Genomic DNA, 49,289 nt, shown 5'->3' with positions numbered 1-49,289 from the left:
CTTCCGTTTTGCCATTCCAGCCTGCTGGCGAAGTAGAAAAGCAGGAAGGACAGTACTAACAGGAAAGGGAAGCCGGCCCGGAGGCCGGTGGATCTAAGCTGCCTATTCGGCAGTGAAGTTTCTAGGCCAAGGCCAATAGCTCATATTTCTAAGCTGCCTTTGCGGCAGAAGACTGCACCTACTGTTCTCACAGCTAGTAGCTAGAGAAGGGTAAGTGATCCCCCAAGGAATTTGCCAGTTGCACCGTATCGATTCTCTGAGCTAGTCTAATCGAAAGACACAAAAACATTAGACGAAGACTAATAGTTCATAGGTTCAAAAAATTCAGTAACCAGATCTCACCCTGGTTACTGATGAAGCAACGCTTGGTTGCGAGCCGAGCATCCATCTGCAGGAACGATGCAAAAAGGAGGGTACGAAGGTGATGGGCTGCCACTCTGTTAGGAGGGATAGCTGAGGGCACGAATGCCCATTTACACCCGAGGTAGCGATGCTTCGGGGTGCATCTTACCTCTAGCTGCTTCTCTCAGCACAAGGATTTGTTGCTATGAATGCCCCCTCCTCCAGCCGACAGCAGGCCATCCGCAGCCTGATCGAGCGCTTTATCGCCGAGCGTCTGGCCACCAAGCTCGAAAGCCTGAGCGCAGACGACCCCAAGCGCGCCACCCTGCTTGCCCAATACGCCCCGGACGTATGGCTGGAAGATGCCGCTCGCCGCGCCGGGCAGATCCAGGCGGTGACGCATACGCTCAAAGCCATTCACCCGGACGCCAAGGGCACCAACCTATATTGTTTGCCGAACAGCTTGCCGCAACATGCGCTGGTCGGCAGCCATTGCCTGGGCGACGACTTTGCCGGCGATGTGGTGGGCAATGCCGCCGCGCTGGATGTCTACAAGCTGCTCAAGCTGGAGCACGACGGCCAGACACTGCTCGACCTGCTGCTGGCCGCAGATGCCGATGCCATTGCCGCGCTGCATACAGATGACGAGCAGGCCCGGAGTCTGGCCGCAGCCTTTACCGGCATCACCCGCGCGCGCGACGGCCTGGCCTCCCACACCTACGGCAAGCAGCTGTACTGGCTGGTCGGCGATGATCCGCGCAACGATGAGCACTACCATCTGCTCGCCCCGCTGTATGCCAGCTCGCTGGCGCATCGGGTGTATCAGGAGATCCAGGCCGACCGCTTCGGCGAGCCGGCCAAGGAAGCGCGCCAGGCACGACGCGACAAGCAGTTTCACCCTGGCGTGATCCACGAATACCCCGACCTGGCCGTGCAGAAGCTCGGCGGCACCAAACCGCAGAACATCTCCCAGCTCAACAGCGAACGGCGTGGCGACAACTACCTGCTCGCCTCCCTGCCGCCAAGCTGGCAGCCGCGCGATGTGCGCCTGCCGATCCGTACCCGTGACGGTTCGATTTTCCCCGCTTTCGGCCAGCGCCCGGCAGTGGCCGAACTGGTGCGCACCCTGCGCGACTTTCTGCTCAGCGGCCCACCAGCGAACGTGCACACCCGCAACAGCCGCGATGAACTGCTCACCGAGCTGATCGACGAATTGCTGTTGTACGCCGTCGAGCTTTGGGCCTTCGAGCCCGGCTGGTCGGCCAAGCCCGAGTGCAACCTCAACCGCGCCGAGCAGCTGTGGCTGGATTTCCGCCGCGCCGAGCACGACGCCATCTTCGCCAGCGAATGGCGACGCATGGAGTGGCTCACGGAAATTCGCGAGCGCTTCGCCAACTGGCTCAATGCGCGGCTGGTCAGCAAGCTTTCGGTCGGTGATGTGGAAAACAGCTACTGGGCCAAACAGGCCGGCAGCAATGCCCTGTGGCTCGACCTCGACTGGCTGAACCGGGCCTGGGTCGAACAATTCGAGCGCGAGCAACGCGACCTGGAGGCCGAACATGAGTGAGCTGCCCACCTCCAACGGCCTGCTGATCGTCCCCCACCTGCGGGTGCAGAACGCCAACGCCATTTCCAGCCCGCTGACCTGGGGCTTCCCCGCCATCAGCGCCTTTATCGGCCTGATGCAGGCCGTCGAACGCAAGCTCGAGGGTCGCTTCGCTCTGATGTTCGACAGCGTCGGGGTGGTCTGCCATAGCCATGACACCCAGGTCACCGGGGGCTATCAACGCGCCTTCCGCCTGACCCGCAACCCGGTCAACGAGCGCGGTGAAACCGCCGCCATCGTCGAAGAGGGGCGCATCCACCTGGATATCACGCTGATCATCGGCGTCAGCGGCTATAGCGAAGACGGCCAGCCAGACCCGGTGCAGGGCGACTGGCAAAAGCGCCGCACGATCGCCGCTGAAATCGCAAATCTGCTGGGCAGCATGCGTATCGCCGGCGGTAGCGTGTTCCTCGATCCGCAGCACCAGCCGGTACTGGAGCCATTGGCACAAGGCGAGGAGCGCAGCAAGCAGTTCCGCCGCCTGCGTCGCCGCTGGCTGCCGGGCTTCGCCCTGGTCAGTCGCGACGACCTGCTGCAAAACCACCTGCAGCAACTGCGTGGCGAGAACGCCAGCGCCGATCTGCTCGATGGCTGGCTCGACCTTTCACGCCTGAACCTGCGCGCCCAGGAAGCCCGCCCGGCCAGCGAAAGCCAGCCTGCCAAAGTCGAGTGGCGCGCCCAGCGCGTAATGCCCAACGGCTGGCTGGTGCCGATCCCGGTCGGCTATGGCGCCCTCGGCCCAATGCAAGCCGCCGGCAGCGTGGCCAACGCGCGGGACGGACAAACCCCGCTGCGTTTCGTTGAAAGCCTCTACTCCATCGGCCAATGGCTCAGCCCGCACCGGCTGCGCGATGTCGATGACCTGCTCTGGTACGCCAGCGCCGATCCCCAGGCCGGCCTGTACCGCTGCCACAACCTCTACAGCCAAACCCTCTGCACTGATGACATGGAGTGACCATCATGACCACCACCCCTCTGAAAACTGCTTCCGTCCTGGCCTTCGAGCGCAAGCTCGACCCTTCCGATGCGCTGTTTCATGCCGGTGACTGGCAGACGCGCGACACCTGGCAACCGCTCGCCGTGCGGGAAAAATCCGTGCGCGGCACCATCTCCAATCGCCTCAAGGCCAAAGACCAAGACCCAGCCAAGCTCGACGCCGCCATCGAGAACCCCAACCTGCAGACCGCCGACGTCGCGGCCCTGCCGCATGACGCCGATACGCTGCGCGTCAGCTTCACCCTGCGCGTACTCGGTGGTGCCGGCACGCCCTCAGCCTGCAACGATGCCGCCTACCGACAGAAGCTGCTGGATACCGTGCAGAGCTACGTCGCCAGCCACGGCTTCGCTGAACTGGCACGCCGCTACGCACACAACCTGGCCAATGGTCGCTTCTTGTGGCGCAACCGTATCGGTGCTGAACAGGTAGAGGTACAGATTGCCCACCTGGTCGATGGCAAAGCGGCCAAGCAGTGGAGCTTCGATGCGCTGAGCCTTTCCCTGCGCAACTTCGACGCCAGCGGCCCGGCGGCCACAGCGCTGGACGAACTGGCCAAGCTGATCGCTGCCGGCCTGAGCGGCGAGCGTCACCTGCTGCTGGGCATCACGGCTCATGTACGCATGGGTGCTGGCCAGGAGGTATTCCCCTCCCAGGAGCTGATCCTCGACCGGGGCAAGGGCGACAAGAGCAAGACCCTGTACAGCGTCGACGGCGTCGCCGGGATGCACTCGCAGAAACTCGGCAATGCCCTGCGCACCATCGACACCTGGTATCCGGACGCTGGCGAACTCGGCCCCATCGCCGTCGAACCCTACGGCTCGGTCACCACCGAAGGCCGCGCCTATCGCCAACCCAAGGCCAAGGCGGACTTCTACAACCTGCTGGACAACTGGCTGCTCAAGGACAAAGTGCCCAACATCGGTGACCAGCATTTCGTCATGGCCACCCTGATTCGCGGTGGCGTGTTTGGCGAGGCGGGCTAGCCATGAACCATTACCTCGACCTGAAACTGCTGCCCGACCCAGAATTTCCGGCCACGCAGTTGATGAGCGCCCTGCTCGCCAAGTTGCACCGAGGCCTGCATGACCTGCGTCGTAGCGATGTGGGCATCAGCTTCCCGGATGTGGAAACGGCGGGCCACGGCCTCGGCACCCGCCTGCGCCTGCATGGCAGTGCCGAAGCGCTGGATCGGCTGATGGCGCTGAACTGGCTCAGCGGCATGCGCGACCACTTGAACCTGGGTGAACTGGCGCCCATCCCGGCGAAGGTGCGCTGGCGCTGCGTCAGCCGCGTACAGGTGGACAGCAACCCGGAGCGCGCCCGCCGCCGCCTGATCAAGCGCCACGGCATCAGCGAAGCAGAGGCGCGCCAGCGCATCCCCGACAGCGCCGGCAAACGCTGCGACCTGCCTTATGCCACCTTGCGCAGCAACGGCAGCGGTCACAGCTTCCGCCTGTTTATCCGCCACGGCCCACTGCTCGACAAACCCACCCCCGGCACCTTCGGCGCCTACGGCCTTAGCGCCCAGGCCAGCGTGCCCTGGTTCTGACCCTTTTTCCCAGCCCAAAACGGAGCCCTTGCAAAATCAAGCACTTGCAAGCGGCTCCGAAAAAAGGGGTAGCACCGGAAAAATCGGGCAGGTTCTTTAACAATCAAGCCGTTAGGGTTATTAGGCTCTAGTTCACTGCCGTGTAGGCAGCTCAGAAAGCTGGGATACAGGATTTGGTCGGCAACGTCTGGTTCACTGCCGTGTAGGCAGCTCAGAAAACGCCGACTGGGCGCTCAGCGAAATCGAGCGCGTTCACTGCCGTGTAGGCAGCTCAGAAACGCTACTACCAGGGCGGGCCGCAGCAGGAGTGGTTCACTGCCGTGTAGGCAGCTCAGAAAACGGAGCGGCAGGCGCTCAGCCGTCAGATCGGGTTCACTGCCGTGTAGGCAGCTCAGAAAAGCATCCGTTTCGGAGGAACCCATGATCGAGCGTTCACTGCCGTGTAGGCAGCTCAGAAATGCCGCGCCTGGGTGACGCTGACGGCGCCTGGGTTCACTGCCGTGTAGGCAGCTCAGAAAACCCCCGAATACCAGCGCCGGCAGCAGCAGCGGTTCACTGCCGTGTAGGCAGCTCAGAAATTGGAGAAGTGCTTGCAGTCCGGGCTAAACCAGTTCACTGCCGTGTAGGCAGCTCAGAAATGCCCCGCAGCGCGGCGGCTGGCCTCGCTGGTGTTCACTGCCGTGTAGGCAGCTCAGAAAGTTTCGCACGCCAGGGCAGCGCCGCGCGCGGGGTTCACTGCCGTGTAGGCAGCTCAGAAATGGCGCACCAGGCGGGCATCACGCTGCCGATGGTTCACTGCCGTGTAGGCAGCTCAGAAACTGCGCCGCCATATTGCGGATTGTCTCGGTCTGTTCACTGCCGTGTAGGCAGCTCAGAAAAGACTCGCCGGCACGCATTGAGTGCTCGGTAAGTTCACTGCCGTGTAGGCAGCTCAGAAAAGTAGATGCACGTCCGTGTGCGCGGGTGGTCAGTTCACTGCCGTGTAGGCAGCTCAGAAATGGATATCGCCCGCATGTATCAGCGCGGCTGCGTTCACTGCCGTGTAGGCAGCTCAGAAATATGCGAATCGGCGCGGTCTCTACCGGCCCATGTTCACTGCCGTGTAGGCAGCTCAGAAAACTGGAGGCAATCATGAGCAAGAACGATCTTTTGTTCACTGCCGTGTAGGCAGCTCAGAAATCGACTGCTGGCCAATTTGCTGGCCGCCCCAAGTTCACTGCCGTGTAGGCAGCTCAGAAATTGACCATCGGGACGGCGCGCTTGCCGCCCACGTTCACTGCCGTGTAGGCAGCTCAGAAACTCTCGGTTATCAGGGTTGACTGTTGGTGAAAAGTTCACTGCCGTGTAGGCAGCTCAGAAATGAAAACATACAGTGGCGCCTTGCTTGTTGGTGTTCACTGCCGTGTAGGCAGCTCAGAAAATCAGCGCCAATACTGCCGAAACAACCCAGCCGTTCACTGCCGTGTAGGCAGCTCAGAAAATCTGAAAAGCCATGTTGATCAAGACGCCCTTGTTCACTGCCGTGTAGGCAGCTCAGAAAGCGGGTGCCAGGCCACGGTAGCGGCCTCTATGGTTCACTGCCGTGTAGGCAGCTCAGAAAAGCAGGGCGCAGATAGTCGATAGCGCGGCGAAGTTCACTGCCGTGTAGGCAGCTCAGAAAACAGTGGAGTAAGGCAGGAGCGAGGATGTGTAGTTCACTGCCGTGTAGGCAGCTCAGAAATGGGCGCTGGCATCTATGACCGCCTGGTGGAAGTTCACTGCCGTGTAGGCAGCTCAGAAACGGCCATGAAAGAGCTCGCCGCCGCGGCGGGCGTTCACTGCCGTGTAGGCAGCTCAGAAAACGATATGAGCGCTGAGCTGATCGCGCCTCGACGTTCACTGCCGTGTAGGCAGCTCAGAAAAGGCTGAACGAAGGGGCGTTGATGGTAAGGTCGTTCACTGCCGTGTAGGCAGCTCAGAAAAGGTGCTAGCGTGCATCGAGCGGCAGGCGGTGGTTCACTGCCGTGTAGGCAGCTCAGAAAAAGCCACACGCGGCCGGGCTGCCAGTTCCAGCGTTCACTGCCGTGTAGGCAGCTCAGAAAATGGCTGTGGTCGGCATCATCGTGCGCATGCTGTTCACTGCCGTGTAGGCAGCTCAGAAAAGCGTGTGCTGATAACCGTAGTCGATCCCGTAGTTCACTGCCGTGTAGGCAGCTCAGAAAACTTGGCAGGACGAACAATGCCCGAACATCCCGTTCACTGCCGTGTAGGCAGCTCAGAAAAGATCGGGATACAACTACCGCGACTATACATGGTTCACTGCCGTGTAGGCAGCTCAGAAAAGTTCGAGTGGGTCTTGCAGGTTGAGCAGCAGGTTCACTGCCGTGTAGGCAGCTCAGAAAGGGGCTATTATTGAGCGCGGCAGTAATGCTAAGTTCACTGCCGTGTAGGCAGCTCAGAAAAAGCGCCTCACTGGCCACGGCCTGGGTGGTGTGTTCACTGCCGTGTAGGCAGCTCAGAAAAGCGCCCGAGGCGCGCGAGCTGATTTCTCGCCGTTCACTGCCGTGTAGGCAGCTCAGAAATACTGCGTTGACGCCGGGCAGGTTGATATTGGCGTTCACTGCCGTGTAGGCAGCTCAGAAATCGCCAGTGCGCTCGTCGCGGTAGATCTCGGGGTTCACTGCCGTGTAGGCAGCTCAGAAAAGCTCCGGCAGCGGGTTCGGGTCAGTCCAGAAGTTCACTGCCGTGTAGGCAGCTCAGAAATGCCACACGCGGCCGCAGGCGTAGAGCGTGGTGTTCACTGCCGTGTAGGCAGCTCAGAAAACGCCCTGCGCGTAGTTGCAGTACCTGCCTCGGTTCACTGCCGTGTAGGCAGCTCAGAAAATAAGGCGGCGACTAGGGATTCCAGTCGCGTCGTTCACTGCCGTGTAGGCAGCTCAGAAATCCAGCTCCGCCAACTGATCGTCTGTAATACTGTTCACTGCCGTGTAGGCAGCTCAGAAAGTCTAAGGCGAAGTCTGGCTCGGGCAGCTCAGGTTCACTGCCGTGTAGGCAGCTCAGAAATGGGCGATGGTGGCGAGGATGGCGCCGATGGTGTTCACTGCCGTGTAGGCAGCTCAGAAATTGGCGATCTGGGCGTTGCAGGTTTTGCAGTTGTTCACTGCCGTGTAGGCAGCTCAGAAAAGCAGCAGCCAGTGCGCGGCAATCCGTCGGCAGTTCACTGCCGTGTAGGCAGCTCAGAAAAGGCGATGCCGAGCAGTGGATAGCCTCGGATGGTTCACTGCCGTGTAGGCAGCTCAGAAACCGTCCAGAACGCGAACTGCAGCAGGTTTCGGGTTCACTGCCGTGTAGGCAGCTCAGAAAATGCTAACCACAACGGCGAGGCGAAACGAGGAGTTCACTGCCGTGTAGGCAGCTCAGAAAATGGGTTGGTCGGCGGCGGTGCTGGTGGCAGCGTTCACTGCCGTGTAGGCAGCTCAGAAATGGTCGATGAAGACCAGGACTTTGTCCGGGTTGTTCACTGCCGTGTAGGCAGCTCAGAAATAGCACCGGCGAAGTTTGCCCCCCTGGCGATGGTTCACTGCCGTGTAGGCAGCTCAGAAATCGTAATGATTTGGCGCAAACTTCCCCCACTTGTTCACTGCCGTGTAGGCAGCTCAGAAATTGAAGGCTTCGCCATTGGTGGCGCCGCACTGGTTCACTGCCGTGTAGGCAGCTCAGAAAACGAACTGCTGTGCGGCTCCGGCCATAGCCTCGTTCACTGCCGTGTAGGCAGCTCAGAAACGCAGATGATGGCGAAGCCGCCGCCGGTGTAGGTTCACTGCCGTGTAGGCAGCTCAGAAATGCTGCAGAACGCGTTGCATCCGCTTGCGCTCGTTCACTGCCGTGTAGGCAGCAATTTGCGCGCACTTCGCTTCGCTCCTGAGCCCGCCCTACGCAAAAATCCGTGTCCGGAACCAAGCCGCCGGTCTAAGCGGAATCGCAGATACGACTCGCTGCCGCACGGACTTTCAGGTGCCCAAACTACGAAACATCACATGGCAATCCACCAGGCCATACCGGGCGTGGCGGTAGGCCTTGGGCAAGGTGCCGACTATCGCGAAGCCGTGTTTCTGCCACAGCGCGACCGCGACCTCGTTGGTGGCCACCACGCTGTTGAACTGCATGGCGCTGAAGCCCAATTCACGCGCCACCTGCAGCGAATGGGCGCAGAGCCGGCTGGCGATGCCGCGGCCACGGGCGGCCGGGGCGGTCATATAGCCGCAGTTGCACACGTGGTCACCCGGCCCAGCGGCATTGGCCTTGATGTAGTAGGTGCCGAGAATCTGCCCGTCCTGCTCGGCAACGAAGGTGGCGCGCGGCAGTTCGACCCAGGTTTTCCAGGCCGTCTCACGATCCATGTTCGGGTCGAAGGCGTAGGTTTCCTGCGCCTGCACCACGTCACGGATGATCGGCCAGACCTGGTCGAAATCGGCTGCCTCGATGGGCCGGATGATCAGTTCATCGCTCACTGGTCGTAGCCTTCGGCCAGGTGCAGATCCTTGAGTTTCACGTAGTTGCCGGCCGTGTAGCTGAAGAAGTTGCGTTCCTTGTCGGTCAGCGGGCGCGCCTGTTTCACTGGGCTGCCGACGTAGAGATAGCCACTTTCCAGGCGTTTGCCCGGCGGCACCAGCGAGCCTGCGCCGATGATCACCTCGTCCTCGACCACCGCGCCGTCCATGACGATGCTGCCCATGCCGACCAGAATCCGGTTGCCCAGGGTGCAGCCGTGTAAGGTGACCTTGTGCCCGACGGTCACTTCGTCACCGATGATCAGCGGGTAACCATCGGGGTTGAACGGCCCGGCGTGGGTGATGTGCAGCACGCTGCCGTCCTGCACGCTGGTACGCGCGCCAATGCGGATGCGGTGCATGTCGCCGCGAATCACGGTCAGCGGCCATACCGAGCTGTCCTCACCCAGCACCACGTCGCCGATGACCACGGCGGAGGCGTCGACGAAGACGCGCGCGCCCAGTTGTGGGAGGTGCTGCTGGTATTTGCGAATCGCCACGATAGAGGCTCCTGGGCTGCGGGAAAGCTTGATTGTAATTAAGATGGCCCCCATATCGACTGAAATCGCCCCGGTATTTGCCGGCTGTTGCCCTTCTTCCTTCGCCACAGGTGCCTCGTCGTGACCGCGAACAACCCCCTGCTGCAAGACTTCGACCTGCCGCCCTACTCGCAGATCAAACCGGAGCACGTCGAGCCCGCCGTTGACCAGATCCTGGCCGACAGCCGCGCCGCCATCGCCAAGCTGCTCGAGGCGCAGCAGGCCAATCCGAGCTGGGACGGCCTGGTGCTGGCGCTGGACGAACTCGGCGCGCGCCTGGGCCGTGCCTGGAGCCCGGTGAGCCACCTCAACGCGGTGTGCAACAGCACCGAACTGCGCGCGGCCTATGAGGCCTGCCTGCCCAAGCTGTCGGAATACTGGACGGAAATGGGCCAGAAAAAGCCGCTGTTCGAGGCCTATGACGCGCTGGCCAAGAGTCCGGCTGCAGCCAATTTCGACGTGGCGCAGAAGACCATTCTCGAACACGCGCTGCGTGACTTCCGCCTCAGCGGCATCGATCTGCCGGTCGAGCAGCAGAAGCGCTATGGCGAAATCCAGATGCGCCTGTCCGAGCTGACCAGCAAATTCTCCAACCAGTTGCTCGACGCCACCCAGGCCTGGACCAAGCACATCACCGACGAAGCACGCCTGAACGGCCTGACCGACTCGGCCAAGGCGCAGATGAAGCAGGCCGCCGAAGCCAAGGGGCTGGACGGCTGGCTGATCACCCTGGAATTCCCCAGCTACTACGCGGTGATGACCTACGCCGACGACCGCGCCCTGCGTGAAGAGGTCTACGCCGCCTATTGCACCCGAGCCTCCGACCAAGGGCCGAACGCCGGGCAGAACGACAACGGCCCGCTGATGGCCGAAATCCTCGACCTGCGCCAGGAACTGGCGCGCTTGCTCGGCTTCGCCAACTACAGCGAGCTGAGCCTGGCCAGCAAGATGGCCGAATCCACCGACCAGGTGCTGAGCTTCCTACGCGACCTGGCCGTACGCAGCAAACCTTTCGCCGAGCAGGATCTCGCCGAGCTCAAGGCTTTCGCCGCCGAGCAAGGTCTGGATGATCTGCAAAGCTGGGACGTCGGCTACTACAGCGAGAAACTGCGCCAGCAGCGCTACAGCATCTCCCAGGAAGAAGTACGCGCCTGGTTCCCCATCGACAAGGTGCTGACCGGCCTGTTCGCCATCGTGCAGAAGCTCTACGGCATCGAGATTCGCGAGCTGCAAGACTTCGACACCTGGCACCCGGACGTACGCCTGTTCGAGATTCAGGAGAACGGCCAGCACGTCGGGCGCTTCTTCTTCGATCTCTACGCCCGCGCCAACAAGCGCGGCGGTGCCTGGATGGACGGCGCCCGCGACAAGCGCCGCGACGCCCAGGGCAAGCTGATCGCCCCGGTGGCCAACCTGGTGTGCAACTTCACCCCGCCAGTCGGCGGCAAGCCGGCGCTGCTGTCCCACGATGAGGTCACCACCCTGTTCCACGAATTCGGCCATGGCCTGCATCACCTGCTGACCCGCGTCGAGCACGCCGGCGCCTCGGGCATCAACGGCGTGGCCTGGGACGCGGTCGAGCTGCCCAGCCAGTTCATGGAGAACTGGTGCTGGGAGCCGGACGGCCTGGCGCTGATCTCCGGCCACTATGAAACCGGCGAGGCGCTGCCACAGGCCATGCTGGACAAGATGCTGGCGGCGAAGAACTTCCAGTCCGGGCTGATGATGGTGCGCCAGCTGGAGTTCTCGCTGTTCGACTTCGAACTGCACGCCACCCACGGCGACGGCCGCAGCGTGCTCGACGTGCTCGAAGGCGTGCGCGCCGAGGTCTCGGTGCTGCGCCCGCCAGCCTACAACCGTTTCGCCAACGGCTTCGCGCATATCTTCGCCGGTGGCTATGCGGCCGGTTACTACAGCTACAAGTGGGCCGAAGTGCTCAGCGCCGATGCCTTCTCGAAGTTCGAGGAAGAAGGCGTGTTCAACGCCGATACCGGCCGCGCCTTCCGCGAAACGATCCTCGCCCGTGGCGGCTCGCAGGAACCGATGGTGCTGTTCGTCGAATTCCGCGGCCGTGAGCCGAGCATCGACGCCCTGCTGCGCCACCTCGGCCTGAGCCAGGAGGCCGCATGAGCGATGCTCCTGTGAACAGCACGCCCAAGCGCTTTATCGCCGGCGCCGTGTGCCCGGCGTGCAGCGAGACCGACAGCATCAAGATGTGGAACGTCGACGGCGTGCCGAACCGAGAATGCGTCAAGTGCGGCTATGCCGACACCCTCGACGCACGCGGTAATTCGGTGCCCAAGGAGATCCCCACGCGGGTCAACGTCAGCGGCCTGAAGCCCAAGGCGGCCGCCCCCAACGTGCAGGCGGTGCAGTTCTTTCCCAACCCGAAGCTGAAGAAACCGAGCGAGCCCACCTAGCCCGGGCATTCTCGGGTGGGTTAGCGGTGCCGAGCGCCGATGCTGCAGGCGAGTTGCACCCACCTGACTTTAACCGCGGAAAAACTCCCCGGGCGTTGCGCCGAACTGGCGGCGAAAGGCAGCGATAAACGCCGATAACGAGTCATAGCCGCAGGCCAGCGCCACATCGGTTACACGCTCACCCTGCTCCAGTAGGGTGAGCGCATCGAGCAGACGCTGGCGCTGGCGCCACACGCGAAAGCTCAGGCCCGTTTCACGCAGGAACAACCGGCTCAGGGTCTTTTCCGACACCCCCAGGCGCTCGCCCCATTCGCCCAGGCCGAGCTGGCGCAGCGTCGCATCCTCCAACCCCTGACACACCTCGCGCAGCCGCGCGTCTTGCGGCAGCGGCAGCATCAACGCCACCTCTGGCGCAGCGCGCAGTTCGTCCAGCAACACTGCCGCCAATCTACCAGGCGCGCCCTGCTCGTCGTATTCGGCCGGCAACGCACTGAAACCGCGAATCAGCTCGCGCAGCAGCGGGCTGACCGCCAGCACCCGGCACTCGGCCGGCCCCCAGGGCACCGCGCTGCCGTCGATGTACAGGCTGCGCATCTCGGTGCGTGGCGAGCTGAAGACCTGATGCTCGACACCTGCCGGCACCCACACCGCACGCTGTGGCGGAGCGACGAAGCGCGCGCCAAGAGTCTGCACCTCGAGCACCCCGGCGATGGCGTAGGACAGCTGCACCCAGGGGTGCGTATGACGAAAGGTCAGGGCGCGGTTGGTCAGCGATTCGGTGCGGCCATACAGCGGCCGAGGCAGGCTGCGCAGCTCGGGCAGGCTGCGATGCAGGGTGGCGCGATGTCTGTTTGGCGACACTTGCTGGCTCTTTAGCGTTAGCCGGAAATTTTCGACGACGATAGTCTGGCGCCCTCCTGTATCGCAAGTCCGAGATTCGCCATGTTCCTGCGCCGCCTGCTGCCCGACAATTTCACCCTGACTCTGCTCGCCGTTGTGCTCGCCGCCACACTGCTACCCGCCAGCGGCCAGGTCGCGACGATCTTCGAATGGATCACCAACCTGGCCATCGCCCTGCTGTTCTTCATGCACGGCGCCAAACTGTCGCGTCAGGCGATTCTTGCCGGTGCCGGGCACTGGCGTCTGCACCTGCTGGTGTTCGCCTGCACCTTCATCCTCTTCCCGCTGCTCGGCCTGGCACTCAAGCCGGCTCTGGAGCCGCTGCTGGGCAAAGAGCTGTATCTGGGCATGCTCTACCTGTGCGCCCTGCCGGCCACCGTGCAATCGGCCATCGCCTTCACCTCGCTGGCGCGCGGCAACATCCCGGCGGCGATCTGCAGCGCAGCAGCCTCCAGCCTGCTGGGTATCTTCCTCACTCCGCTGCTGGTGGCCTTCCTGATGGGCGTGCACGGCGACAACGGCTCGACCCTCGATGCCATCGGCAAGATCAGCCTGCAGTTGCTGCTGCCGTTCGTTCTCGGCCAGATCGCTCAACGCTGGATCGGCGGCTGGGTCAACCAGAACAAGAGCTGGCTGAAATACGTCGACCAGAGCTCGATCCTGCTGGTGGTCTACACCGCCTTCAGCGCCGCGGTGATCGGCGGCCTGTGGCAGCAGGTACCGCTGGCCACTCTGCTGCTGGTGATTGCCGCCTGCTGCGTGTTGTTGGCGCTGGCCCTGATGTTGACCCACCTGCTGGGCAAATGGCTGGGCTTCAGCCTGGAAGACCGCATCACCATCCTCTTCTGTGGCTCGAAAAAGAGCCTGGCCACCGGCGTGCCGATGGCCCAGGTGCTGTTCGCCGGCAGCGCCATCGGCGTGCTGATCCTGCCGCTGATGCTGTTCCACCAGATCCAGTTGATGGTCTGCGCGGTGCTGGCACAACGTTACGCCAAACGTGAGGAGGCACCGCAGACCGCGGCCGTCTGATCGACGCCGCGATAGAAGGACTTGCTCGGGCGCTAAATAACTGTATTTTTATACAGTATATTTTGGAGTCCGAGCATGTCCGTCAGCCTGCCGCCACGTGGCCGTGGCACCGCCAGCAACCCGCACAACCGCTATGCGCCAACCCGCTCGCAGCAGGAAGACGACGGCTGGTATCAGGACGAAACACCGCCAAGCCGCGCCACCGAAGTGCGCAAGGAGCAGGCGAAGACGGCGATCACCCGCAACAACTCACCGGACGTCGGCTTCGACCGCTCGGTGAACCCCTACCGTGGCTGCGAGCACGGCTGCATCTACTGCTTCGCCAGGCCAACTCACGCTTACTGGGACATGTCGCCGGGCATCGACTTCGAAACCCGCCTGATCGCCAAGACCAACCTGGCCGAGCGCCTCGAAGAGCAACTGCAAAACCCTGGCTACGTGCCGCAGCCCATCGCCCTGGGCATCAACACCGACGCCTACCAGCCCATTGAGCGCGAACAGCGCCTGACCCGCCGGACCCTGGAAATCCTGCTGCGCTACAAGCACCCGCTGCACATCATCACCAAGGGTTCGCTGATCCTGCGTGACCTGGATCTGCTCAGCGAGCTGGCCAGCCACAACCTGGTCAGCGTGGCCTTCAGCCTGACCACCCTGGATGACGAACTCAAACGCATCATGGAGCCGCGCACTGCCGCCCCAGCAGCGCGCCTGCGTGCCATGCGCACGCTGCACGAAGCGGGTGTCCCGGTCAGCGCCATCTGCGCGCCGATGATTCCGCAGATCAACGACATGGAGCTGGAGGCACTCCTGGAAGCCGCCCGGGATGCCGGTGCTCGCTCGGCCGGTTACGTGCTGCTGCGCCTGCCGCTGGAGATCGCCGGGTTGTTCGAGGAATGGCTACAGGTGCACTTTCCGGATCGCGCCGCCCACGTCATGAGCCTGATTCGCCAGAGCCGTGGCGGCAAGAATTACGACAGCCGCTTCGGTAGCCGCATGCGTGGCGAGGGCCTGTTCGCTGACCTGCTGGAGCAGCGTTTTCGCCTGGCGCGGCGCAGGCTCGGCCTGGATCAGCGAGGCAGCGTGGTGCTGGACTGTTCGCAGTTCTGCCCACCGGGTGCGCAATTGAGCCTGCTCTGACTTGGCGGCGCGCACCGGCCACCCTGGCGATGGTCGGCATGGACGCTGCCGCAGCTGGCGCAGCGCGAACACCCGCCCTCGATCCCAACGTACGCCTTGGCCCGACGCCGTATATCGCCCACTGGCGCGAGCGCGTCGGGACCTTCGCTGGCTGCGCGCATCTGATCAAGGCCAGCGAAAAGGATCTGCAACTGCTGTACCCCGAGCGCGACCTGCGGCAGGTCGCGGCAACAGGCGCCTGGGCGAATTACCCGAAACCGCCGGTTGTCGCTCAGCTCGCTGGAGGTGACACTTGGCGTGTGACTCGCACAGCGCAGCGACAGTCGTTCTAGCAGCGTATTTTCAGACAACCCAGAGGTTCAGGGCATGCCTTACAAACATCAGGTGATTCCGCTTCAGGCCCACGAGGGCAACGAAACCGCCGAGCAGGCGCTGCACAGCATCGTCGATGGCTTCAAGCGCTTTCGCAACGAGGTCTTCCCGCAGCAGGAAGAGCTGTTCAAGAAGCTCGCCACCGCCCAGAACCCACGCGCCATGTTCATCACCTGCGCCGACTCGCGCGTGGTGCCGGAGCTGATCACCCAGAGCTCGCCCGGCGACCTGTTCGTCAACCGCAACGTCGGTAACGTGGTGCCGGCCTACGGGCAGATGATGGGCGGCGTCTCCACCGCCATCGAATACGCGGTGATGGCCCTGGGCGTGCAACACATCGTCATTTGCGGCCACTCCGACTGCGGCGCGATGAAAGCGGTGCTCAACCCGGCCTCGCTGGAAACCATGCCCACGGTGAAAGCCTGGCTGCGTCATGCCGAGGTCGCGCGCAGCGTGGTGGCAGAGAACTGCAACTGCAGCGACGACAAGGAAGCCCTGGCCGTGCTGACCGAAGAGAACGTGGTGGCGCAGCTCAACCACCTGTGCACCCACCCGTCGGTGGCAGCCAAGCTGGCGCGCGGGCAGTTGTTCATCCATGGCTGGGTGTACGACATCGAAACCAGTCAGATCAAGGCCTACGACGCCGAGCTGGGCAGCTTCCTGCCGCTCGATGGCGACAAGATTCCAATGGCAACGCCACGCGCGCGTTTTCCACAAAGCTGAAAGCCCTTGCAGGGTGGCCGCGCACCGAGCCTCACCCGATCGCGGCTAAAGCCCCTCCCACAAAACGCACCGTGGACGTGGGAAGGACTTTAGGCCGTAGGGTGCGCCGCGCGCACCAGACTCCCCCGATCACGGCTAACCTGGGCTGGTGCGCATAGCGCACCCTAGGGTCCAGTCAGAACTTCTCCCCGCGCAGCACTTCCACCTGCGCCAGGTAGCAGACCATGGCGAAGTGGTCGTAGTAACGCACCTGCAGATGCTCGGCGATGCGCTCGGCCAATTCGCGGTTGCAGATGATTTCCAGGCGGATGTTGCCTTCGGTATCCCAGCCGGCGCTGCGCACGCCGCGGTGTCCACGGCCACGCGCGTCGGAAATGGTCCAGCCGGGTGCGCCGAGCGCTTCCAGATCGGCCAGCAGGCGCTTCTCCAGCGCCGCCTCGCAGATCACGGTGAGCAGGGTGCGGCTATGTGCGTTCATCTCAGAACCCCCAGGCGATCAGTCGTTCGGCCAGCGTCAGGTACAGCGGTATGCCGATCAGGATATTGAATGGGAAGGTGATGCCCAGCGAGGCGGTCAGCGACAGCGACGGGTTGGCCTCGGGCAAGGCCAGGCGCATCGCCGCCGGCACGGCGATATAGGACGCCGAGGCCGCGAGCGTGGCCAGCATCGCCGTGCCGCCCAGGCTCAGGCCCATGAAGCGCGCCAGCAAGGCGCCGATCAGCGCACCGAGCAGCGGCATCAGCAGGGCGAAGGCCGCCAGGCGTACACCGAACTGCTTCAGCGCACCGAGCTGGCCGGAGGCGATCAGGCCCATCTCCAGCAGGAAGAACGCCAGCACCGGCTTGAACATGCTGGTGTACAGCGGCTCCAGCGGCTTGATCGCCTCCTTGCCGGCGATCGCGCCGATCACCAGGCCGCCGAGCAGCAGCATGATGCTCTTGCCGAGGAAGATCTCGCGGCCCAGCTCGCCCCAGTGGGTCTCACGCGAAATGCCCTTGGCCAGGACGATACCGACCAGGATCGCCGGAATCTCCAGGATGGCCACGAACAGCGGCATGTAGCTTTCGAACTCGACGCCCTTGGCCAACATGTAGGCCACCGCCACGGCGAAGGTACCGGCGCTGACCGAACCATAATGCGCCGCCACCGCCGCGGCATTGACGCGGTCGAAGCGCAGGCCGCGCAGCAGGATGAACGCCAGGATCGGCAGCAGCACGCCGAGCGCCAGTACCAGAGCCGACTGACCGAGCAGCTGCAGGCTGGCCTGCTGCGCCAGCTCCACCCCGCCGTGCAGCCCGATGGCCAGCAGGAGGATGATCGACAGCGTCTCGTACAGCGCCGCCGGCAGCTTCAGCTCGCTCTTGAGCAGGCCGGCGACCAGGCCGAAGACGAAGAACAGCACCACCGGATCCAGACCCACTTCAGTTCACCTCCCCTGCGTCTCAGGGTGCGCCGTGCGCACCGGGGCGCTTGGTGAACAGTGACAGGTGCGCACGGCGCACCCTACCCGGACGGCTACCCAACCAAAGGAAAGGGCCATGCCCCGGCACAAGGCGGTGCTGATCGCCCTGTTTTGCCTCGCCACGAAGGCGAAGCGCCGGGGCATGACCGGAAAGCTTAGCCGGCACGCCAGGCTTGGCCCCCGCGCTGGCGAGTCGCAAAGACGCCGTTAGCGTTTTCACGAGGCCACCGAAGGGGGTGAAGCACATGGATGTGCCGTGCAAAAAAAGGAGCCTTGCGGCTAATGCCAGTCAGTTAAGCCGTTGCACTCGATCTTTGTAGGAGCCGGCTTGCCGGCGATCCGCCATAAAAAGCATCGCCAGCAAGCTGGCTCCTACGAAAAGCGCCCCCCTCTACTGCAAGTAGGAGGGGGTGGTGACGAACTTATCTGATCAGCATTAGCCTTGCGGCCCCCCGGGACAAACCTGCGCCCTGGCGCTGAATAAAAAAGGAGCCCGGGTTACGCCCCGTCAAACTTGCCCATCCAACAGGCCGGGCTCCATAGAGGTTAACCTTCGATTTCCACCAGTACTTCGCCCGGATTGACGCGGTCGCCCTTAGCCACGTGAACGGCCTTGACGGTGCCGGCAATCGGCGCCTGCACTTCGGTTTCCATCTTCATCGCTTCGGTGATCAGCACCGCCTGACCAGCCTTGACCGTGTCACCTTCCTTGACCAGCACATCGACGATGTTGCCCGGCATGGTGGTGGAGACATCGCCCGGTGCAGCGGCCTGCTTGCGCTTGCCAGCGGCGCCTGCGACGTACTCATTAAGTGCCTCGAACACCACTTCTTCCGGCATGCCGTCGATGGACAGGTAGAAGTGGCGCTTGCCGTCACCCTTGACGCCGACACCGGTGATGTCCACGCGGTAGCTTTCGCCGTGCACATCGACCACAAACTCGGTCGGCACGCCTTCACCGCCGACTGGCGCCGCCTTGCCCTGGCCGTTCGGCATGGGCAGCAGCTCTTCCGGTTTGAGGGTGCCGGCCGCGCGCTCTTCGAGGAACTTGCGCCCGATATCGGGGAACATGGCGAAGGTCAGCACGTCCTCTTCGGACTTGGCCAGGCTGCCGATCTCTTCACGCAGGCGCGCCAGCTCGGGTTTGAGCAGGTCGGCCGGGCGCACATCGATCACTTCTTCGCTGCCGATGGCCTGCTTGCGCAGTTGCTCATCGACCTTGCCCGGCGCCTTGCCGTAGCGACCTTGCAGGTAAAGCTTCACTTCGTTGGTGATGGTCTTGTAGCGCTCGCCGGCCAGCACGTTGAAGAACGCCTGAGTGCCGACGATCTGCGAAGTCGGGGTCACCAGCGGCGGGAAGCCGAGGTCGGCACGCACGCGCGGAATCTCTTCCAGCACTTCGTTCATGCGGTTCAGCGCACCCTGCTCCTTGAGCTGGTTGGCCAGGTTGGAAATCATCCCGCCCGGCACCTGGTTGACCTGCACGCGGGTATCCACGCCGGTGAACTCGCTCTCGAACTGGTGATACTTCTTGCGCACGGCGTGGAAGTACATGCCGATTTCCTGGATCAGCGCAAGGTCGAGGCCGGTGTCGAATTCGCTGCCCTTGAGCGCAGCGACCATCGACTCGGTACCCGGATGGCTGGTGCCCCAGGCCAGGCTGGAGATGGCGGTGTCGATGTGATCGGCGCCGGCTTCAATGGCCTTGAGCTGGCACATGGCGCCGAGACCGGCGGTGTCGTGGCTGTGGATGAATACTGGCAGGTCGACTTCGCTCTTGAGCGCCTTGACCAGCGCGAAGGTGGCGTAAGGCGTGAGCAGACCGGCCATGTCCTTGATCGCGATGGAGTCGATACCCATCGCCTGCATGGCCTTGGCCTGGGCAACGAAGGCCTCGGTGGTGTGCACCGGGCTGGTGGTGTAGGCGATGGTGCCCTGGGCGTGCTTGCCGGCGGCCTTGACCGCCTCGATGGCCACGCGCAGGTTACGCACGTCGTTCATCGCGTCGAAGATGCGGAACACGTCGATGCCGTTGACCGCGGCCTTGGCCACGAACGCCCTGACCACGTCATCGCTGTAGTGGCGGTAGCCGAGCAGGTTCTGCCCGCGCAGGAGCATCTGCAGGCGGGTGTTGGGCAGCGCCGCCTTGAGCTGACGCAGGCGCTCCCAGGGGTCTTCCTTGAGAAAGCGCACGCACGCGTCGAAGGTGGCGCCACCCCAGACTTCCAGCGACCAGTAGCCGACGCGGTCGAGCTTGTCGCAGATCGGCAGCATGTCCTCGGTGCGCATGCGGGTCGCCAGCAGCGACTGGTGGGCATCGCGCAGGACGGTATCGGTAACGGTGATCTTCTTGCTCATGATGTCCCCTACAGGCCCGCGTGGGCAGCGATGGCGGTGGCGATGGCGATGGCCAGGTGCGACGGGTTGCGCTTGATCGAGTATTGGGTCAGTTCCGGGTGGCTTTCGACGAAGCTGGTATTGAACTGGCCGCTACGGAATTCCGGATTACGCAGGATTTCCTGGTAGTAGGGCGCGGTGGTGCGCACGCCCTGCACGCGCATGTCGTCCAGCGCGCGCAGGCCGCGGTCCATCGCCTCTTCCCAGGTCAGCGCCCAGACGATCAGCTTCAGGCACATCGAGTCGTAATAGGGTGGAATGGTGTAGCCGGTGTAGATCGCCGTGTCAGTGCGCACGCCGGGCCCGCCGGGCGCGTAGTAACGGGTGATCTTGCCGAACGAGGGCAGGAAGTTGTTCTTCGGGTCCTCGGCGTTGATACGGAACTGCAGGGCATAACCGCGGTGGATGATGTCTTCCTGCTTGACCGACAGGGCCAGGCCGCTGGCGATGCGGATCTGCTCGCGAACGATGTCGATGCCGGTGATTTCCTCGGTGATGGTGTGTTCCACCTGTACCCGGGTGTTCATCTCCATGAAGTACACCTCGCCCTCGGCGAGCAGGAACTCCACGGTACCGGCATTCTCGTAGCCCACGGCCTGCGCCGCGCGCACGGCGAGGTCACCGATATAGGCGCGCTGCTCGGGGGTGAGCTGCGGGCTGGGGGCGATTTCGATCAGCTTCTGATTACGGCGCTGGATCGAGCAATCGCGTTCGTACAGGTGCACGGTGTTGCCGAAGCTGTCGGCGAGGATCTGCGCCTCGATGTGCTTCGGATTGACGATGCATTTTTCCAGGAAGACGGAGGCCGAGCCGAAGGCCTTGGTCGCCTCGGAGATCACCCGCGGGTAGGCCTGCTCCAGCTCCTCACGGCTGTTGCAGCGGCGAATGCCGCGACCGCCACCACCGGAGGTGGCCTTGAGCATCACCGGGTAACCGATGCGCTCGGCTTCGCGCAGGGCCTCGGCCAGGTCGGCAACGTTGCCTTCGGTGCCAGGGGTGCAGGGCACGCCAGCGGCCATCATGCTGCGCCGTGCTTCGGTCTTGTCGCCCATACGGCGGATGACTTCCGCACTCGGCCCTATGAATTTGATCCCACGTTCGGCACAGATCTCTGCAAGTTCGGCGTTCTCGGACAGAAAGCCATAGCCGGGGTGCAGCGCATCGCAACCGGTTTCCACGGCCAGATTGACCAGCTTGCGCGGGTTCAGATAGCCGGCCAGCGGATCTTCGCCAATGCTGTGCGCCTCATCGGCACGCTTGACGTGCAGGGCATGACGGTCCGCATCGGAGTAGATCGCCACCGAGCGGATGCCCATCTCGGCGCAGGCCCGCACGATGCGGACGGCAATCTCACCACGGTTGGCGATCAGTATTTTTCTTATCACGATCCAATCCTCAGCGCAGAGCTGCAAGGGCCGCTGCAACAGTTGGGTGCAAACGTGGTGAAACCCTATCCGGCTATACGAATTAACAAAAATGAATAATTATTTGATCGTGCATAAGTAATTACTTATGTATTGACCGAACGAGGACGAAACCGTGCGTAAAACCCTGCTGCGCATGACCTTGCGCCAGCTCCAGGTATTCCGTGCCGTGTGCGAGCACGGCTCCTACAGCCGCGCGGCCGAGGAAATGGCGCTGACCCAGCCCGCCGTCAGCCTGCAGATTCGTCAGTTGGAGGAGCTGGTCGGCCAGCCGCTGTTCGAGTACGTCGGCAAGAAGCTCTACCTGACCGAAGCCGCCGAGGCACTCAAACGCGCCAGCAGCGATATCTTTGGCCGCCTGGAGAGCCTCGACATGCAGCTGTCCGACCTGCAGGGCTCACTGCAGGGGCAGCTCAACCTGTGCGTGGAATCCAGCGCGAAATATTTCATACCCCACCTGTTCGCCGAATTTCGCCGCCAATACCCGGAAGTCAGCCTGAGTCTCACGGTGGTCAACCACGCGCTGGTGGTGCGCCGCCTGACCCAGAGCCGCGACGACCTGATGATCATGAGCCAGGTACCGCAGGACATGGCGCTGGACTTCATGCCTTTTCTCGAGAATCCGATCATCGCCGTGGCGCCGCCGGATCACCCCCTGTGCGAGGCGGACAGCCTGCAGCTGCAGGACCTCACCGCCTATCCCCTGCTGATCCGCGAAAGCGGCTCAGGCACTCGTCGCGCCTGCGAAGAGTACTGCCACCAGAAACGTGCGCACTTCCCCAACACCCTGGAGATCGGCTCGCTGGAGTCGCAGCGCGAGGCGGTACTTGCCGACCTCGGTATTGCCTTGCTCCCACGCCATGCCGTGCGTCTGGAACTGCAACACGGCCTGCTGCGCGAGCTGCCGGTGGTAGAGCTGCCCTTGCAGCGCAGCTGGTGCGTGGTGAATATCCGCGGCCGGCGCCTGTCGCCGGTGGCGCAGGCCTTCGTCGACTTCATCCGCACCGAGCGCGCGCAGATCGTCAAACTGGCCGAGCGCTTCCAGCCCAGCCACACAGGATCGGGCAAGAATCTCGCAGGATCGGCCTAACCCTTCTTAACTGATATACGGGACATTGGCATCCTGGGATCGCTCCACCAAAACCTGCCTGGGAGAAACCTATGCTGTCGGGAATCAGCGCCCTGCTCGGCGCCCTTCGCGCTCTCGAACGCGACAACGGCCAGGCCGTGCTCGCCACCGTGGTCAAGGTCGAGGGCTCGGCCTACCGCCGCCCCGGCGCGCGCATGCTGATCCCGCTCTACGGCGGCACCGTGGGCACCATCAGTGGCGGCTGCCTGGAGTCCGAAGTGGCGAAGAAGGCCTGGTGGCTGACTGATGGCGGCGAAGCCGTGATCCGCCGTTACAGCACCGCCACCCAGGACGACGATGACGATCAGGACGCCGCACTGACCTTCGGCCTCGGCTGCAACGGCACCGTGCACGTGCTGCTCGAGCGCCACAGCGCGGAAAAGCCACTGGCCGTGCTCGAGTTGCTGCGCCAGGTGCGCGAAAGCGGCCAACCCGGGGCGGTTGCCACGGTGATCGGCAGCTATCGCAACGCCCGCGTGCGTGTCGGCGATCGCCTGTGCCTGCATCCATCGCTCAGCGACAACGGCCGCCTGCTCGATTCCGCACTCGACGCCGAGGTTCGCGCCGATCTGCAACGAACCCTGACCGATGGCCGCTCCTCGCTGCGCAGCTACCGTGATGAGCGTGGCGAGATCGAGGTGTTCTGCGAATACCTGGCGCCACAGCGGCGCCTGGTGATCTTCGGCGCCGGGCATGATGCACAGCCGCTGACGCATATGGCCAAACTGCTGGACTGGCACGTCAGCGTGGTCGATGGCCGCGCCCATTTCGCCCGCGCCGAGCGCTTTCCCGACGCAGATACGGTGCTGCAGGTCGATGCACGCCCACCCTACGACCTGCACACGCTCACCGACGGCGCCATGGTGGCGATCATGAGCCACAGCTACAGCCAGGATCGCCACTGGCTGGGCAGCGTGCTGCAGGGCACGCCGGCCTATATCGGCCAACTGGGGCCACGCGATCGCACCGAACGGCTACTGGACGAGATCCGCCAACACAGCCCGCACTTGCCGGCGTTGGAGTGCCTGCACTACCCGATCGGCCTGGACATCGGCGGCGATACGCCGGAGAGCGTGGCCACGGCGATTCTCGCCGAGATGACCGCCGCCATTAACCTCCGTGCAGGCGGCATGCTCAAGCATCGCCAGGCGGCGATCCACACGCCAACACCACTGGACTGCAGCGAGATCGTGCCGGCGACCAGGCTAAGTGCATCCTGATCCCCGGATTGCATCGAGGCCACAGACTCGTAGGGTGGGCTAAAGCCCACCCTACGGCTACTTGCCCGCCATCTCCGTAGGAGCGGCTTCAGCCGCGATCACCTGGCTCGCCGCTATAGCGGCTCCTACGAAGAGCGATACCGCGAGAGACCTCAGATCTACCCCTGGCGCAATTCTGTGGCAGGGCTTTGGCCGCAAACGCCCCCAGCTGCCCCATAAACACGAACGCCCGGGATTACCCCGGGCGTTCGTGTTTCCAGTATCGGACGTCAGGCCTTGATCTGCGCCGGGAACGGCAGCTTGCGCAAGCGCACGCCAGTGGCCGCGAACAGGGCGTTGGCCAGGGCCGGCGCCAGCGGTGGCACGCCCGGCTCACCGACACCGGTAGGATTCGCCGCCGACGGCACGATATGCACCTCGACCTTGGGCATCTCGTTCATGCGCAGCACCTGGAAGTCGTGGAAGTTCGATTGCTCGACCCGCCCTTCCTTCAGGGTGATCGCACCGTGCAACGCCGCCGCCAGGCCAAACCCGATGCCGCCCTCCATCTGTGCCTTGATCACATCCGGATTGATCGCGATGCCACAGTCCACGGCGCACACCACGCGATCCAGACGGTAACTGCCATCGGCCTTCACCGTGACTTCGGCGACCTGGGCCACGAACGAGCCGAACGACTCGTGCACGGCAATGCCACGCCCGCGCTTCTCGCCCTCGGCACCCGCCGCCAGTGGCTTGTCCCAGCCGGCCTGCTTGGCGGCCAGCTCCAGCGCACCGCGGTGACGCGGATGACTTTCCAGCAACGCATGACGGAAGGCGTAAGGATCCTGCCCTGCAGCGACGGCGGCCTCATCGATCATGGTTTCGGCGACGTAACCGGTGTGGGTATGACCGACCGAACGCCACCACAGCACCGGCACCTTGATATTGCTCGGCGTGCTCAGCTCCACCTGCAGGTTGGGCACCGCATAGGACAGGTTGGCGAGACCCTCGACCGAGGTATGGTCGATGCCTTCCTTGATCATGAAGGGCTCCATCGAGGTACCGGTCATGATCGACTGGCCGACGATGCGGTTGTGCCAGGCCTGCAGCTTGCCGGCCTGGTCCAGGCCGATGCGCACGCGGTGCAGGTACAGCGGCCGGAAATAACCGCCACGAGTATCGTCCTCACGCGTCCATACCATCTTCACCGGCGCGTCCACGCCCTTGTCACGCGCGGCCTTGGTAATCGCCACCGCCTCCAGCAGGTAGTCCGACACCGAACTGGCGCGGCGACCAAAGCTGCCGCCGGCATACAGCTGGGTCAGCGACACCTGCTCGGGCGTCAGGCCCAGGTAGCCGCTGATGATGGTTTGGTCGACGGTCTGAAACTGCTCGCCGTTCCAGATTTCGCAGCGGTCGCTGGAGAGTTTCACCAGGCAGTTCATCGGCTCCATCGCCGCGTGCGCCAGATAAGGAAACTCGTAGTCGGCCTCGACGGTTTTCGCCGCCTGGGCCAACGCCGCATCGGTATCGCCCTTGCTCGTGGCCGGCAGGCCTGGCTTGCCCGCATCGTCGCGGTATTGCGCGAGAATTTCCTCGCTGCCCAGGGTGAAGGCCTGGCTCTCGTCCCACTCGATCACCAGCGCATCGCGGCCCTGGCGCGCCGCCCAGGTGTTCTTCGCCAACACGGCGACGCCCGAACGACCGTGGGGCAGATCGCGAAACTCCACCACCTCGACCACGTCACGCACGGCCTTGGCCTTGCTGCTGTCGACCGAGCGCGGCACGCCGCCGAAGCGTGGCGGATAAGCAACCATGGCCACCAGCATGCCGGGCAGCTTGAAGTCCTGGGTGAAGATGGCGCTGCCATCGGTCTTGCTCGGGCTGTCCTTGCGGCGCAGCTCGAGCTTGCCGATCAGCTTGAAGTCCTTGGGGTCCTTGAGTTGCACCTGCTCCGGCACCGGCAGTGATGCCGCCGCCTCGACCAGCTCACCGAAGCCGGCGCTACGGCCGGAGCCGGCGCTACGGCCGGAGCCGGCGTGACTGACCACGCCCTGGCTGACGCTGATTTCACCGGCCGGTACGCTCCAACGCTGCGCGGCAGCCGCCACCAGCATGGCCTTGGCGGTCGCACCGGCATTGCGCATCTGCTCCCAAGAGTTGGCCATGGCGGTGCTGCCGCCAGTGCCCTGCATGGGGCCGAAGGCGAGATTGTTGTAGCGTTTCACATCGGCCGGCGCGCCTTCGACGCGTACCTTGTCCCAGTCGGCATCCAGCTCTTCGGCGAGCAGGGTGGCCAGGCCGGTGTAGCTGCCCTGGCCCATTTCCAGGTGTTTGGCCAGAACGGTCACCGTGCCATCGAGGTCGATGCGCACGAAGGCATTCGGTTCCAGCGGGCCACCTGCCGCCAGCGCATCCATACCGCGCATCAGCGGCGCGAAGAAGATGCCCAGCGCCAGGCCACCTGCGCCCTTGAGCAGGGTGCGACGGCTGACATTGAGGATGCCGCGAGTCGCGCTATCGGGGGTTTCGATCTTGCCCATGTCTATGCGCCTCCTCAGGTCAGTTTGCCGGCAGCTTCGTGAATGGCGGCGCGAATCCGCACATAGGTGGCGCAGCGGCAGATGTTGCTGCTCATGGCCGCGTCGATATCGGCATCGCTCGGCGCCTTGTTGCTGTTCAGCAGCGCCGTCGCCGCCATGATCTGCCCGGACTGGCAGTAGCCACACTGCACCACGTCGAGCTGGCGCCAGGCGTCCTGAACCACCTTGCCCACGGCGTCTTCGCCGACCGCCTCGATGGTGCTGATGCGCTTGCCGACCACCGCCGATACCGGGGTGACGCAAGAGCGGGTCGGCTGGCCTTCGACGTTCACCGTGCAGGCGCCGCACAAGGCCATGCCACAGCCGTACTTGGTGCCGGTGAGATTGGCGACGTCGCGCAACGCCCAGAGCAGCGGCATGTCATCGGCCACGTCCAACTCATGGTCCTTGCCATTGAGATTCAGGGTAATCATGGTCTACCCACCTTGTTCTGATGGTGTCTGATGGTTCCGGCATGGCGTGCCGGTGGTCACGGTCAACCCCGCACACAGGGGGCCAGGTCATCACTGTAGTGGGCACAAAAGCACCTGTCGCCGCCGACCACAGAGATCGGCAGAACCGGGCAATAAGTTCGTAGAATCGGGCAAGCTCACTACCCTGCCCGCAGGCAGGGCAACAAGAAAGTCAGGCGGCGCGGCGCGAATCAGGTTCGCCGTGCTGAAGGTAGCTGGCGGAAAGCAGCTCGGGGAAGTCGGCAAGCTCGCGTTGCAGCTGGCACTGCTCGGCATAGTGCTCGATGGCCCGGCGATAGGCCATGCGGCGCTGGTCTTGCAGTTTGCGCCGGGTCTTGGCGTCAGGTTGGTCGTGCAGTTGCGCGTCATCGAAGATACGAGGCATCTCGGTTCTCCCGGAACGAGGACTGGAGTACCCAGCTTCACCCGGGGAGATGACGCTTTGACGGCGTGAAGATGAACAGGCGATGAACCCGCTCTCAATCCTCGCTGTTACGCAGCGACTTCGGCGACAGACGCAGACTGCGCAGGCTGCGCTTGACGCTCTTGAGGTGGTTGACCAGGCTCGGCCCGCGCGCCATGGCCACGCCCATGGCCAGCACATCGATCACCACTAGGTGGGCGATACGCGAGGTCAGCGGGGTGTAGATTTCGGTGTCTTCCTGCACGTCGATGGCCAGGTTGACGGTCGACAGCTCCGCCAGTGGCGTCTGGCTAGGGCACAGGGTGATCAGGCTGGCGCCGGACTCACGCACCAGGTTGGCGGTGATCAGCAGGTCCTTGGAACGGCCCGACTGAGAGATGCACACCGCCACGTCGCCCGGCTGCAGGGTCACCGCACTCATCGCCTGCATGTGCGGGTCGGAATAGGCCGCGGCGTTGAGCAGCAGGCGGAAGAACTTGTGCTGGGCATCGGCAGCCACCGCGCCCGATGCACCGAAGCCGTAGAACTCCACGCGCTGCGCGTTGGAGCAGGCGGCGATGGCGCGCTGCAGCGCCTCGGGGTCGAGCTTCTCGCGCACCTCCATCAGCGTATGCAGGGTGGTGTCGAAGATCTTCAGGCTGAAGTCGGCGACCGAGTCATCCTCGTGAATCGCGAACTGACCGAAGCTGGCCCCGGCGGCCAGACTCTGCGCCAGCTTCAGCTTGAGGTCCTGGAAGCCACTGCAACCGATGGCGCGGCAGAAGCGCACGATGGTCGGCTCGCTGATGCCGACGCTGTGCGCCAGTTCGGCCATGGAGCTGTGCATCACCGATGCAGGATCGAGCAAGACGTGATCGGCCACCTTGAGCTCGGACTTGCGCAGCAGGTGGCGCGACTGGGCGATGTGTTGCAACAGATTCACTGAGATAGGCTCTATGCAGAAAAGGGTCTACCGCGGCACTCGGCGGGTCATAGCTCGGTTATGATCGGCGGGCGGCGGTTGTAGTGACCTTGTAGTTATACTACATAGCTCGCGCTCGCGCACAGCCAAGCCACTGCCAATTCGCTGAACGAACTTTCCGGTATGCCCGCATGCCGAAGAACACAGGCATACCTGAGGACGTTTTCGCGCCCCTCTCATGCGAACGCAGGTCACTTGCAATGGCCTGCCACAACGAGTCGGAGTCTTCCCTTGAGCATCCCCTGCGACATGCTGGTCTTCGGTGGTACGGGCGACCTGGCCCTGCACAAGCTGCTGCCGGCTCTCTATCACCTGCACCGCGAAGGGCGCCTGCACGCCGATGTGCGCATCCTCGCTCTGGCCCGCAGCAGTCACAGCCGCGAGGCCTATCAAGCCCTGGCCGAGCGTCACTGCCGCGCCCAGGTGGCGCGCGCCGATTTCGCCAACGAAACCTGGGCCAGCTTCGCCGCGCGCCTCGACTACTTCGCCATGGATGCGGCGCAAAGCGCCGATTTCGGCCGCCTGGCCAAGCGCCTGGGGCGTGATGACGAGCGCGTACGGGTCTATTACCTGGCCACCGCACCGAGTCTGTTCGAAGCCATCGCAGCGCACCTGGCCAACGCCGGCCTGGCTGGTCCTGCCGCGCGCATCGTGCTGGAAAAACCCATCGGCCACTCGCTGGAATCGGCCCGCGCGATCAACGCCGCCATCGGCGCCGTGTTCGACGAGGCGCGGGTGTTTCGCATCGACCATTATCTGGGCAAGGAAACCGTGCAGAACCTGATGGCGCTGCGCTTCGCCAACGCCCTGTTCGAGCCGGTGTGGCGCGCTGGGCACATCGATCACGTGCAGATCAGCGTGTGCGAAACCCTGGGCGTGGAAAACCGCGGCGGCTACTACGACAAGGCCGGCGCCATGCGCGACATGATCCAGAATCACCTGCTGCAACTGCTCTGCCTGGTGGCCATGGAGGCGCCGGTGCGCTTCGACGCCGACGCGGTGCGCAACGAAAAGGTGAAGATCCTCGAAGCGCTGAAACCCATCTCCGGCCTCGACGTGCAGGACAAGACCGTGCGCGGCCAGTACACCGCCGGCAAGATCGGCGGCCACGACGTCCCCGCCTATTACTTCGAGAAGAACGTCGACAACGACAGTGATACCGAGACCTTCGCCGCCGTGCAGGTTGAGATCGACAACTGGCGCTGGGCCGGCGTGCCCTTCTACCTGCGCACCGGCAAACGCCTGGCGAAGAAGGCCTCGGAGATTCTGATTCAGTTCAAGCCCGTGCCGCACCGCCTGTTCAACGATGGCGAAGCCAACCAGTTGCTGATCCGCCTGCAGCCGGAAGAGCGCATCAGCCTGCAACTGATGGCCAAGAACCCCGGCAAGGGCATGCACCTGAAACCGGTGGAGCTGGACCTCAATCTGGCCAATGCCTTCAACCAGCAACGTCGCTGGGATGCTTACGAGCGCCTACTGCTCGACGTGATCGAAGGCGACTCGACGCTGTTCATGCGTCGTGACGAAGTGGAGGCGGCCTGGCAATGGGTCGACCCGATCCTGCAGGGCTGGCACCAGCACTACCAGAGCCCGCGCCCCTATCCGGCCGGCAGCGATGGGCCGGAACAACTGCAACACCTGCTGGAGCGTCACGGCCGGCACTGGGCGGAGTGATCCGCCCCGTTTACTCAGGCGGGCTTGCGGCGCCCATGCAGCAGCACGACCACCAGCACGAGCATCCCCAACACCCCCGCTCCGACGAACAAGCCCTCATACCCCAACGCCTTGGCCAGCACCCCGCTGCTGGCCCCGACGAATCCGGACAGCAGCAACTGTGCCGAGGCCTGCAAGGTGAAGTCGGCGCCTTCGTGTTCGGGGCGGCACATGCGCATCATCGCGGCGAACAGGGCGACGGTGGACATGCCGTCGGCCACCTGCTCGAACAAGGTCACGGCATAGACCAGTCCGGTATTGACACCTTGCCCCACCAGCAAGGCCAGGGCGGCGATGCCGATGGCCTGCAGGGCACCGAACAGGATCAGAGCGCGCAGCACACCGATGCGGGCGTAGAGCAGGCCGCCAAGAAAGGCACCGCCGATGCCGGCCAGGCTGCTGATCAGGGTCAGTTGGCCAAGCGCGCCCGTGCTCCAGCCCTGATCCACCAGCATCGGCTTGATCATCGGTGAGCCGAGCGAATCACCCAGTTTGAAGGTCAGTACCACCGCCAGCCACAGCAGCATGCCGGGTTGCGCCAACAGGCCACGGTAGTGGTCGAACAGCAGACGAGGGCCGAGGGCGTTTTCAGCCAGAGCAGGCTGGAACGGCAACACGCGGCGCTCGGGAAACAGCCAGATCGGCACGGTCATCAGCAGGATCAGGCCGGCCACCAGCCCCACAGCCAGGTTCCAGCCCAACGGGTCGATCACCAGCAACAGGCCGCTGCCGCTGACGATCATGCCAACCTTGTAGCCGCCCACCTGCAGGCTATTGCCCAGGCCACGCCAGCGTTCGGGCAGCAAGCGTACGGTGAGCCCGTCGGTGGCGATGTCCTGGGTCGAGGCCAGCAGGTTGATCAGCAGCAGCAAACCAAGCAACAACCACAGGCCGGAGCCGAACAGCGTCTGCGGAGCGAGCAGCGCCAGTGCCGCGACACAGGCGATGACGCCGCTTTGCAGCGGCAGGATCCAGCCACGGTGATGGCCAAGTCGGGGTGAGGCCAGACGATCGATCCAGGGTGCCCACAACACCTTGAGCAGCCAGGGCAGCGCCAATAGTTTGAGCAGACCGATCAGCGCCAGGTCGACGCCATGCTTGCGCAACAGCACCGGTAGCGAGTGGGCGATCAGACCGGATGGCAAACCCTGAGCACAATAGAGCGAGGCCAGCAGCACCAGCGTGGCGTTGGACGGGCGAGGTGCAGTGGGCGACATGACGGGCGCTCGCGGCAAAAGCGCAAGCCTAGTGGTTTGCGCATGCGGGCGGCAACGAGGCGGTGGTTACAGTTCGTAGCGCGGCGAGTCGCGGCTGAAGCCCCTCCCACAAAAGCCTGGCCAGCCCGTGGTCTGGATGCAATCCGGGGCGCTTCAATCGCGAATGAATTCGCTCCTACACAGGGCCTGCCGCTGGACTCTCCAATGCGTGTCCTACAGGCTATTCAGGCACTCGCTCAGGCCGCCAGCCAGATTCTCCAGCAGTTGCTCGTAACCGCTGGCGTCGACCGGCAAGGCGCCGCCCAAGGCATCCAGTTCCGCCAGTTTCACCGGCAAGCCTGCGGTCAGGGTTTCAGCCAGACGCGGGCGCAGCGGCGGTTCGCTGAACACGCAGCTCGGGCCAGCCTGTTGCAGCGTCTTGCGCATGGCAGCGACATGCCGCGCACCGGGTTGTACCTCGGTCAGCACGCTGAACACGCCTGCGTGCTTGAGGCCGTAGGCGGCCTCGAAATAGTCGAAGGCCTCGTGGAAAACGAAGTACGGCTTGCCCTGCAAGGCGGCCAGTTGCGGGCGAATACGGCCATCGAGCACATCCAGACGCGCTTCGAAGGCTTTCAGGTTGGCGGCGTAACGCCCGGCATTGGCGGTATCCAGCTTGGCCAGGTCTGCCGCCATGCGTGCGGCGATGACCTTGGCGTTGTCTGCTGCCAACCACAAATGAGCATCCAGGCTACCCGGGCGGTGGTCGTGATCGTGGCCCAGGTCGTCGCCAGCATGTGCGTGCTCGTGATCATGATCGTCGTGATCGTCTTCCTCATGACTCTCGCCGAAATGACGCAGGGTCATACCGGGCAGGTCCTGCACGGCTACCTGGGGCTTTTCACGGCTACCCAGCACGCGCGGCAGGAAGCCTTCCATGTCCGGGCCGATCCAGTACAGCAGGTCGGCATCACGCACACGCCGTACATCGGACGGACGCAGCGCGTAGTGATGCGGTGAGGCGCCCGGCGGCAGCAACACGTCGGGTTCGCCAACGCCGTCCTGCACCGCTGCGGCGATCAGTTGCAGCGGTTTGATACTGGTCAGCACACGCACTTCGGCCTGGGCGCTGGCGACGAAAAACAGGGTAAAGAGACAGAAAAGACGCAACACGGGGCATACTCGAATGGAATTGAACAGGTAATATAATAACGTCTCTCACTCGCTCCGTCCTTGCCCATGATCGATACCCCCCTGGCTGCACGCCCCCACGATCACTCCCGCTGCGTCAGCCATGCGCTGGCCGAAGCCGAAGCCATCTGTGCGCGCCAGGGTCTGCGCCTGACTGCCCTGCGCAAGCGTGTGCTGGAGCTGGTCTGGGCCAGCCACAAGCCGCTCGGCGCCTACGACATCCTCGGCGTGCTGAGCGACGAAGACGGTCGCCGCGCCGCGCCGCCCACCGTTTACCGCGCGCTGGACTTCCTTCTGGAAAACGGCCTGGTACACCGCATCGCATCACTTAACGCCTTCGTCGGCTGCAGCCATCCCGAGCACCCGCATCAGGGCCAGTTCCTGATCTGCCGAGCGTGCCATGCGGCGACCGAACTGGAACAAGCCACCATCAGTCAGGCCATCGTCGACAGTGCAGCCGGCGTCGGCTTCGTCGTCGAGGGTCAGACCGTGGAAGTCGTCGGCCTGTGCGCCGGCTGCAAGGGCACGGCATGAGCGACGCCCTAATCCGCCTCGACGGCGTCGCTGTCAGCTTCAACGGCCAGCCGGTGCTGGATAACGTGCAGCTCAGCGTACAGCCCGGCGAGATCGTCACCCTGATCGGCCCCAACGGCGCCGGCAAGACCACCCTGGTGCGCGTGGTACTCGGCTTGCTCCAACCCGACAGCGGCAACGTGCGCCGAGCGCCGCGCCTGCGCATCGGCTACATGCCGCAAAAACTCCACGTCGACGCGACCCTGCCGCTCTCGGTGCTGCGTTTCCTGCGCCTGGTGCCTGGGGTGGATCGCAAGCGCGCTCTGGCAGCACTGGCCGAGGTCGGTGCCGAGCAGGTGATCGACAGCCCGCTGCAGAGCATTTCCGGTGGCGAGATGCAGCGCGTACTGCTGGCCCGCGCCCTGCTGCGCGAGCCGCAGTTGCTGGTGCTCGACGAGCCGGTACAAGGCGTCGACGTCGCCGGCCAGGCCGAGCTGTATCGGCTGATCTCACGGCTGCGCGAACGGCATGGCTGCGGCGTACTGATGGTCTCGCACGACCTGCATCTGGTGATGAGCGCCACCGATCAGGTGGTTTGCCTCAACCGCCATGTCTGCTGCTCCGGCCACCCGGAGCAGGTCAGCGGCGACCCAGCCTTTATCGAACTGTTCGGCCAGGACGCCAAGAGCCTGGCCGTCTACCACCACCATCATGACCACGATCACGACCTGCATGGCGGCGTGGTCAAGCCCGGCCTGACCATTCACGGCCCGGCCCACGTCCACGGCCCGAACTGTAAGCACTGATGCCTGACTTTCTCCTCAACGCCCTGCTCGCCGGCCTGGCGCTGGCCTTGGTAGCCGGCCCGCTCGGCTCCTTCGTGGTCTGGCGGCGCATGGCCTATTTTGGCGACACGCTGTCCCACGCGGCCCTGCTCGGCGTGGCACTGGGCCTGATGCTCGACGTCAGCCCGACCCTGACGGTGACCGTCGGCTGCGTGCTGCTCGCCGTGCTGCTGGTGACCCTGCAACAGCGCCAGCCGCTGGCCTCCGACACCCTGCTGGGTATCCTCGCCCACAGCACCCTGTCGCTGGGCCTGGTGGCGCTGAGTTTCATGCATGACGTACGCATTGATCTGATGAGCTACCTGTTCGGCGACCTGCTCGCCGTCAGCCCTACCGATCTGGCCTGGATCATGGGTGGCAGCGCGCTGGTGCTGGCAGTGCTGGCCTGGCTGTGGCGGCCACTGCTGGCGATCACCGTGCACGAGGAACTGGCGCGGGTCGAAGGCCTGCCGGTGGCCGCGATTCGCCTGGCGCTGATGCTGCTGATCGCTGTGGTAATCGCCGTGGCGATGAAGATCGTCGGCGTGCTGCTGATCACTTCCCTGCTAATCATCCCCGCCGCCGCCGCCCAGCGCCACGCACGCACGCCGGAACAGATGGCCGTCGGCGCCAGCTTGCTCGGCCTGCTGGCGGTGTGTTGCGGCCTGGCGCTGTCTTGGTATCAGGACACACCAGCCGGGCCGTCCATCGTAGTCAGCGCTGCTGCGTTGTTCCTGGCCAGCTTTGCGCTGCCCAAGCGCAACAGCTGATGGCGCGCTCTGCGTAGCCGATCAAGATGAAATCAGCGGTACGAACCTGTATGATTGCGCGTTTTTTGCACAATTCGAGACGCGTAGTTATGAAGTCGTTCGCTTTTCGTGGTCTTCCGCTTTTTCTGGTTCTACTTCTGGCCGGTTGCCAGAGCAGCCAGCAGCACAGCCTTCCGCCGGTCGACGATCTGGTCGTCGCCTTCCGTCAGCTCGACCTGAGCCTGGCCGAAGAACGCCTCGACGACGCACGCAGCCAGCTCAGCACACTGCAGCAGCGCGCCAGCCGCGATACCCGTCTGGAGCAGTACCAGCGCCAGCTGGCCGAGGCCTATATGGAACAAGGTCGCGAAGCGCTGCAGCAGGGCGATCTGGATCGCGCCGCGCAGGCCTTGGGCCAGGCCCGCAGCCTGATGCCACAGGCGCCGGCTCTGAGTCGCGATCTCAACCAGGCCATCGACAGCGCCCGCGCTGCCCGCCAGGCAGCAGCCGAGCAACAGGCCCGCGAAGCGGCCGCCAAGCTCGATGCCGAGCGCCAGGAACAACTGCGTCAGCAGCGCCTAGACAGTGAGCGCCAGGCTGCCGCCAAGGTAGCAACCGCTCCGATAGCCGCAAGCCAGCCAGCACCAGTGGTCGAGAGCAAGCCCACAGCACGCCTGATCGATCCGAACGCCGCCACCAGCAGCGTGGCCATGCCTATGCTGGACAACCAGGACAACGAAAACCTGCGCCGCCTGCTCGACAGCGTGGCGGCGGATGTCGTGACCTTTCGCTGCGCCGTGCGCATCGAAGTACGCGAGGCCAAGGATTATCCCTGGGTTGCGGCGCTGTTGTCGGCACGCATCAAGAAACTCGACCCAAGCTTTCGTCCGCAGTTGAGCCAGAAGATCGCTCCGCAACAGGTGCCACGCCTGCTGTTGAGCCCAAAGCGCAACTGATGTCTGTCGCTTATCGGTAATGCCATTTTGTAATAACCATAGGCCAACAAAGATTTTCTAGACCTAAACACCGCCGGGTAAACTAGCGCCCTTTTGCGCCTCACCCGGCGCCCGAAGGCCGGCCCCTTCCACCTGGGGGCCCGCCCTTGAACATACCCAAAAGGTCGTTCGCGTGATCCAGTTTCAATCCGTCCACAAAGCCTACCGCGTCGCCGGTCGCGAGATTCCGGCGCTGCAGCCCACCACGCTGCAGGTCGGCAGCGGCCAGGTGTTCGGCATCATCGGCCACTCCGGCGCCGGCAAGAGCACCCTGCTGCGCCTGATCAACCGCCTGGAAGAACCCTCCGGCGGGCGCATCGAGATCGACGGTGTCGACGTCACCGCCCTCGATGCCAATGGCCTGCGCCGCTTCCGCCAGCAGGTCGGGATGATCTTCCAGCACTTCAACCTGCTGTCGTCGAAGACCGTGGCCGACAACATCGCCATGCCGCTGCGTCTGGCCGGCGAGCTGAGCCGCGCCGAGATCGACGCCCGCGTCGCCGAACTGCTGGCCCGCGTCGGCCTGCAAGATCACGCCAACAAATACCCGGCGCAGCTCTCCGGTGGGCAGAAGCAGCGCGTCGGCATCGCCCGCGCACTGAGCACGCGACCGAAGATCCTGCTGTGCGACGAGGCCACCAGCGCCCTCGACCCGCAGACCACCACCGCCGTACTGCAACTACTGGCCGAGATCAACCGCGAACTGGGCCTGACCATAGTGCTGATCACCCACGAGATGGACGTGATCCGCCGCGTCTGCGACCGCGTGGCGGTGATGGATGCCGGCGTCATCGTCGAGGAAGGCCCGGTGGCCGAGGTGTTCCTGCACCCGCAGCACCCGACCACGAAGCGTTTCGTGCAGGAGTCCGAGCACGTCGACGAAGCCGAACAGCGCGATGACTTTGCCCATGTCGAAGGCCGCATCCTGCGCCTGACCTTCCAGGGCGAAGCCACCTACGCACCGCTGCTGGGCACTGTGGCCCGCGAAACCGGGGTGGACTACAGCATCCTCGCCGGGCGCATCGACCGCATCAAGGACACCCCCTACGGCCAGCTCACCCTGGCCCTGACCGGTGGCGACATCGACGCCGCGCTGGCGCGCTTCGCAGCCGCCGACGTGCATCTGGAGGTACTGCGCTGATGCTCGAACAACTGCTGCCCAACGTGTTCTGGCCGGAAATCTGGCAGGCCAGTCTCGACACCCTGAACATGCTGATCGGCTCGATGCTGTTCACCGCGCTGCTCGGCCTGCCGCTCGGCGTGCTGCTGTTTCTCACCGGCCCGCGCCAGCTGTTCGAGCAGAAGGCCTTGTACGGCGCGCTGTCGCTGGTGGTGAACATCCTGCGCTCGGTGCCTTTCGTCATCCTGCTGATCCTGATGATTCCCTTCACCGAGCTGCTGGTCGGCACCTCGCTGGGCGTGGCCGGCGCCATCCCGCCATTGGTGGTAGGCGCCACGCCGTTCTTCGCACGGCTGGTGGAAACCGCCCTGCGTGAAGTCGAGCGCGGCATCATCGAAGCGACCCAGGCGATGGGCGCCACTACCTGGCAGATCATCACCCGCGCGCTGCTGCCCGAGGCGCTGCCCGGCCTGCTCGCGGCCACCACCGTCACCGCGATTACCCTGGTGTCTTACACCGCCATGAGTGGCCTGATCGGCGGCGGCGGCCTCGGCGACCTGGCCGTGCGCTACGGCTACCAGCGCTACCAACCGGACGTGATGGCCGTGACCGTGATCCTGCTGCTGATTCTGGTGCAGGTGCTGCAGATGGTCGGGGATCGCCTCGTGGTGCATTTTTCCCGTAAATGATGAAAAGCGGCGACTCGCCACCCGCGAGACCCGCACCAACCTTCCCAAAAGGAACCTTGAAATGAAGAAACTGCTGACTGCCATCGCCGCCTGCGCGGCCTTCTCGGCCCAGGCCGAAACCCTCAACGTCGCTGCCACCCCGGTGCCGCACGCGGAGATCCTCGAGTTCGTCAAACCAGCCCTGGCCAAAGAAGGCGTGGAGCTGAAGGTACGTGTGTTCACCGACTACGTGCAGCCCAACCTGCAGGTACAGCAGAAGAACCTCGACGCCAACTTCTTCCAGCACCAGCCGTACCTGGACGAGTTCAACGCCAGCCGCAAGACCGAGCTGGTCAGCGTTGCCGGCGTGCACGTCGAGCCCTTCGGCGCCTACTCCAGCAAGATCAAGGATCTGAGCGAGCTGCCGCAAGGCGCCACCGTGGCCATCCCCAACGATGCCACCAACGGCGGCCGTGCCCTGCTGCTGCTGCAGAAGGCCGGCGTGATCAAACTCAAGCCGGAAGCCGGCATCCTCGCCACGCCGAAGGACATCGTCGAGAACCCGAAAGCGATCAAGGTGCGTGAACTGGAAGCGGCCACCCTGCCGCGCGTACTGAGCCAGGTCGACCTCGCCCTGATCAACACCAACTACGCCCTGGAAGCCAAGCTGAACCCGACCAAGGACGCCCTGGCCATCGAAGGCAGCGACTCGCCGTACGTGAACATCCTGGTGACCCGCGCTGACAACAAGGACAGCGAGGCCGTACAGAAGCTGGTCAAGGCCCTGCACAGCGCCGAAGTGAAGCAGTTCATCGAAGAGAAGTACCTGGGCGCCGTCGTCCCGGCGTTCTGATCGCCGCCGACCGCTCTTGCTGTAAACAATGCCGCGCCGCTGCAAAGCTGCGCGGTATTTTTATGCGTGGAATCTCAGCGATCCGTAGGGTGCGCCGTACGCACTGCCAACAATACGGATCAGCGCCGCAGGCACTCCAGCAGACAATCCAGCGCCGGCTGGCGCTGCGCACGGCGCACCAGGGCGACCAGCTCGCGATGGAAGGTCAGCGCGCCCAGCTCGATCACCCACAGCCGCGTCGGCCGTTGCAGCCACAGGCCCGCACGCGGTACCAGGGCCACGCCCATACCGTTTTCCACCAGGCGCACGATGGCATCCAGCTCATCCAGCTCCAGCGCCTCACGTACGTTCAGGCGCTGCTCGCGCAGAAAACGGCTGACCTGACGACCGCCGAACGAGGCGCGGTCGTAGCGCACGAAGGGTTGCTCGACCAGCAGCCGCAGCGGGTCGTCGCCCGGCACGTCCAGCGGCGCAATAAGCACGAAAGGCTCCTGTGCCAGCGGCACTTCCAGGATTTCCTTGGGCAAGGCGAACGGCGGCTTGATCAACAGGGCCAGGTCCAGCTCACCGGCATCCAATTGGCTGAACAGCTGTAGGGAAACGCCCGGCACCAGCTTCAGCTCGACGAGCGGTGCCAGCTGGCGAAAACGCGGTAAAGCCTCGGCCAGCAGACCAGTCTGCAAGGTAGCGATGGCACCGACGCGCAATTCGCCCTGCCACTGATCGGCGGCCGGCGGCAGCGCCATCTGCGCGTACAGCGCGAGCATCTGTTCGGCCAGCGGCAAGGCGTGCCGGCCGGCGGCGTTGAGCACGGCAGCGCGGCCACTGCGGTCGAACAGGCGCACGCCGAGGTGCTGCTCGAGTACGCGCATCTGCGCGCTGACCGCCGACTGGGTCAACCCCACCTGCTGGCCGGCAGCGGCGAAGGTGCCCAGGCGAGCGACGGTGACGAAGGTTTTCAGTTCGCGCAGCATCGAAGCCTCGATTGATCAAAAATATTTGAGCTTGCGCGCAAGGATATTCGCTTTAGAACAATTTTGCTGTTGATAGGCTGGTGCAATGAACACCGATGGCGGGTTTCACCCGCCCTACACACAATAACCAAAGGTATTCCGTGATGTCCCTTGCGCCCTTCCACCTGGCAATTCCCGTTCATGACCTGGCTGCCGCGCGGCATTTCTACGGCGAGGTATTCGGCTGTGCCGAGGGTCGCAGCAGCGACCACTGGGTAGACTTCGACTTCTTCGGCCACCAGTTGGTGATCCATGAAGCGCCGAAGATGGCCTACCAGGAGTCGGCCGCCAGCAACCCCGTGGACGGCCACGACGTACCGGTGCCGCACTTCGGCGTGGTGCTCGGCTGGGCTGACTGGGAAGCGCTGGCCGAGCGCCTGCGCAGCCGCGAAACGAAATTCGTCATCGAGCCCTATGTACGCTTCAAGGACCAGGTCGGCGAGCAGGCCACCATGTTCCTCCTCGACCCCTGCGGCAACGCGCTGGAGTTCAAGGCGTTCAAGGACATCGGCCAGCTGTTCGCCAAGTGAACGCAGGCTACCTGGGGAGCGAGCAAATGCCGCTCAATCCAGTGGATTATCGATCTGCGCACGCAGCAGCTCGGCGAAGGCGCTTGCCTCCACCGGGCGGCTGATCAGAAAGCCCTGGATCTCATCGCAGTTCTGGCTCTTGAGAAAGTCCATCTGCGCCTGGGTTTCCACGCCCTCGGCCACCACTTTCAGCTCCAGGCTGTGAGCCATGGCGATGATCGCGCGGGTGATTGCGGCATCCTCGCCACCGGGTGACAGGTCGCGGATGAAGGTCTGGTCGATCTTCACGTAATGCACCGGGAAGCGCTTGAGGTAGCTGAGCGAGGAATAGCCGGTGCCGAAGTCGTCGATGGCCAGCTTGACCCCCAGCTCCCGTAACTGGCGGAAGGTGACGATGACGCTGTCAACGTTATCCAGCAGTTGGCTTTCGGTCAGTTCCAGCTCCAGGTACTGCGGCGCCAGGCCGGTTTCTTCGAGCACCTGGCGCACCAGGCTGGTGAGGTTGCCCTGACGTAACTGATACACCGAGATATTCACTGACACTCGTATCTGCGCCAGCCCTTGCTGCTGCCACTGGCACGCCTGGCGGCAAGCCTGACGCAGCACGAACTCGCCAATCGGTGCGATCAGCCCGGTTTCCTCGGCCAGACCGATGAACTCGCTCGGCGGCACCATGCCCTGTTGCGGATGGCGCCAGCGCACCAGCGCCTCGGCAGCATTGAGCTGGTCGTCGGCGAGGTTCAGTTTGGGCTGGTAGAACACTTCCAGCTGGCCTTCGTCGATGGCCTTGCGCAGCTGGTTCTCCAGTTGCAGGCGCTCCAGGGTGCAGGCCTGCAGATTGTCGGTGAAGAACTGGAAGGTGTTGCCGCCCAGGTGCTTGGCATGTTGCACGGCCATGTTGGCCTGGCTGATCAGCGCGCTGATCTCACGCGCGTAGTCTGGCAGCAGGCTGATGCCCAGCGAGGCGCTGATCACCAGTTCGTGGCCACCAACGGTCATTGGCACACGCAACTTGGCCAGCAGCCGACTGGCCACCCGTGCCAGGCTGGAAAGGCTGCCGTAGGCGTCGAGGATGATGGCGAACTCATCACCCGACAGCCGTGCAATGCAGTCAGCTTCCGGCACGGCCTGGGTCAGGCGACGGCTCATCTGGCGCAGCAATTGATCCGCCACTTCATGGCCGAGGCTGTCGTTGAGCAGCTTGAAACGGTCCAGGTCGATGTGCACCAGGGCAATGCTGCGGCCGCTCTGGCGGGCGCGCTGGCTGGCATCGTGCAGACGCTCCTTGAACAGACTGCGGTTGGCCAGGCCGGTCAGATCATCGTAGTGCGACAGGTAGCGCAGGCGCTCCTCGGCCTCGCGTCGCGCACTGAGGTCGGCAAAGAAGCCGACGATTTGGCTGGGCCGGCCACTGGCGTCGCGTATCAGGTTGAGCTGCAGCCATTGCGGGTAAAGCTCGCCGCTCTTGCGCGTCTCGATCAGCTCGCCCTGCCAGGTACCGGTGCTGTCCAGTTCCTGGCGGATCATCTGGTATTGCCGGCGCATCTCGCGGCTGCCGATCAGGCTGGTCACCGTGCGCCCGACCACCTCCTCACGGCTGTATCCGGTCACCGCGCTGAACGCACGGTTGACCGCCAGCACACGGTAGTCGGGGTCGAGAATGAAGATGCCTTCGCTGGCCGCTTCGAACACGGTCGCGGCCAGGCGCTGTTGCTGCTCCTGCTGACGCCGCGCGCTGACATCGCGCCGCGTGCCGAGCATGCGCCGTACACGGCCGGCGGCGTCGCGCTCGACCGCACGGCCACGGTCCTCGACCCAGACCCAGTGACCATCGACATGGCGCACGCGGTACTCGATCTGATAATCCTCGCTGCGCCCCTTGAGGTGCCGGACCAACGCCCGGCGCAACCCTGGCAGATCATCCGGATGCAGACGCGGGGTGAGGTCGCGCAGCATCACCTGCACCTGCTCCGGCTCCAGACCAAACAGCTCGCGCAGGTGCGAATGGTGCACCTGATCGCTTTCCAGATCCCAGTCCCACAGCCCCAGCTCACTGACCTCCAGCGCCAGGGCCAGGCACTCCTGGCTCTTGCCCAGGGCATGAGTCGCCTCGTCCAGCTCCAGGGTACGCTCGGCCACGCGCATTTCCAGCGCACCATGGGCACCGCGCAGCTCACGTTCGGCGCGACGGCGTTGCTCCACTTCGCGCGCCAGCTCTTCATTGAGCCCTTCGGCGCGCTGCTTGGCATGCTCCAGGTTGCTGATCAGCGCCAGGTTATAGAACCGTTGCAGCAGGCTGCGCTGTACCAGGCGGTTGACCTGCCAGGCCACGATCAGCAAGGCAAGAAACAGGATCAGCCCAAGCAGCCCCCAACCGCGTTGCAGGCTGTTGTCGGCCAGCAACAGATAGGTCACCGAAGGCAGCAGGCAGGGCAAGGCGAAGCTGAGAAAGGCCGACAGGCTGACGGCATAGGCCACGCTGGCTGAAAGAATCGCCGCAGCGATCAGACCATAGACCAGCGCCTGCTGGTAGAAGACATCGGCGGGCACCAGCACTATCACGGCGAAGGCGAGGGTCAACCCGGATGCACCGGCGCCGAAGAGGAAGATGCGGCGCCAGTAGGGTTCGGCCTGGCGGCTCGGCAGCGCCGCGTTGAAGGCATTCACCTGGGTCAGACGCAGCAGCACCAGCAACACCACCCAGCCCAACCATGCTGCGAGCATGAGGGCGCTCTGCTGATTCCACAGCAATAGGCTGCAGGCCAGGCCAACCAGGAGCATGAGCAGAGTGGGCAGGCGCGAGCCCAGAAACAGCAAGCGGGTGCGCTCGACGGCAATATCCGTGGCGAACTGACGTTCAGCCTGATGCGGGTCCAGCGTCACCTCTTGAACTTCGGCGCTAGTCGTGGCGGTCATGGGCGATTTCTTGTAATGATTGCCTGAGGGGCCGCGGTGTTTTTCAGCTGCCTCAGCCCTGACGTCGCGGGAGAATACCCGAGACAGACGCTCTGCCCAACAATGATGTGGCCCCTTTCACAGCTTGACGCCCAACTTTTGGCGGGCACCGGCAGAGCATGATGGCCTTTGGCCGCCTGACCAGGCGCATCTGCGCCCTGACCTGCCAGTCGTCGGTTGCATCGGACGCGTTTCTCCACGCTCGGCCAACGGTTTGCCCTCACCTGTCCGGCCCCCTAGAATGCCGCGATGCAAAATGACCTCGATCACAGACTCACTACCCTCAATCCCGCCCAGCACCACGCGGTTACCACACCGCCTGGTCATCAGCTGGTGCTGGCCGGCGCCGGCTCGGGCAAGACCCGCGTGCTGGTGCATCGCATCGCCTTCCTGATCCAGCGCCTGGACGTGTCGCCGCACAGCATTCTGTCGGTGACCTTCACCAACAAGGCGGCTGCCGAGATGCGTCACCGCATCGAAGACGTGCTCGGCCACGCCCCTGCGGGCATGTGGGTCGGTACCTTCCACGGTCTGGCTCACCGCCTGCTGCGTGCACACTGGCAGGAGGCAAAGCTAGCCGAGAACTTCCAGATTCTCGACTCCGACGATCAGCAGCGCCTGATCAAGCGGGTGATCCGTGAACTGGGCCTCGACGAACAACGCTGGCCGGCCAAGCAGGCGCAGTGGTTCATCAACGGGCAAAAGGACGAGGGCATCCGCCCGCAAGGTATCCAGGCCAGCGGCGACCTGTTCCTGGCCACCATGCGCAGCATCTATGAAGCCTACGAGGCGGCCTGCGCACGCACCGGTGTCATCGACTTCGCCGAACTGCTGTTGCGTGCCCTCGACCTCTGGCGCGACAACGCCGGCCTGCTGGAGCACTACCAGCGCCGCTTCCGCCATATCCTGGTCGACGAGTTCCAGGACACCAACGCCGTGCAGTACGCCTGGCTGCGCTTTTTGGCTAAGGGCGGCGAAAGCCTGATGGTCGTGGGCGACGACGATCAGTCGATCTACGGCTGGCGCGGCGCGAAGATCGAGAACATCCAGCAGTTCGACCAGGACTTCGCCGATGCCGAGATCATTCGCCTGGAGCAAAACTACCGCTCCACCGCCAATATCCTCAATGCCGCCAACGCGCTGATCGCCAACAACCAGGGTCGCCTCGGCAAGGAGCTGCGTACCGACGTCGGTGATGGCGAGCCGCTAGCCCTGTACGCCGCCTTCAACGAGCACGACGAAGCGCGCTACGTGGTCGAGACGATCGAGGACGCCCTGCGCAAGGACGGCCTCAAGCGCAGCGAGATCGCCATTCTCTATCGCTCCAACGCCCAGTCGCGCGTGCTGGAAGAGGCGCTGCTGCGCGAGAAGATCCCCTACCGCATCTACGGTGGTCAGCGCTTCTTCGAGCGTGCCGAAATCAAGAACGCCATGGCCTATCTGCGCCTGCTCGACGCACGAGACAACGATCCGGCGCTAGAAAGAATCATCAACGTGCCTGCACGTGGTATCGGCGAAAAAACGGTAGAAAACATTCGCCAATTTGCGCGTGAGCATGAGCTACCAATGTGGGCGGCTATTCGCCGAATGCTCGCAACAAAAACATTGTCCGGTAAGGCCGCCGGGGCGCTGACCGCATTCATCGATTTGATAAATAACCTCGACGAGAAAGTCGCTGCCATGCCGCTGCACCAGATGACCCAGGTGGTCATCGAAAAGAGCGGCCTACTCGCCTATCACGAGGCGGAAAAGGGCGAGAAGGGCCAAGCCCGGGTGGAAAACCTGGAGGAACTGGTCAGCGCCGCGCGCGCCTTCGAGAACGATGAAGACGACGAGCTGACCCCGCTGCAGGCCTTCCTCACCCACGCCTCGCTGGAGGCCGGCGACACTCAGGCCGCCGAGAACGAAGACAGCATTCAATTGATGACCCTGCACAGTGCCAAGGGCCTGGAATTCCCCCTGGTGTTCCTGGTGGGCATGGAAGAGGGTCTGTTCCCGCACAAGATGAGCCTGGAAGAACCGGGCCGATTGGAAGAAGAACGCCGCCTGGCCTATGTCGGCATTACCCGTGCCATGCAGAAGCTGGTGATCAGCTACGCCGAAACCCGGCGTCTCTACGGTAGCGAGACCTACAACAAGGTGTCGCGCTTCGTCCGCGAAATCCCCGCACCGCTGATTCAGGAGGTGCGCCTGAGCAACAGCGTCAGCCGCCCGGTGAGCACCAGCTCGATGGGTGGCGGCAGCCTGTTCGCCGGCAGCGCCGTGCCGGAAACGCCCTTTAGTCTGGGCCAGCGCGTACGTCACAGCCTGTTCGGCGAGGGCACCATCCTCAATTTCGAGGGTGCTGGCGCCCAGGCGCGGGTCCAAGTGAATTTCGAAAACGAAGGCAGTAAATGGCTGATGCTGGCGTACGCCAAGCTCGAAGCCTGTTAGTACACCGTACCTGGAGATAATCGATGAATCGCCGCAATCTGTTCGGCACCGCCCTGGCGCTGATCGCCGCCATCGGCCTGGTTGGCTGCAAAGAAGACAAGGCTGCCAGCGAGCAAGCCGCTGCCAAGCCGGCAGAAATCATCCACTGGAAAATGGTCACGTCCTGGCCAAAGAACTTCCCTGGTCTGGGCACCTCTGCCGAGCGCCTGGCCGAGCGCATCAACGCCATGAGCGCCGGGCGCCTGACCGTCAAGGTCTACGCCGCTGGTGAGCTGGTGCCGGCACTGGAAGTGTTCGATGCCGTCTCGCGCGGCACCGCCGAGATGGGCCACGGCACGCCGTACTACTGGAAAGGCAAAGTCCCGGCTGCGCAGTTCTTCAGCAGCGTGCCGTTCGGTCTTTCGACTCTGGAAATGAACGCCTGGCTCAGCCACGGCGGTGGCCAGGCGCTGTGGGACGAAACCTACGCACCGTTCGGCGTGAAGCCGCTGTCGGCGGGCAACACCACCATGCAAATGGGCGGCTGGTTCAATAAGGAAATCAACAGCCTGGACGACATCAAAGGCCTGAAGATCCGCATGCCGGGCCTCGGCGGCGAAGTCTGGAGCCGTCTGGGTGCGATCACCGTCAACCTGCCGGGCGGCGAAATTTTCACCTCCCTGCAGACCGGTGCCATCGATGCCACCGACTGGGTCGGCCCCTATAACGACCTGGCCTTCGGCCTGCACAAGGCTGCCAAGTACAACTACTTCCCGGGCTGGCAGGAGCCGCAGGCGGTGGTCGAGGCCATGGTCAACCAGAAGGCCTTCGACGCATTGCCGACCGACTTGCAAGCCATCGTCGTCGAAGCCGCGCGTGCCGCGACCCTGGACATGATGGACGACTACGTGTTCAACAACGCCAAGGCGCTGCAAAGCCTGAAGAGCGAAGGCGTGCAGTTCAAGCGTCTGCCGGATGACGTGCTGCAAGCCATGCGCGAGCAATCCAACCTGGTGCTCGAGTCTTTGGCCGCCGAGAACGATCTCAACGGCCGCATCTGGGCCTCGCAGAAGGCCTTCCTCGAAGAGGCCAGCGCCATGCAGGCGTTGACCGAGAAAGAACTGTACAACTGGCGTTGATTCAACAAGAGAGTCCCTTCAGGCCAGGCTCCCAACGCATTATTGTGTGTGGGAGCCCCGCCTCGGGGCGAAGCTTATACCGCCCGCCATCGGCGCAATGATAGCCAAGAGCGCACCCGGCATTGTTTCGAGCCCGGGTTCGCGGCGAGGCGCCGCTCCTACAGACTCGGCGCGTAGCTTGACTAACAGGTATCGACCACCAAGAGCCCCGTTCTTCCTCAGGGATGACTGCCCATGCGTCTTCGCTCTCTGCTCCTCCTGCCCCTGCTCGCCCTCGGCCTGATCGGCTGCAAGGACGACTCCGCACCGGCCGACCAGGCCGCAGCCCCCGCCCAGACCTTCCACTGGAAGATGGTCACCACCTGGCCGAAGAACGCACCCGGCACCGGCACCGCAGCCGAACGCCTGGCCGAGCGAGTCAACGCCATGAGCGCCGGGCGCCTGACCATCAAGGTCTATGCCGCTGGCGAGCTGGTGCCGGCGCTGGAAGTGTTCGACGCGGTGTCGCGCGGCACGGCCGAACTCGGCCACGGCACGCCCTACTACTGGAAGGGCAAGGTGCCGGCCGCACAGTTCTTCGGTGCGGTGCCCTTCGGCCTGTCCACCCTGGAAATGAACGCCTGGCTCAGCAAGGGCGGCGGTCAGGCACTGTGGGATGAAGCCTACGCGCCCTTCGGCCTCAAGCCGCTGACGGCGGGTAACAGCACCATGCAGATGGGCGGCTGGTTCAACAAGGAAATCAACAGCCTGGCTGACATCAAAGGCCTGAAGATCCGTATGCCGGGCCTCGGCGGCGAAGTCTGGAGCCGCCTGGGTGCGACCACCGCGGTGATGCCGGGTGGCGAAATCTTCACCGCCCTGCAGACCGGCGCCATCGACGCCACCGACTGGGTCAGCCCCTATAACGACCTGGCCTTCGGCCTGCACAAGGCCGCCAAGTACTATTACTACCCGGGCTGGCAGGAGCCGCAGTCGGTGCTCGAACTGCTGATCAACCAGAAAGCCTTCGACGCCCTGCCCGCCGACCTGCAGGCCATCGTCAGCGAAGCGGCGCGCGCGGCGACCCAGGACATGATGGACGACTACGTCTACCACAACGCCTTGGCGCTGGATGAACTTAAGAAGAGCGGCACGCTGCTCAAGCGCTTCCCCGACGAGGTGCTGCGGGCCATGCAAAACGAGAGCGAACAGGTGCTCGGCGACCTGGCCGCGCAAAGCGAACTCAACGGCCGCATCTGGGCCTCGATGCAAGCCTTCCAGGCGCTGGCCACCTCGATGCAGGCGCTGTCGGAAAAAGAGCTGTACGACTGGCGCTGAGCCGCTCAGCGCTATAGCCCTTGCCCTTATCTTGTGGGAGCCCCTCCCCGGGGCGAAGCTGTATTACCTCAGGTTCGCGGCGGGGCGCCGCTCCTACCCGTTCGGCGCGGCCACATCTGACCTATCCGGCTCCGTTTGTCGTTCCAGGCTGCGCCTCATGCCCTGGCGGCCATACTTCACGGATGAAAAACAAGCCAACCGATCCTGCCCATATCCTCGATACCGCCCTGCAACTGGCCGACGTCTGCGGCTGGGAGCGCCTGCACCTGTTCGACATCGCCGCCGCGCTCGACATCGGCCTGGACGATATCGCCCGTCACTACCGCGACAAGGACGACCTGGTGGAAGCCTGGTTCGACCGCGCCGACCTGGCCATGCTCGGCCACGCCAGAAATCCCGATTTGCAGGGTCTGAACGCCGAACAACGTCTGGAAAGCTGCCTGCTGGCCTGGCTCGACAGCCTGACAGCCCATCGCGCGGTGACCGGGCAGATGCTGCTGTACAAGCTCGAGCCCGGGCATATCCACCTGCAGGTGCTCGGCCTGATGCGCGTCAGCCGCACCGTGCAGTGGTGGCGCGAAGCAGCCGGCCGGCAAAGCCTGCACCTGCGCCGTATCGCCGAAGAAACCCTGCTCACCAGCGCCTACCTGCGCAGCTTCGTGCATTGGCTGCGTCATCCCGAAGAGGACGCAGCAACCTTCCGCGCCTTTCTGCGTGCTCAACTACGCTGCGGCCCGCTGCCTCTGCTGCTGCAACGCCCGTAGGGTGCGCCAGGCGCTTCGGTACCAAGCCGGGCAGGCACGGCGCCATCCAGTACAGGCAAAAGCCGGAAACATTCTGTCACTGGTCATGCCCATCCATGACGGGCAAGATGCAGACCAAGCTTTTCCACAAGAGAGAAAACCGTGATGCAGCGTTTCCTCAGTATCGCCATGGTGCTGTGCCTGGCACTGACCTTCAGCTTCGAAGCCCACGCCAAACGTTTTGGCGGTGGCAAATCCTTCGGCTCCGCACCCAGCCACCAGACCCGCCAGGCCACGCCGCCGGCGCAATCGGCTGCCCAGGCACCCGGTCGTCAACAGCCTGCCGCTGCCGCCAGCGGTGCTTCGCGCTGGCTCGGCCCGCTGGCCGGTCTGGCCGCCGGTGGCCTGCTGGCCTCGATGTTCATGGGTGACGGTTTCGAAGGCCTGCAGATCATGGACATGCTGATCTTCGGCCTGATCGCCTTCCTGCTGTTCCGCTTCCTCGCCGCCCGTCGCGCTCGCCAACAGCCGCAAATGGCCGCTGCCGGTGCGCCGTACCAGCGTGAAATGCCGAACGCCGACAACGCGCCGACCGCTGGCAGCAATATCTTCGGTGGTCGCCTGGCTTCGGCCGCTCCGGTGATCAACGCCCCGGCCTGGTTCAACGAGCAGAGCTTCATCGCCGCCGGTCGTGAGCACTTCATGAACCTGCAGCAGCACTGGGACGCCAACGAGATGGACAAGATCGCCGAGTTCGTCACTCCGCAGCTGCTGGACTTTCTCAAGCGTGAGCGCGCCGAACTGGGTGACGGCTTCCAGTCCACCTACGTCGACAACCTCGACGTGCAACTCGATGGTGTCGACGACAACGCCGAAAAGACCATCGCCACCCTGACCTTCAGCGGCGTGTCGAAAACCTCGCGCTTCGACCAGGGCGAGCCCTTCAGCGAAAGCTGGCGCCTGGAGCGTGCCCAGGGCGACAACCAGCCGTGGCTGATCGCCGGCATTCGCCAGAACTGATCGCTACGGCGCACTAAAAACCCGGGCTTGCCCGTAATGCTGTTCACTTAAGAAACGGTCGAGCTCGATCAGTCCCCTCGCCCCTCCGGGGAGAGGGTTAGGGAGAGGGGGAAACTGGCAGTTTTGCGGTGTTTTCTGCC

Annotated in this window: 41 protein-coding genes and 1 CRISPR repeat array; of the genes, 26 read left to right on the top strand and 15 right to left on the bottom strand. The window is 63.9% G+C overall.

Going from position 1 to position 49,289, the window contains the following annotated elements; translation table 11 throughout:
* Positions 1 to 547 precede the first annotated feature (547 nt).
* Genes csy1 through cas6f form a run of 4 tightly spaced genes read left to right on the top strand, consistent with a single transcriptional unit; the run spans position 548 to position 4,494 of the window.
* Positions 548 to 1,909: a type I-F CRISPR-associated protein Csy1 gene (gene csy1, locus N5J71_RS17360; protein ID WP_116620376.1), complete on the top strand. Its 1,362-nt coding sequence runs from the start codon at positions 548 to 550 to the stop codon at positions 1,907 to 1,909.
* On the top strand, positions 1,902 to 2,903 hold the full coding sequence (csy2, locus tag N5J71_RS17355) for a type I-F CRISPR-associated protein Csy2 (RefSeq protein WP_279917315.1): 1,002 nt from the start codon (positions 1,902 to 1,904) through the stop codon (positions 2,901 to 2,903). Before csy1 ends, csy2 begins: the two co-directional genes overlap by 8 nt.
* A 5-nt stretch (positions 2,904 to 2,908) precedes the next feature.
* Entirely contained in the window at positions 2,909 to 3,928 is a 1,020-nt protein-coding gene (gene csy3 / locus N5J71_RS17350) for a type I-F CRISPR-associated protein Csy3 (RefSeq protein ID WP_279917314.1), read from the top strand.
* A gap of 2 nt (positions 3,929 to 3,930) precedes the next feature.
* A complete protein-coding gene (cas6f, locus tag N5J71_RS17345) occupies positions 3,931 to 4,494 on the top strand; it encodes a type I-F CRISPR-associated endoribonuclease Cas6/Csy4 (RefSeq protein ID WP_108235002.1) in 564 nt (187 codons plus the stop codon).
* 130 nt (positions 4,495 to 4,624) lie between these two features.
* Positions 4,625 to 8,316: a CRISPR direct-repeat array (repeat unit 28 nt; unit sequence GTTCACTGCCGTGTAGGCAGCTCAGAAA).
* A gap of 167 nt (positions 8,317 to 8,483) precedes the next feature.
* On the opposite strand, the gene N5J71_RS17340 is transcribed toward cas6f, so the two are convergent.
* Together N5J71_RS17340 and N5J71_RS17335 are read right to left on the bottom strand one after the other, a co-directional pair.
* A complete protein-coding gene (locus tag N5J71_RS17340) occupies positions 8,484 to 8,984 on the bottom strand; it encodes a GNAT family N-acetyltransferase (protein WP_279917313.1) in 501 nt (166 codons plus the stop codon).
* Positions 8,981 to 9,523, bottom strand: a complete 543-nt coding sequence (locus tag N5J71_RS17335) for a gamma carbonic anhydrase family protein (protein WP_039965430.1) — start codon at positions 9,521 to 9,523, stop codon at positions 8,981 to 8,983. The genes N5J71_RS17340 and N5J71_RS17335 overlap by 4 nt, the downstream gene beginning before the upstream one ends.
* A 120-nt stretch (positions 9,524 to 9,643) precedes the next feature.
* On the opposite strand from N5J71_RS17335, the gene prlC reads away from it, so the two are divergent.
* Positions 9,644 to 11,692 (top strand): oligopeptidase A, encoded by a 2,049-nt coding sequence (prlC, locus tag N5J71_RS17330; protein WP_279917312.1) that lies wholly within the window; start codon positions 9,644 to 9,646, stop codon positions 11,690 to 11,692.
* Positions 11,689 to 11,982 (top strand): YheV family putative zinc ribbon protein, encoded by a 294-nt coding sequence (locus tag N5J71_RS17325; protein WP_003464693.1) that lies wholly within the window; start codon positions 11,689 to 11,691, stop codon positions 11,980 to 11,982. Before prlC ends, N5J71_RS17325 begins: the two co-directional genes overlap by 4 nt.
* 69 nt (positions 11,983 to 12,051) lie before the next feature.
* On the opposite strand, the gene N5J71_RS17320 is transcribed toward N5J71_RS17325, so the two are convergent.
* Positions 12,052 to 12,843 carry an AraC family transcriptional regulator gene (locus N5J71_RS17320; protein WP_279917311.1) on the bottom strand — a complete coding sequence of 264 codons (792 nt, stop codon included), beginning with the start codon at positions 12,841 to 12,843 and terminating at the stop codon, positions 12,052 to 12,054.
* An 81-nt stretch (positions 12,844 to 12,924) separates the two neighbouring features.
* Between N5J71_RS17320 and N5J71_RS17315 the strand changes: the two genes are divergently transcribed.
* From N5J71_RS17315 to N5J71_RS17300, 4 genes are all read left to right on the top strand, one after another.
* Positions 12,925 to 13,911, top strand: coding sequence for a bile acid:sodium symporter family protein (locus N5J71_RS17315; RefSeq protein WP_003464696.1), 987 nt, complete (start codon positions 12,925 to 12,927; stop codon positions 13,909 to 13,911).
* A 75-nt stretch (positions 13,912 to 13,986) separates the two neighbouring features.
* Entirely contained in the window at positions 13,987 to 15,048 is a 1,062-nt protein-coding gene (locus N5J71_RS17310) for a PA0069 family radical SAM protein (protein WP_074855805.1), read from the top strand.
* 38 nt (positions 15,049 to 15,086) lie between these two features.
* Positions 15,087 to 15,380 carry a carbohydrate kinase family protein gene (locus N5J71_RS22570; protein WP_039965432.1) on the top strand — a complete coding sequence of 98 codons (294 nt, stop codon included), beginning with the start codon at positions 15,087 to 15,089 and terminating at the stop codon, positions 15,378 to 15,380.
* Positions 15,381 to 15,414: 34 nt separating this feature from the next.
* Complete coding sequence (locus tag N5J71_RS17300) at positions 15,415 to 16,143, top strand: carbonic anhydrase (protein ID WP_003464702.1); 729 nt, start codon at positions 15,415 to 15,417, stop codon at positions 16,141 to 16,143.
* 175 nt (positions 16,144 to 16,318) lie between these two features.
* Here N5J71_RS17300 and N5J71_RS17295 read toward each other — a convergent pair whose 3' ends face one another.
* The 4 genes from N5J71_RS17295 to N5J71_RS17280 all read right to left on the bottom strand — a co-directional run bounded on the left by N5J71_RS17295 (position 16,319) and on the right by N5J71_RS17280 (position 21,388).
* Positions 16,319 to 16,621, bottom strand: a complete 303-nt coding sequence (locus N5J71_RS17295; RefSeq protein WP_017676155.1) for a P-II family nitrogen regulator — start codon at positions 16,619 to 16,621, stop codon at positions 16,319 to 16,321.
* 1 nt (position 16,622) lies between these two features.
* Entirely contained in the window at positions 16,623 to 17,564 is a 942-nt protein-coding gene (locus N5J71_RS17290) for a sodium-dependent bicarbonate transport family permease (protein WP_003464705.1), read from the bottom strand.
* A gap of 588 nt (positions 17,565 to 18,152) precedes the next feature.
* Positions 18,153 to 19,964 carry a sodium-extruding oxaloacetate decarboxylase subunit alpha gene (gene oadA / locus N5J71_RS17285; protein WP_074855802.1) on the bottom strand — a complete coding sequence of 604 codons (1,812 nt, stop codon included), beginning with the start codon at positions 19,962 to 19,964 and terminating at the stop codon, positions 18,153 to 18,155.
* An 8-nt stretch (positions 19,965 to 19,972) separates the two neighbouring features.
* Entirely contained in the window at positions 19,973 to 21,388 is a 1,416-nt protein-coding gene (locus N5J71_RS17280) for an acetyl-CoA carboxylase biotin carboxylase subunit (RefSeq protein WP_279917310.1), read from the bottom strand.
* A 154-nt stretch (positions 21,389 to 21,542) separates the two neighbouring features.
* Between N5J71_RS17280 and N5J71_RS17275 the strand changes: the two genes are divergently transcribed.
* On the top strand, positions 21,543 to 22,517 hold the full coding sequence (locus tag N5J71_RS17275) for a LysR family transcriptional regulator (protein WP_279917309.1): 975 nt from the start codon (positions 21,543 to 21,545) through the stop codon (positions 22,515 to 22,517).
* 71 nt (positions 22,518 to 22,588) lie between these two features.
* Positions 22,589 to 23,776, top strand: coding sequence for an XdhC family protein (locus tag N5J71_RS17270; RefSeq protein WP_279917308.1), 1,188 nt, complete (start codon positions 22,589 to 22,591; stop codon positions 23,774 to 23,776).
* Positions 23,777 to 24,045: 269 nt separating this feature from the next.
* On the opposite strand, the gene N5J71_RS17265 is transcribed toward N5J71_RS17270, so the two are convergent.
* From N5J71_RS17265 to hexR, 4 genes are all read right to left on the bottom strand, one after another.
* Positions 24,046 to 26,301: a xanthine dehydrogenase family protein molybdopterin-binding subunit gene (locus tag N5J71_RS17265; protein ID WP_257598183.1), complete on the bottom strand. Its 2,256-nt coding sequence runs from the start codon at positions 26,299 to 26,301 to the stop codon at positions 24,046 to 24,048.
* Positions 26,302 to 26,315: 14 nt separating this feature from the next.
* Entirely contained in the window at positions 26,316 to 26,774 is a 459-nt protein-coding gene (locus tag N5J71_RS17260) for a (2Fe-2S)-binding protein (protein WP_003464715.1), read from the bottom strand.
* Positions 26,775 to 26,985: 211 nt separating this feature from the next.
* A complete protein-coding gene (locus tag N5J71_RS17255) occupies positions 26,986 to 27,198 on the bottom strand; it encodes a PA3496 family putative envelope integrity protein (protein ID WP_003464717.1) in 213 nt (70 codons plus the stop codon).
* A 94-nt stretch (positions 27,199 to 27,292) separates the two neighbouring features.
* Positions 27,293 to 28,159, bottom strand: coding sequence for a transcriptional regulator HexR (gene hexR, locus N5J71_RS17250; RefSeq protein ID WP_003464720.1), 867 nt, complete (start codon positions 28,157 to 28,159; stop codon positions 27,293 to 27,295).
* A 288-nt stretch (positions 28,160 to 28,447) separates the two neighbouring features.
* Here hexR and zwf point away from each other — a divergent pair, with 288 nt between their 5' ends.
* A complete protein-coding gene (gene zwf / locus N5J71_RS17245) occupies positions 28,448 to 29,872 on the top strand; it encodes a glucose-6-phosphate dehydrogenase (RefSeq protein ID WP_241198037.1) in 1,425 nt (474 codons plus the stop codon).
* Positions 29,873 to 29,886: 14 nt separating this feature from the next.
* Here zwf and N5J71_RS17240 read toward each other — a convergent pair whose 3' ends face one another.
* Both N5J71_RS17240 and znuA read right to left on the bottom strand, forming a co-directional pair.
* Positions 29,887 to 31,128 (bottom strand): MFS transporter, encoded by a 1,242-nt coding sequence (locus N5J71_RS17240; protein ID WP_279917307.1) that lies wholly within the window; start codon positions 31,126 to 31,128, stop codon positions 29,887 to 29,889.
* A gap of 213 nt (positions 31,129 to 31,341) precedes the next feature.
* Complete coding sequence (gene znuA / locus N5J71_RS17235) at positions 31,342 to 32,280, bottom strand: zinc ABC transporter substrate-binding protein ZnuA (RefSeq protein WP_279917306.1); 939 nt, start codon at positions 32,278 to 32,280, stop codon at positions 31,342 to 31,344.
* 66 nt (positions 32,281 to 32,346) lie between these two features.
* Between znuA and N5J71_RS17230 the strand changes: the two genes are divergently transcribed.
* The 7 genes from N5J71_RS17230 to N5J71_RS17200 all read left to right on the top strand — a co-directional run bounded on the left by N5J71_RS17230 (position 32,347) and on the right by N5J71_RS17200 (position 38,020).
* Positions 32,347 to 32,832 carry a Fur family transcriptional regulator gene (locus N5J71_RS17230; RefSeq protein WP_279917305.1) on the top strand — a complete coding sequence of 162 codons (486 nt, stop codon included), beginning with the start codon at positions 32,347 to 32,349 and terminating at the stop codon, positions 32,830 to 32,832.
* Positions 32,829 to 33,617 carry a zinc ABC transporter ATP-binding protein ZnuC gene (gene znuC / locus N5J71_RS17225; RefSeq protein WP_074855789.1) on the top strand — a complete coding sequence of 263 codons (789 nt, stop codon included), beginning with the start codon at positions 32,829 to 32,831 and terminating at the stop codon, positions 33,615 to 33,617. Before N5J71_RS17230 ends, znuC begins: the two co-directional genes overlap by 4 nt.
* Positions 33,617 to 34,405, top strand: coding sequence for a zinc ABC transporter permease subunit ZnuB (gene znuB / locus N5J71_RS17220; RefSeq protein WP_279917304.1), 789 nt, complete (start codon positions 33,617 to 33,619; stop codon positions 34,403 to 34,405). Before znuC ends, znuB begins: the two co-directional genes overlap by 1 nt.
* A gap of 89 nt (positions 34,406 to 34,494) precedes the next feature.
* On the top strand, positions 34,495 to 35,340 hold the full coding sequence (locus N5J71_RS17215; RefSeq protein ID WP_279917303.1) for a PA5502 family lipoprotein: 846 nt from the start codon (positions 34,495 to 34,497) through the stop codon (positions 35,338 to 35,340).
* Between the two features lie 172 nt (positions 35,341 to 35,512).
* Positions 35,513 to 36,520, top strand: coding sequence for a methionine ABC transporter ATP-binding protein (locus N5J71_RS17210; RefSeq protein ID WP_196447221.1), 1,008 nt, complete (start codon positions 35,513 to 35,515; stop codon positions 36,518 to 36,520).
* Positions 36,520 to 37,188: a methionine ABC transporter permease gene (locus tag N5J71_RS17205; protein ID WP_279917302.1), complete on the top strand. Its 669-nt coding sequence runs from the start codon at positions 36,520 to 36,522 to the stop codon at positions 37,186 to 37,188. Before N5J71_RS17210 ends, N5J71_RS17205 begins: the two co-directional genes overlap by 1 nt.
* Positions 37,189 to 37,249: 61 nt before the next feature.
* The gene (locus tag N5J71_RS17200; RefSeq protein WP_003464754.1) at positions 37,250 to 38,020 is read left to right on the top strand and encodes a MetQ/NlpA family ABC transporter substrate-binding protein; all 771 of its coding nucleotides are present in this window, start codon (positions 37,250 to 37,252) and stop codon (positions 38,018 to 38,020) included.
* Between the two features lie 119 nt (positions 38,021 to 38,139).
* On the opposite strand, the gene N5J71_RS17195 is transcribed toward N5J71_RS17200, so the two are convergent.
* A complete protein-coding gene (locus N5J71_RS17195) occupies positions 38,140 to 38,994 on the bottom strand; it encodes a LysR family transcriptional regulator (protein ID WP_003464756.1) in 855 nt (284 codons plus the stop codon).
* A gap of 143 nt (positions 38,995 to 39,137) precedes the next feature.
* On the opposite strand from N5J71_RS17195, the gene N5J71_RS17190 reads away from it, so the two are divergent.
* Positions 39,138 to 39,563 (top strand): VOC family protein, encoded by a 426-nt coding sequence (locus tag N5J71_RS17190; protein ID WP_279917301.1) that lies wholly within the window; start codon positions 39,138 to 39,140, stop codon positions 39,561 to 39,563.
* Between the two features lie 33 nt (positions 39,564 to 39,596).
* Here N5J71_RS17190 and N5J71_RS17185 read toward each other — a convergent pair whose 3' ends face one another.
* Positions 39,597 to 42,479 (bottom strand): GGDEF and EAL domain-containing protein, encoded by a 2,883-nt coding sequence (locus tag N5J71_RS17185; protein ID WP_279917300.1) that lies wholly within the window; start codon positions 42,477 to 42,479, stop codon positions 39,597 to 39,599.
* A 288-nt stretch (positions 42,480 to 42,767) separates the two neighbouring features.
* Between N5J71_RS17185 and uvrD the strand changes: the two genes are divergently transcribed.
* From uvrD to N5J71_RS17160, 5 genes are all read left to right on the top strand, one after another.
* Entirely contained in the window at positions 42,768 to 44,951 is a 2,184-nt protein-coding gene (gene uvrD / locus N5J71_RS17180; RefSeq protein WP_279917299.1) for a DNA helicase II, read from the top strand.
* Between the two features lie 23 nt (positions 44,952 to 44,974).
* A complete protein-coding gene (locus N5J71_RS17175; protein ID WP_279917298.1) occupies positions 44,975 to 46,069 on the top strand; it encodes a TRAP transporter substrate-binding protein in 1,095 nt (364 codons plus the stop codon).
* Between the two features lie 234 nt (positions 46,070 to 46,303).
* On the top strand, positions 46,304 to 47,386 hold the full coding sequence (locus N5J71_RS17170; RefSeq protein WP_279917297.1) for a TRAP transporter substrate-binding protein: 1,083 nt from the start codon (positions 46,304 to 46,306) through the stop codon (positions 47,384 to 47,386).
* 182 nt (positions 47,387 to 47,568) lie between these two features.
* Positions 47,569 to 48,150: a TetR/AcrR family transcriptional regulator gene (locus N5J71_RS17165; protein ID WP_279917296.1), complete on the top strand. Its 582-nt coding sequence runs from the start codon at positions 47,569 to 47,571 to the stop codon at positions 48,148 to 48,150.
* 144 nt (positions 48,151 to 48,294) lie between these two features.
* On the top strand, positions 48,295 to 49,149 hold the full coding sequence (locus N5J71_RS17160) for a Tim44 domain-containing protein (protein WP_108235024.1): 855 nt from the start codon (positions 48,295 to 48,297) through the stop codon (positions 49,147 to 49,149).
* Positions 49,150 to 49,289: the final 140 nt, after the last annotated feature.

It is taken from the genome of Ectopseudomonas oleovorans (genome assembly GCF_029845265.1).
In the GTDB taxonomy this organism is placed as follows: Bacteria; Pseudomonadota; Gammaproteobacteria; order Pseudomonadales; family Pseudomonadaceae; genus Aquipseudomonas; species Aquipseudomonas oleovorans.
The sequence above is the reverse complement of the archived record's forward strand: the minus strand, read 5'-3'. Positions and strand labels throughout refer to the sequence as shown.

Excerpts from the sequence above, each read along its gene's own strand:
- csy1 (WP_116620376.1), top strand. The coding sequence starts at position 548 with ATGAATGCCCCCTCCTCCAGCCGACAGCAGGCCATCCGCAGCCTGATC.
- csy2 (WP_279917315.1), top strand. The coding sequence starts at position 1,902 with ATGAGTGAGCTGCCCACCTCCAACGGCCTGCTGATCGTCCCCCACCTG.
- csy3 (WP_279917314.1), top strand. The coding sequence starts at position 2,909 with ATGACCACCACCCCTCTGAAAACTGCTTCCGTCCTGGCCTTCGAGCGC.
- cas6f (WP_108235002.1), top strand. The coding sequence starts at position 3,931 with ATGAACCATTACCTCGACCTGAAACTGCTGCCCGACCCAGAATTTCCG.
- N5J71_RS17325 (WP_003464693.1), top strand. The coding sequence starts at position 11,689 with ATGAGCGATGCTCCTGTGAACAGCACGCCCAAGCGCTTTATCGCCGGC.
- N5J71_RS17315 (WP_003464696.1), top strand. The coding sequence starts at position 12,925 with ATGTTCCTGCGCCGCCTGCTGCCCGACAATTTCACCCTGACTCTGCTC.
- N5J71_RS17310 (WP_074855805.1), top strand. The coding sequence starts at position 13,987 with ATGTCCGTCAGCCTGCCGCCACGTGGCCGTGGCACCGCCAGCAACCCG.
- N5J71_RS22570 (WP_039965432.1), top strand. The coding sequence starts at position 15,087 with ATGGACGCTGCCGCAGCTGGCGCAGCGCGAACACCCGCCCTCGATCCC.
- N5J71_RS17300 (WP_003464702.1), top strand. The coding sequence starts at position 15,415 with ATGCCTTACAAACATCAGGTGATTCCGCTTCAGGCCCACGAGGGCAAC.
- N5J71_RS17295 (WP_017676155.1), bottom strand. The coding sequence starts at position 16,621 with ATGAACGCACATAGCCGCACCCTGCTCACCGTGATCTGCGAGGCGGCG.
- oadA (WP_074855802.1), bottom strand. The coding sequence starts at position 19,964 with ATGAGCAAGAAGATCACCGTTACCGATACCGTCCTGCGCGATGCCCAC.
- N5J71_RS17270 (WP_279917308.1), top strand. The coding sequence starts at position 22,589 with ATGCTGTCGGGAATCAGCGCCCTGCTCGGCGCCCTTCGCGCTCTCGAA.
- N5J71_RS17265 (WP_257598183.1), bottom strand. The coding sequence starts at position 26,301 with ATGGGCAAGATCGAAACCCCCGATAGCGCGACTCGCGGCATCCTCAAT.
- N5J71_RS17260 (WP_003464715.1), bottom strand. The coding sequence starts at position 26,774 with ATGATTACCCTGAATCTCAATGGCAAGGACCATGAGTTGGACGTGGCC.
- N5J71_RS17255 (WP_003464717.1), bottom strand. The coding sequence starts at position 27,198 with ATGCCTCGTATCTTCGATGACGCGCAACTGCACGACCAACCTGACGCC.
- zwf (WP_241198037.1), top strand. The coding sequence starts at position 28,448 with ATGCTGGTCTTCGGTGGTACGGGCGACCTGGCCCTGCACAAGCTGCTG.
- N5J71_RS17240 (WP_279917307.1), bottom strand. The coding sequence starts at position 31,128 with ATGTCGCCCACTGCACCTCGCCCGTCCAACGCCACGCTGGTGCTGCTG.
- N5J71_RS17230 (WP_279917305.1), top strand. The coding sequence starts at position 32,347 with ATGATCGATACCCCCCTGGCTGCACGCCCCCACGATCACTCCCGCTGC.
- znuC (WP_074855789.1), top strand. The coding sequence starts at position 32,829 with ATGAGCGACGCCCTAATCCGCCTCGACGGCGTCGCTGTCAGCTTCAAC.
- znuB (WP_279917304.1), top strand. The coding sequence starts at position 33,617 with ATGCCTGACTTTCTCCTCAACGCCCTGCTCGCCGGCCTGGCGCTGGCC.
- N5J71_RS17215 (WP_279917303.1), top strand. The coding sequence starts at position 34,495 with ATGAAGTCGTTCGCTTTTCGTGGTCTTCCGCTTTTTCTGGTTCTACTT.
- N5J71_RS17205 (WP_279917302.1), top strand. The coding sequence starts at position 36,520 with ATGCTCGAACAACTGCTGCCCAACGTGTTCTGGCCGGAAATCTGGCAG.
- N5J71_RS17200 (WP_003464754.1), top strand. The coding sequence starts at position 37,250 with ATGAAGAAACTGCTGACTGCCATCGCCGCCTGCGCGGCCTTCTCGGCC.
- N5J71_RS17195 (WP_003464756.1), bottom strand. The coding sequence starts at position 38,994 with ATGCTGCGCGAACTGAAAACCTTCGTCACCGTCGCTCGCCTGGGCACC.
- N5J71_RS17190 (WP_279917301.1), top strand. The coding sequence starts at position 39,138 with ATGTCCCTTGCGCCCTTCCACCTGGCAATTCCCGTTCATGACCTGGCT.
- N5J71_RS17185 (WP_279917300.1), bottom strand. The coding sequence starts at position 42,479 with ATGACCGCCACGACTAGCGCCGAAGTTCAAGAGGTGACGCTGGACCCG.
- uvrD (WP_279917299.1), top strand. The coding sequence starts at position 42,768 with ATGCAAAATGACCTCGATCACAGACTCACTACCCTCAATCCCGCCCAG.
- N5J71_RS17175 (WP_279917298.1), top strand. The coding sequence starts at position 44,975 with ATGAATCGCCGCAATCTGTTCGGCACCGCCCTGGCGCTGATCGCCGCC.
- N5J71_RS17170 (WP_279917297.1), top strand. The coding sequence starts at position 46,304 with ATGCGTCTTCGCTCTCTGCTCCTCCTGCCCCTGCTCGCCCTCGGCCTG.
- N5J71_RS17165 (WP_279917296.1), top strand. The coding sequence starts at position 47,569 with ATGAAAAACAAGCCAACCGATCCTGCCCATATCCTCGATACCGCCCTG.
- N5J71_RS17160 (WP_108235024.1), top strand. The coding sequence starts at position 48,295 with ATGCAGCGTTTCCTCAGTATCGCCATGGTGCTGTGCCTGGCACTGACC.